At 74.1% G+C, this 44,568-nt stretch carries 39 protein-coding genes and 1 riboswitch; of the genes, 16 read left to right on the forward strand and 23 right to left on the reverse strand.

Translation table 11 applies throughout. From position 1 onward, the window contains the following. The 9 genes from murG to rsmH all read right to left on the reverse strand — a co-directional run. A partial coding sequence (murG, locus tag VR45_RS03510) for an undecaprenyldiphospho-muramoylpentapeptide beta-N-acetylglucosaminyltransferase (RefSeq protein ID WP_045938191.1) occupies positions 1-896 on the reverse strand: 896 nt, incomplete at its 3' end. Positions 897-902: 6 nt separating this feature from the next. Then, positions 903-2,210, reverse strand: coding sequence for a putative lipid II flippase FtsW (gene ftsW, locus VR45_RS03515; protein ID WP_234325824.1), 1,308 nt, complete (start codon positions 2,208-2,210; stop codon positions 903-905). Positions 2,211-2,353: 143 nt separating this feature from the next. Beyond that, positions 2,354-3,826, reverse strand: coding sequence for a UDP-N-acetylmuramoyl-L-alanine--D-glutamate ligase (gene murD, locus VR45_RS03520; protein ID WP_045938192.1), 1,473 nt, complete (start codon positions 3,824-3,826; stop codon positions 2,354-2,356). Next, positions 3,823-4,884 carry a phospho-N-acetylmuramoyl-pentapeptide-transferase gene (gene mraY / locus VR45_RS03525; RefSeq protein ID WP_045938193.1) on the reverse strand — a complete coding sequence of 354 codons (1,062 nt, stop codon included), beginning with the start codon at positions 4,882-4,884 and terminating at the stop codon, positions 3,823-3,825. The genes murD and mraY overlap by 4 nt, the downstream gene beginning before the upstream one ends. Beyond that, a complete protein-coding gene (murF, locus tag VR45_RS03530; protein WP_045938194.1) occupies positions 4,884-6,284 on the reverse strand; it encodes a UDP-N-acetylmuramoyl-tripeptide--D-alanyl-D-alanine ligase in 1,401 nt (466 codons plus the stop codon). The genes mraY and murF overlap by 1 nt, the downstream gene beginning before the upstream one ends. Beyond that, positions 6,281-7,933, reverse strand: a complete 1,653-nt coding sequence (locus tag VR45_RS03535; RefSeq protein WP_078896205.1) for a UDP-N-acetylmuramoyl-L-alanyl-D-glutamate--2,6-diaminopimelate ligase — start codon at positions 7,931-7,933, stop codon at positions 6,281-6,283. The genes murF and VR45_RS03535 overlap by 4 nt, the downstream gene beginning before the upstream one ends. 6 nt (positions 7,934-7,939) lie before the next feature. Further along, complete coding sequence (locus tag VR45_RS03540; RefSeq protein ID WP_078896206.1) at positions 7,940-10,291, reverse strand: penicillin-binding transpeptidase domain-containing protein; 2,352 nt, start codon at positions 10,289-10,291, stop codon at positions 7,940-7,942. Continuing rightward, positions 10,288-10,830 (reverse strand): hypothetical protein, encoded by a 543-nt coding sequence (locus VR45_RS03545; RefSeq protein WP_045938221.1) that lies wholly within the window; start codon positions 10,828-10,830, stop codon positions 10,288-10,290. The genes VR45_RS03540 and VR45_RS03545 overlap by 4 nt, the downstream gene beginning before the upstream one ends. Before the next feature lie 102 nt (positions 10,831-10,932). After that, positions 10,933-11,907, reverse strand: a complete 975-nt coding sequence (gene rsmH / locus VR45_RS03550) for a 16S rRNA (cytosine(1402)-N(4))-methyltransferase RsmH (protein WP_045938196.1) — start codon at positions 11,905-11,907, stop codon at positions 10,933-10,935. A gap of 507 nt (positions 11,908-12,414) precedes the next feature. Between rsmH and VR45_RS03555 the strand changes: the two genes are divergently transcribed. The 4 genes from VR45_RS03555 to VR45_RS03570 all read left to right on the forward strand — a co-directional run bounded on the left by VR45_RS03555 (position 12,415) and on the right by VR45_RS03570 (position 18,091). Continuing rightward, on the forward strand, positions 12,415-12,957 hold the full coding sequence (locus tag VR45_RS03555) for a carbonic anhydrase (protein ID WP_045938197.1): 543 nt from the start codon (positions 12,415-12,417) through the stop codon (positions 12,955-12,957). A gap of 382 nt (positions 12,958-13,339) precedes the next feature. Beyond that, positions 13,340-14,311: a MoxR family ATPase gene (locus tag VR45_RS03560; RefSeq protein WP_045938222.1), complete on the forward strand. Its 972-nt coding sequence runs from the start codon at positions 13,340-13,342 to the stop codon at positions 14,309-14,311. Between the two features lies 1 nt (position 14,312). Further along, positions 14,313-15,635 (forward strand): DUF58 domain-containing protein, encoded by a 1,323-nt coding sequence (locus VR45_RS03565; protein ID WP_045938198.1) that lies wholly within the window; start codon positions 14,313-14,315, stop codon positions 15,633-15,635. Continuing rightward, positions 15,632-18,091, forward strand: a complete 2,460-nt coding sequence (locus tag VR45_RS03570; RefSeq protein ID WP_045938199.1) for a DUF3488 and transglutaminase-like domain-containing protein — start codon at positions 15,632-15,634, stop codon at positions 18,089-18,091. Before VR45_RS03565 ends, VR45_RS03570 begins: the two co-directional genes overlap by 4 nt. Positions 18,092-18,178: 87 nt before the next feature. On the opposite strand, the gene VR45_RS03575 is transcribed toward VR45_RS03570, so the two are convergent. From VR45_RS03575 to VR45_RS46645, 3 genes are all read right to left on the reverse strand, one after another. Then, positions 18,179-18,571, reverse strand: coding sequence for a DUF3040 domain-containing protein (locus VR45_RS03575; protein WP_045938200.1), 393 nt, complete (start codon positions 18,569-18,571; stop codon positions 18,179-18,181). Between the two features lie 408 nt (positions 18,572-18,979). Continuing rightward, complete coding sequence (locus tag VR45_RS03580) at positions 18,980-19,732, reverse strand: methyltransferase domain-containing protein (RefSeq protein WP_045938201.1); 753 nt, start codon at positions 19,730-19,732, stop codon at positions 18,980-18,982. A 30-nt stretch (positions 19,733-19,762) separates the two neighbouring features. Further along, complete coding sequence (locus VR45_RS46645) at positions 19,763-20,452, reverse strand: SAV_6107 family HEPN domain-containing protein (RefSeq protein WP_199925895.1); 690 nt, start codon at positions 20,450-20,452, stop codon at positions 19,763-19,765. Positions 20,453-20,998: 546 nt separating this feature from the next. Here VR45_RS46645 and VR45_RS03590 point away from each other — a divergent pair. Beyond that, complete coding sequence (locus VR45_RS03590) at positions 20,999-21,634, forward strand: DUF4126 domain-containing protein (RefSeq protein WP_045938202.1); 636 nt, start codon at positions 20,999-21,001, stop codon at positions 21,632-21,634. 9 nt (positions 21,635-21,643) lie between these two features. Next, positions 21,644-23,155, forward strand: coding sequence for an NAD(P)/FAD-dependent oxidoreductase (locus VR45_RS03595; protein ID WP_199925896.1), 1,512 nt, complete (start codon positions 21,644-21,646; stop codon positions 23,153-23,155). 37 nt (positions 23,156-23,192) lie between these two features. Here VR45_RS03595 and VR45_RS03600 read toward each other — a convergent pair whose 3' ends face one another. Beyond that, entirely contained in the window at positions 23,193-24,164 is a 972-nt protein-coding gene (locus tag VR45_RS03600) for a hypothetical protein (RefSeq protein WP_045938203.1), read from the reverse strand. Between the two features lie 143 nt (positions 24,165-24,307). Continuing rightward, entirely contained in the window at positions 24,308-25,222 is a 915-nt protein-coding gene (gene metF / locus VR45_RS03605; RefSeq protein WP_045938204.1) for a methylenetetrahydrofolate reductase [NAD(P)H], read from the reverse strand. 258 nt (positions 25,223-25,480) lie between these two features. On the opposite strand from metF, the gene VR45_RS03610 reads away from it, so the two are divergent. After that, positions 25,481-26,548 (forward strand): polyprenyl synthetase family protein, encoded by a 1,068-nt coding sequence (locus tag VR45_RS03610; RefSeq protein ID WP_045938225.1) that lies wholly within the window; start codon positions 25,481-25,483, stop codon positions 26,546-26,548. 90 nt (positions 26,549-26,638) lie between these two features. On the opposite strand, the gene thiE is transcribed toward VR45_RS03610, so the two are convergent. Genes thiE through VR45_RS03625 form a run of 3 tightly spaced genes read right to left on the reverse strand, consistent with a single transcriptional unit; the run spans position 26,639 to position 28,935 of the window. Next, entirely contained in the window at positions 26,639-27,286 is a 648-nt protein-coding gene (gene thiE, locus VR45_RS03615) for a thiamine phosphate synthase (RefSeq protein ID WP_045938205.1), read from the reverse strand. Further along, a complete protein-coding gene (locus VR45_RS03620; protein ID WP_045938206.1) occupies positions 27,280-27,645 on the reverse strand; it encodes an Rv2175c family DNA-binding protein in 366 nt (121 codons plus the stop codon). Before VR45_RS03620 ends, thiE begins: the two co-directional genes overlap by 7 nt. A gap of 54 nt (positions 27,646-27,699) precedes the next feature. Beyond that, positions 27,700-28,935: an FAD-dependent oxidoreductase gene (locus tag VR45_RS03625; RefSeq protein ID WP_107084091.1), complete on the reverse strand. Its 1,236-nt coding sequence runs from the start codon at positions 28,933-28,935 to the stop codon at positions 27,700-27,702. 99 nt (positions 28,936-29,034) lie between these two features. Beyond that, a riboswitch (TPP riboswitch) is annotated at positions 29,035-29,147 on the forward strand. Between VR45_RS03625 and thiO the strand changes: the two genes are divergently transcribed. From thiO to pknB, 4 genes are all read left to right on the forward strand, one after another. Next, positions 29,142-30,305 carry a glycine oxidase ThiO gene (gene thiO, locus VR45_RS03630; protein ID WP_234325823.1) on the forward strand — a complete coding sequence of 388 codons (1,164 nt, stop codon included), beginning with the start codon at positions 29,142-29,144 and terminating at the stop codon, positions 30,303-30,305. (Overlaps the previous riboswitch by 6 nt.) Next, a complete protein-coding gene (gene thiS / locus VR45_RS03635; protein WP_045938209.1) occupies positions 30,302-30,535 on the forward strand; it encodes a sulfur carrier protein ThiS in 234 nt (77 codons plus the stop codon). Before thiO ends, thiS begins: the two co-directional genes overlap by 4 nt. A gap of 3 nt (positions 30,536-30,538) precedes the next feature. Beyond that, positions 30,539-31,336 carry a thiazole synthase gene (locus VR45_RS03640; RefSeq protein ID WP_045938210.1) on the forward strand — a complete coding sequence of 266 codons (798 nt, stop codon included), beginning with the start codon at positions 30,539-30,541 and terminating at the stop codon, positions 31,334-31,336. A 108-nt stretch (positions 31,337-31,444) separates the two neighbouring features. Beyond that, entirely contained in the window at positions 31,445-33,229 is a 1,785-nt protein-coding gene (gene pknB / locus VR45_RS03645) for a Stk1 family PASTA domain-containing Ser/Thr kinase (protein ID WP_234325825.1), read from the forward strand. 44 nt (positions 33,230-33,273) lie between these two features. On the opposite strand, the gene VR45_RS03650 is transcribed toward pknB, so the two are convergent. Continuing rightward, entirely contained in the window at positions 33,274-33,903 is a 630-nt protein-coding gene (locus VR45_RS03650) for a sulfite oxidase-like oxidoreductase (RefSeq protein ID WP_045938211.1), read from the reverse strand. Between the two features lie 217 nt (positions 33,904-34,120). On the opposite strand from VR45_RS03650, the gene bfr reads away from it, so the two are divergent. Beyond that, the gene (bfr, locus tag VR45_RS03655) at positions 34,121-34,600 is read left to right on the forward strand and encodes a bacterioferritin (protein ID WP_045938212.1); all 480 of its coding nucleotides are present in this window, start codon (positions 34,121-34,123) and stop codon (positions 34,598-34,600) included. 52 nt (positions 34,601-34,652) lie between these two features. Here the strand turns inward: bfr and VR45_RS03660 are convergent, their stop codons facing one another. Beyond that, positions 34,653-34,931: a (2Fe-2S)-binding protein gene (locus VR45_RS03660; RefSeq protein ID WP_045938213.1), complete on the reverse strand. Its 279-nt coding sequence runs from the start codon at positions 34,929-34,931 to the stop codon at positions 34,653-34,655. 154 nt (positions 34,932-35,085) lie between these two features. Beyond that, on the reverse strand, positions 35,086-36,423 hold the full coding sequence (locus VR45_RS03665; protein WP_045938214.1) for a class II 3-deoxy-7-phosphoheptulonate synthase: 1,338 nt from the start codon (positions 36,421-36,423) through the stop codon (positions 35,086-35,088). Between the two features lie 309 nt (positions 36,424-36,732). Here VR45_RS03665 and VR45_RS03670 point away from each other — a divergent pair, with 309 nt between their 5' ends. Continuing rightward, positions 36,733-38,670, forward strand: coding sequence for an anthranilate synthase family protein (locus VR45_RS03670; RefSeq protein WP_045938215.1), 1,938 nt, complete (start codon positions 36,733-36,735; stop codon positions 38,668-38,670). Positions 38,671-38,753: 83 nt separating this feature from the next. Here VR45_RS03670 and VR45_RS03675 read toward each other — a convergent pair whose 3' ends face one another. From VR45_RS03675 to VR45_RS03685, 3 genes are read right to left on the reverse strand one after another with little or no spacing between them, the layout of a single operon-like run. Next, positions 38,754-39,449, reverse strand: a complete 696-nt coding sequence (locus tag VR45_RS03675) for a response regulator transcription factor (RefSeq protein WP_045938216.1) — start codon at positions 39,447-39,449, stop codon at positions 38,754-38,756. Positions 39,450-39,474: 25 nt separating this feature from the next. Next, positions 39,475-40,692: a DUF5931 domain-containing protein gene (locus VR45_RS03680; protein ID WP_353612659.1), complete on the reverse strand. Its 1,218-nt coding sequence runs from the start codon at positions 40,690-40,692 to the stop codon at positions 39,475-39,477. A gap of 37 nt (positions 40,693-40,729) precedes the next feature. Further along, entirely contained in the window at positions 40,730-41,548 is an 819-nt protein-coding gene (locus VR45_RS03685; RefSeq protein ID WP_045938228.1) for a lysophospholipid acyltransferase family protein, read from the reverse strand. Between the two features lie 286 nt (positions 41,549-41,834). Between VR45_RS03685 and VR45_RS03690 the strand changes: the two genes are divergently transcribed. The 3 genes from VR45_RS03690 to VR45_RS03700 all read left to right on the forward strand — a co-directional run. Then, on the forward strand, positions 41,835-42,629 hold the full coding sequence (locus VR45_RS03690; RefSeq protein WP_045938217.1) for an alpha/beta fold hydrolase: 795 nt from the start codon (positions 41,835-41,837) through the stop codon (positions 42,627-42,629). A 264-nt stretch (positions 42,630-42,893) separates the two neighbouring features. Next, positions 42,894-43,364, forward strand: a complete 471-nt coding sequence (locus VR45_RS03695; protein ID WP_052708819.1) for a hypothetical protein — start codon at positions 42,894-42,896, stop codon at positions 43,362-43,364. A 340-nt stretch (positions 43,365-43,704) separates the two neighbouring features. Beyond that, a partial coding sequence (locus tag VR45_RS03700) for a delta-60 repeat domain-containing protein (protein ID WP_286163058.1) occupies positions 43,705-44,568 on the forward strand: 864 nt, incomplete at its 3' end.

The raw sequence follows: 44,568 nt of genomic DNA on the forward strand, positions 1-44,568 counted from the left end.
ACCATCGGCTGGGCGTTCAGCCGCTGCTCGCCGTTGCCGATCGGCAGCGGCACGAAGGCGGCCGGCAGGCCGACCGCGGCCAGCTCGGCCACCGTCATGGCACCGGCCCGGCAGAGCATCATGTCGGCCGCCGCGTAGGCGAGGTCCATCCGGTCCAGGTACGGCACCGCGCGGTACGGCGGCATCCCGGGGATGTCGTCCACCTGGGGCAGCTCGTTCTTCGGGCCGACCGCGTGCAGGATCTGCACCCCGTACTGCTGGAGCCGGGGGGCGATCGCGGTGATCGTCTCGTTCAGCCGGCGGGCGCCCTGCGAGCCGCCGGTGACCAGCAGGGTGGGCAGCCGCTGGTCGAGGCCGAAGTAGTGCCGCGCCTCCGGGCGGGCCGCGTTCCGGTCCAGGGTCGCGATGGTCCGGCGCAGCGGGATGCCGATGTACCGGGAGTCGCGCAGCTTGCTGTCCGGCGTGGAGACGGCGACGAAGTCGCTGTACCGGGCGCCGATCTTGTTGGCCAGGCCGGGCCGGGCGTTGGCCTCGTGCACCACGATCGGCACCCCGGCCCGCTTGGCGGCCAGATAGGCGGGCATCGCGACGTAGCCGCCGAAGCCGACCACGGCGTCCGCGTTCACCCGCTCGATGATCTCCTGGGCGGCCCGGACGGTGCCGCGCAGCCGGCCCGGTACGGTGATCAGCTCGGGGGTGGGCTTACGGGGCAGCGGGACGGCCGGGATCAGCTCCAGCTGGTAGCCGCGCTCGGGGACCAACCGGGTCTCCAGGCCGCGCTCGGTGCCGAGGGCGGTGATCCCGACGGACGGGTCGTGCCTGCGGAGGGCGTCCGCGAGGGCCATGGCCGGCTCGATGTGACCGGCGGTCCCCCCGCCGGCGAGTACGACATGCACCGAAATTCACCGCTCCCTGCGTGCCGGTCCTGGGACCGGGCGCGCTGTGGTTCGTCGTCGTGGCAGCACCCGGGCCAGCTGCTTCCTGATCCGGGAGTTCTTGCTCCGGGCGGCCAGGGCCGCCTTCGCGCCCGAGCTGCTGCGTGCCAGGCAGAGCAGCACCCCGATCGCGGACATGGCCGACAGCATGGCGGAACCGCCGTAGGAGAACAGCGGGAGCGGGACGCCCGCGATGGGCAGCAGTCCCAGCGCCGACCCCAGGTTGATCACGGCCTGAGCCATGATCCAGGTGGTGGCGGCCCCCGCGGCGTACCTGACGAAGGGATCCCTCGTACCGATGGCCACACGGATACCCGCGTAGCCTAGTGCCGCGAAGAGACCGATCACCGACAGCGTCCCCACCAGACCCAGTTCCTCGCCGGTGGTGGCGAAGATGAAGTCGGTGTGCGCCTCCGGGAGCTGGCCCCATTTCTCGACGCCGGCGCCGAGTCCGGAGCCGAACAGGCCCCCGAGGCCGAACGAGTAGACGCCGTGCAGGGCCTGGAAGCAGGCGCCGGCCGGGTCGAGCTTGGTCACCCCGATGCAGGAGAGCCGCTCGGCCCGGTGCGGGACGGTGACGACCAGCGCGGTGCAGACCACCACGGCCACCCCGAGGGTGGCGACGAACAGCCGCAGCGGCGCTCCGACCATCCACAGCAGCCCGAACAGCATGGCCACCAGGATCATCGTGGTGCCCATGTCGCCGCCGAGCATGATCAGCACGATCAGCAGCAGGGTTCCGGGCACCAGCGGGATCAGCAGGTGCTTCCACTCGCCGAGGGTGTTGGTCCGCTGCTTGCGGGCCAGCAGGTCGGCGCCCCAGAGCACGAGGGCGAGCTTGGCGAACTCGGAGGGCTGGAACTGGAACACGCCGAAATCCAGCCAGTTCCGGTTGCCGTTGACCTCCATGCCGATGCCGGGGATCGCCACCAGCACCATGGCCCCGATCACCGCGAGCATCACCGGGTAGACGATCACCCGCAGCACGGCCACCGGGACGAGGGCGAAGCCGAGCAGCAGCGCGAAGCCGAGGACCACGGCGAGCAGCTGCTTGTAGAAGTAGAACTGGGTCGAGCGGTGCTGGCCCAGCGCGAGGATCTGCGAGGCCGAGAAGACCATCATCAGACCGAGCACGACCAGCAGCAGCGCCGTACCGGCGATCAGCAGGTACGGCGTCAGCGGCCGGTCCAGGGTGTACCGCGCGCGGGCCCGGAAAGCCTGCAGGCGGGCCAGCGGACCGGCCGACTTGTAGGCGGTGGTGGTGGCCGAGATCACCCGCAGGGACTCGGCCGGGCGCCCCTTCTCCGGCGCGCTCGAACCACCCGCCCTGCCGCTCCCGGCCACAACGCTCCCCTTTTTTCGTGCCTGGTCGGCCTCCGGCCGGGCGCGGCGACGGCGGCCGGCGGCCGTCCGTCCCGCTACTTCTCCCCGTCCGCCAGCTCCCGGACGGACGCGGCGAAGAGGTCTCCGCGCTCGCCGTAGTTGGTGAACATGTCCATCGAGGCACAGGCCGGGGCCAACAGCACCGTGTCACCCGTTCGGGCGAGCGAGGCGGCCGCGCGGACCACCTCGGTCATCGCCACCGCGCCAGTCTGGCCCTCGGCCGCCTCGATCACCGGGACATCCGGCGCGTGTCGCGCCAGCGCCTCCCGGATCAGCGCGCGGTCCTCGCCGATCAGCACGGCGGCCCGCAGCCGGTCGGCCGCGTCCCGGACCAGGTCGTCGAAGGACGCACCCTTGGCCAGGCCGCCGGCGATCCAGACCACCGGCCGGTACGCGGCCAGCGAGGCCGCGGCGGCGTGGGTGTTGGTCGCCTTGGAGTCGTCGATCCAGGTGACCCCGTCGACCACCGCGACCTCGGCGATCCGGTGCGCGTCCGGGCGGAAGGCCCGCAGGCCCTCGCGGACCGCCTTCGGCTCCACGCCGTAGGCGCGGGCCAGCGCGGCGGCGGCCAGCGCGTTGGTGATGTTGTGCGGGGCCGGCGGGTTGACGTCCTCGACCGAGCCGAGCTCGGCGGCGTTCTTGGCCCGGTCGGACACGAACGCCCGGTCCACCAGCAGGCCGTCGACCACGCCGAGGTTCGACAGGGCGGGCGCGCCCAGACCGAAGCCGATCGCGCGGCAGCCCTCCTCGACGTCGGCCTCGCGGACCAGCGCCTCGGTGGCCGGGTCGGCCAGGTTGTACACGCAGGCGACGGTGTTGCCCTGGTAGATCCGGCCCTTGTCGGCGGCGTACGCCTCCATCGAGCCGTGCCAGTCCAGGTGGTCGGGGGCCAGGTTGAGCACGGCCGCCGAGTGCGGGCGCAGCGAGGACGCCCAGTGCAGCTGGTAGCTGGAGAGCTCGACGGCGAGCACGTCGTACGGCTCCTCGGCGAGCACCGCGTCCAGCACCGAGACGCCGACGTTGCCGACGGCGGCGGTGCGCAGGCCCGCGGCGGTCAGGATCGAGGCGAGCATCTGGACGGTGGTGGTCTTGCCGTTGGTGCCGGTGACGGCCAGCCAGGGGGCCGGCTCGCCGGTGGCGGGGTGCGGCCTGCGCAGCCGCCAGGCCAGCTCGACGTCGCCCCAGATGTCGAGGCCGGCCCGGTCGGCGGCCTCGAACAGCGGGCTGCTCGGCGGCCAGCCGGGCGAGGTGACGACCAGCCGGGTGCCCTCGGGCAGGGTGTCGCCGTCGCCGAGGCGGACGGTGACGCCGAGCGCCTCCAGCTCGGCCGCGCGGGCCTTCAGCCCCTCGCCGGAGCCGCCGTCGACGACCGTGACCAGGGCGCCGAGGCCGTGCAGGACCCGGGCGGCGCTGATGCCGGAGACTCCGAGCCCGGCGACGGTGACCGGCAGGCCGGACCAGTCGGGCAGGTCGGCGGCCCGGCGCTCGGGCTGGTCGGAGTCGGTCATCCGGTCACCCATCCCGCATAGAAGAGGCCGAGGCCGACGGCCACGCACAGGCCCTGGATGATCCAGAACCGGACCACGACCAGGACCTCGCTCCAGCCCTTGAGTTCGAAGTGGTGCTGCAGCGGGGCCATCTTGAAGACGCGCTTGCCGGTCATCCGGAACGAGCCGACCTGGATGATCACCGAGAGGGTGATGATCACGAAGAGGCCGCCCAGCAGGACGAGCAGGATCTCGGTGCGCGAGCAGATCGCCAGACCGGCCAGCGCGCCGCCGAGGGCCAGCGAGCCGGTGTCGCCCATGAAGATCTTGGCGGGCGAGGTGTTCCACCAGAGGAAGCCGAAGCAGGAGCCCATCAGGGCGGCCGCGACCACCGCGAGGTCCAGCGGGTCGCGGACGTCGTAGCAGTTGGCGGTGGCCGAGGCGACGTAGGCGCAGCTCTGGCCGTACTCCCAGACACCGATGAAGGTGTAGGCGCCGAAGGCCATCACCGAGGCACCGGTGGCCAGGCCGTCCAGACCGTCCGTCAGGTTGACGCCGTTGGAGGTCGCGGCGATCAGGAAGTACGCGAAGATGACGAACAGGACCGGGCCGACGGCCCACTCGAAGTCCCGGACGAAGGAGAGGTGCTCCGAGGCCGGGGTACGGCCCGCGTTGTCGGGGAACTGCAGCGCCAGCACCGCGAACGCCAGGCCGACGATGGACTGGCCGGCCAGCTTGGCCTTGGCCCGCAGGCCCAGGGAGCGGCGCTTGACGACCTTGATGTAGTCGTCGAGGAAGCCGACCAGGCCCAGACCGGTCGTCAGGAACAGCACCAGCAGGCCGGAGGCGGTCGGGCTCTCGCGCGTTATCGCCTTGGTGGCGAAGTAGGCGATCAGGGTCGCCAGGATGAACGCGATGCCGCCCATGGTGGGCGTGCCCTTTTTGCTGTGGTGCGCCTTGGGGCCGTCGTCACGGATGTACTGGCCGTAGCCCTGCCGGGCGAGCAGCTTGATCAGCGCGGGGGTACCGGCCAGCGACAGGATCAGACCGATCATGCCGGAGAAGAGGATCTGCTTCATTACTCGGCCGCACCGTCCGCGAGGAGGGCCTCGGCCACCTTCTCCAGCCCCACCGAACGGGACGCCTTCACCAGCACCACATCCCCCGGCCGCAGCTGACTGCGCAGCAGTTCGACCGCCGCGTCCGCGTCGGACACCAGCACCGACTCCTCACCCCACGAACCTTCGTTCCTCGCGCCCAGTTCCATGCAGGCCGCCTCGCGTCCGCCGACCGCCACCAGCTTGGTGACGTCGAGCCGGACCGCGAGCCGCCCGATGGCGTCGTGCTCGGCCAGGCTGTCCTCGCCGAGCTCCCGCATCTCGCCGAGCACCGCCCAGGTGCGACGGCGCTCCGGGCCGCGCCCCCCCATCGAGATCAGCGCCCGCAGCGCGGCCCGCATCGAGTCGGGGTTCGCGTTGTAGGCGTCGTTGACGACGGTGACACCATCGGCCCGGTCGACGACCTCCATGCGCCAGCGGGACAGCGCACCCGCCTCGCTCAGTGCTTCGGCGGTGTCGTCGACGGTCATCCCGAGCTCCGTCGCCACCGCTGCGGCGGCGAGGGCGTTCGAGACGTGGTGCTCACCGTACAGGCGCAGCTGCACGGGTGCGGAACCGGCCGGGGTGCTCAGCGTGAACGATGGACGTCCGGTGGAGTCGAGGCGAACATCCCGTGCCCGGACGTCGGCCTCGGCGGACTCGCCGAAGTACACCACCCGGGCCTTCGTCCGGGAGGCCATCGCGCGCACCAGGCGGTCGTCCGCGTTGAGGATCGCGACGCCGTCGGCGGGCAGGGCCTCGACCAGCTCGCCCTTGGCCTCGGCGATCGCCTCCTGGGAGCCGAACTCGCCGACGTGGGCGGTGCCGACGTTGAGCACCAGGCCGATCCGGGGCGGGGTGATCGAGGTGAGGTACTCGATGTCGCCCTTGTGTCGGGCACCCATCTCCAGCACCAGGTGCCGGGTGGTGTCCTCGACCCGCAGGGCGGTCATCGGGTGGCCGATCTCGTTGTTGAGCGAGCCCGGCGGGTAGACGGTGTCGCCCAGGCGCTGGAGCAGCTGGGCGATGAGGTCCTTGGTGCTGGTCTTGCCGGCCGAGCCGGTCAGCGCGACCACGGCGGCGTCGGCGCGGCCGACCACGGCGCGGGCGAGCTTGCCGAGCGCGTCCACCACGCTGTCGACCAGGACGGTCGGACCGCCGACCGGGCGGGAGGCCAGTACCGCGACGGCACCGGCCGCGAGCGCCCGGTCCGCGTAGTCGTGGCCGTCCACGTGCTCGCCGGCGAAGGCCGCGAAGAGCCCGCCGGGGCGGACCTTGCGGGAGTCGACCTCGACCGGGGCGGTCACCAGGGCGTCCGGGTCGGCGTCGGCCAGGGTTCCCCCGACTGCGGCGGCCACCTCGGCGAGGGTCAGTGCGATCACGGCTGCTCTACTCCTCGGGTACCCCGGGCGGCCGTGGTCCGCACGATGGATTCGCGCAGCACCTCCCGGTCGTCGAAGGGGCGGATCTCGTCTCGTACGTACTGGCCGAGCTCGTGGCCCTTGCCGGCCACCAGCACGGTGTCGCCGGCCTGGGCCCGGGCGACCGCCAGCTCGATCGCCTCGGCGCGGTCCGGCACGACCAGGACGGCGCCGCGCTCGGCCTCGGGCACCGCGGCGGCGCCGTTCAGCATGGTGGCGAGGATCGCCAGCGGGTCCTCGCTGCGCGGGTTGTCGCTGGTCAGCACGGCGGTGTCGGCGAGCCGGGCGGCGATGCCGCCCATCGGGGCGCGCTTGTGCGGGTCGCGGTCGCCGCCGCAGCCGACCACCACGTGCAGCCGGCCCTTGGTGACCTCGCGCAGCGAGCCGAGGACGGCCTCCAGGGCGTCCGGCTTGTGGGCGTAGTCGACCACCGCGACGTACGGCTGTCCGGCGTCCACCCGCTCCAGTCGGCCGGGTACCCCGGGGACGGCGGCGATGCCGGCCACGGCCGACTCCAGCGGGAGTCCGGCGGTGGCCAGCAGCACGATCGCGGCCAGCGCGTTGGCGACGTTGAAGGGGCCGGGCAGCGGGACGGCGGCGTCCGCCTCGACGCCGCCGGGGCCGAGCACCCGGAAGGTCGAGCCGACCGGGCCGAGCTGGACGTCCACCGCGCGCCAGTCCGCCTCCGGGGCGCCGGTGGCGGAGAAGGTGGCGACCGGGATCTTCGCCTCGGCGGCGAGCCGACGGCCGTAGGCGTCGTCCAGGTTGACCACGCCGGCGCGGGACTTGCCGGGCTGGAAGAGCCGGGCCTTCGCCTGGAAGTAGTCCTCCATGTCCGGGTGGAAGTCGAGGTGCTCGGGGGTCAGGTTGTTGAACAGCGCGACGTCGTAGACCACGCCGTCGGTGCGGCCGTAGACCAGGGCGTGGCTGGAGACCTCCATGGTCACCGCGTCCGCGCCGCGCTCGCCCATCACGGCGAGGATCGCGTGCAGGTCGGTGGCCTCGGGGGTGGTGCGCTCGCTCTTGATCCGCTCGTCGCCGACCCGCATCTCCACGGTCCCGATCACCCCGGGGTGGCGCCCGGCGCCGCGCAGGCCGCCCTCGACCAGGTAGGAGGTGGTGGTCTTGCCGTTGGTGCCGGTGAGTCCGATCATCAGCAGCCGCTCGGAGGGGCGGTCGTAGACGGCCGCGGCGAGCTCGCCCATCCGGGCCCGGGGCCGGTCGACGACCAGCAGCGGCAGACCGGTGCCGGCCGCCAGCTCGGCTCCCGCCGGGTCGGTGAGCACCGCGACGGCGCCGGCTCCGGCGGCCTGTCCGGCGAAGGCCGCGCCGTGGTGGTTGGCCCCCGGGAACGCCACGTAGAGGTCGCCGGGGCGGACCTCGCGGGCGTTGTGGGTGACGCCGGTGACCTCGGGCCCCTCCACGGGGTCCAGGCCCAGCAGACGGGCGACCTCGGCGAGCGTCCGGGCGCCGGTCCGCGCGGGGCGGGGCGGGCTCACGGTGTTTTGATCGGGTTTCGGCACGGCGGAGAGGCTATCCGCCGAAGGGTGTCCAGGGCCAAACCGGCCCTTTTGCGCACCGGCGGCCGCACCCGCCAGGTCGTTGTCCATGGTCGATCACGGCTTCCACTCGACGGGCAGGTTGGGCGCCTCGCTCCCGCTCGGCGGGACCTGGAGGGTCTTGAGGGTGAACTCCATCACCTGCTTGAACACCGGGCCGCACAGCTGGCCGCCGAAGTGGCCGTTGACCGGGTCCTGGATCACGCAGGAGACGGTGACCCGGGGCTGGTCGGCCGGCGCGAAGCCGATGAAGGAGGCGGTGTACCCGCGGTACCCGCCGTTCTTCGGGTCCACCCGGTTGGCGGTGCCGGTCTTGCCGGCCACCCGGTAGCCCGGGATCGCGGCCTTGCCGCCGGTGCCCTGCTCGTCGGAGACGACCGATTCCAGCATCTCGGTGAGGGTCTTCGCGGTCTGCTCGCTCACCACCCGGGACTGCGCGCCCGCCGGGGCCGGGGAGTACTTGCCGTCCGGCGCGGTGGTGCCCTGGACCACGCTGGGCGCCACCCGCACACCGCCGTTGGCGATGGTGGAGAACACCGAGGTCGCCTGGAGCGCGTTGACCGACAGGCCCTGGCCGAACGGGATGGTGTACTGCTTGGACGCCTTCCAGTCCTCCGGCTTGTCGAGCAGTCCGGCGGTCTCGCCGGGGAAGGCCAGACCGGTCTGCTGGCCGATGCCGAACTTCCGCAGGTAGTCGTAGAGGACCCGGTTGGCCTCGGGCTGGGTGGCGCCGAGGGTCTGGGCGGCCTCGATGGTGCCGATGTTGGAGGACTTGGCGAGCACACCGGCCAGGGTCAGGTACCAGGTGTCGTGCTCGACGTCGTCCTTGAACGCCACATCGCCGCGCACCAGCGGGTACGGCACGGTCACCTTGGTGTCCCAGGTGGCCTTGCCGGTGTCCAGGACGGCCGCCATGGTCATCAGCTTGGCGGTGGAGCCGGGCTCGTAGGCGTCCTGCAGGGCCGTGTTGCCGAGCTGCGAGTTCTTGGCCGTGCTCAGGTCGTTCGGGTTGAAGCCGGGCGAGGTCGCCATGGCCAGGACCTGGCCGTTCCTGACGTCCTGGACGATCACATAGCCCTTCTCCGCCCCGGCGTTGGCGACCTGGTCGGTGATGGCCCGCTGGGCGGCCCACTGGATGTCCCGGTTGACGGTCAGCCGCAGGTCGGTGCCGGGCACGGCGGGCTCCAGCGAGCCGCCCGCGGTCGGCACCAGCCGGCCGCCGGCCTGGGCGTAGCTGCTGTGGCCCTCCTTGCCGGCCAGCTGGTTCTGGTACTGCTGCTCCAGCCCGCCCGCGCCCTCGCCCTCGGCGTTGACGAAGCCCACCAGGTTCGCGGCCAGCCCGTCGGAGGGGTAGACCCGCTTCTGGGTGTCCCGGTTGAAGACGCCGGCCAGCGGGTTGACGCACTCGTTGTCGACCCGGGTCCGGCCGCCCTCGTCGACGGACTTGTTCAGCAGCCGCTTCTGGGCCTGGCAGGCACGCGAGCCGGCCTGCTTCTCCAGGCTGGACTTGAGGTCGGTGATCTGGTTCTTGACGTCCGGGGTCTGCTGGGCGGCGAGCCGCTTGTAGCGGGTCTTGGGGGTGTGCAGGTCGGCGGCGATCCTCTCCTTGGGCAGGCCGAGGATCGGGGCCAGCAGCGCGGCCGCCTGTTCGGGGGCGTCCGGGATGCCGGCCGCCCCCGGGGTGAACATGGCCGGGTCGGCGGTGATGTCGTAGGCGTCCACGGTGGTGGCCAGCGCGACGCCGTCGGCGGACGTTATCGAGCCGCGCTCGGCGGTGATCGGGATGTTCAGGTAGCGGTTGGTGTTGGCGTCGGAGGCCAGCGCGTCCGAGTCCAGCAGCTGGAGCTGGACCAGCCGCCCGGCGAAGACCGAGAACACCACCGACAGCACCACGGTGATCACCCGCAGCCGACGGCGCGGATCGGCCAGCCGGATCCCCCGGGGGGCCGGACGGCGCTGCGGGGGGCGGCGGCGCGGCGGCGCACCGGCCGGCGGGCGCCCCTCGGCGCGGCGCTGCTGCGGGGGGCGGACCCCGCGCACGGCGGGGCGGACCGTCGCGGCCGACGGCTGCCCGCCGCGTGCGGGGCGGCCCTCGGCGGACTGCGGACGGGGCTGGCGGGCCCTGGCGGGCTGGTCCTTCGGGGACTGCCCGCGCGCGCCCTGGCCCCTGGCGGCCGACGGCTTCGGCGGCTGTGACTTGGCGGCCGCCGGCCTGGGCGCCTGCGACCTGGGCGGCTGGGGCTTCGCGGGCTGCGCCCCGGGGGGCTGCGGCTTGGGGCTGCGGGCCCGTCCGGCGGCCGGCGGCTTGCCGCCGGACTGTCCGCGCGGGACACCCGGGCGCGGCGCGGCGCCCTTGATCGTCCGGCGCCCGCCGGCGCCGCCGCCGGAGGGCTGACGGGGCGTGCTCATCGGGCGCCACCCCCGCCCGTGGCCGGCCGGGCCGGGCCGGGGTTGACCTGCACGGTGACGTCGCCTCCGGTGCCCGGCGCGGCCGACGGGGCCGGGGAGGGCTGCGCACTCGGCTGAGCGGTCGGCTGCGCACTCGGCTGGGCCGTCGACTGGCCCGGCGCGGGCTGCTTTCCGGGCCACGGTTCCACGGTGGACCGTTTCACCGGCGGACTGTCCTGGGCCGGCTTGGGCGTGCCGACCACCGCGCCGCCGTTCGGCAGGTCGAGGAAGGCCATCCCGCCGGCCGGCACCATGCCCAGCTCGACGGCCCGTCGCGACAGCGCGTCCGGCGCGGAGTTCTGGTCGATCTGGTGCTGGAGCCCCTGCTGCTCGTCGGTCAGCACGGTGGTCTGCCGGTTCAGCCGCGACAGCTCGAAGGAGCCCTCGTTGAGCGCGGTGTTCAGGGCGAGCAGCCCGAGCAGCCCCGCCCCGAGCAGCAGCACCACCAGGACCGCGAACGGCGTCCGCCCCCGTACCGACCGGCCCGGGCGCACGGTGATCCGCGCCCTGCCGCCCTGCCCGGGGAGCACCCGGCTCCCCGCCCCGCCTCCGGCCACCGGCCCCACTGCCTTCCTCCGCCCTTCGGACCGCCCCGGTTCCGGTCAGCCCCGGGTGCTTCGGTCCCTGATCCTCTCCGCCACCCGCAGCCGCACGGGTGCGGCACGCCGGTTCTCCTCGATCTCCTCCTCGGTGGCCTGCTCGGCACCGCGGGTGATCAGCTTGAGCCAGGGCTGGTGCTCCTCGGGGACGAACGGGAGCCCCGGCGGCGCGGTGCTGGTCGCGCCCGCCGCGAGGTACTGCTTGACCAGGCGGTCCTCCAGCGACTGGTAGGACATCACGACGATCCGTCCGCCGAGCGCCAGCACGTCCAGCGCCCCGGGGATCGCCCGGTCCAGGACCTCCAGCTCGCCGTTGACCTCGATCCGCAGCGCCTGGAAGGTCCGCTTGGCCGGGTTGCCACCGGTGCGGCGGGTGGCGGCCGGGATGGCGTTCCGCACCAGATCGACCAGACGCGCGCTGTTGGTGAACGGTTCCTTCTCGCGCTCCCGGAGGATGACCGAGGCGATCTTCCCGGCGAACCGCTCCTCGCCGTACACCTTGAGGATCCGGGCCAGCTGGCCGTGGCTGTAGGTGTTGAGCACCTCGGCCGCGCTGATCCCCCGGGTCTGGTCCATCCGCATGTCCAGCGGCGCGTCCTGCGCGTACGCGAAGCCCCGGTCGGCCTCGTCCAGCTGCATCGAGGAGACACCGAGGTCGAACAGGATGCCGTCGACCCTCGGGATGTCCAGGCGGTCCAGCACCTCGGGGATCTCGTCGTAGACCGCGTGCACCAGGGTGGCCCGGTCGCCGAAGCGGGCCAGCCGCTCACCGGAGAGCTTGAGCGCGGCCGGGTCGCGGTCCACCGCGACCAGCCGGACGTCCGGGAACTGGGTGAGCAGCGCCTCGCTGTGTCCGCCGAGGCCGAGCGTGGCGTCCACCACCACCGCGCCGGGCCGGGAGATCGCCGGGGCCAGCGCGTCCATGCACCGCTGCAGCATCACCGGGACGTGCTTGGGACCCGGATCGTTGGTGGTCATGCGCTGTGGCGCCCTTCCTCGGTGCGAAAGCCGCCCGATATCCGGGGAGCCCCGCCCATTCTGTCCCACCGCGGGGCGGAGCCGTCGCACGGGCCGGGCCGCGCGGCCCGTGGTCCCCGCCCGCTCCTGGGGAAGGCCGTGCCCGCCCGGCGCCGGGGAAGGTGCGCCAGGTTGGTACGGGGAGCGGGTGGAGGCCGCGGGCCGCGTCGGTCGCGCACGGCCGGAAAGGCCCGGTTGACGGGCCTCGGCGGGTGTGCTCCACTGCGCCGCAACTCTATCGCGCGCGCCCCTCCAGTCAATGGTCCGCTCCGGCGCACCACCCGGGCGGCGGAACGGATCACCGCAGGTCGCGAGGGTGCTCGTGGCACATGCCAGCCGCCGGACCGCGACCGGCCGGACGGCGGGCGCCCCGGCGGACGGCGTTGTGGATATGCCCTCGGTCACAAGCGCCCGCTCTGTAGCAATCAGCCCCACCACGACCGGGTAAATCGCACTAACGTCTTCACCATGACAGTGACCCCCGACCGGCCCACGCCGACCGCCGCTGCCGATTCCGCCACCCCGACCATCATCGACCGCTTCGTCGCCTCCAACCGCGACTACGCGGTGACCTTCCGGGACGGCGGCATGGACGCCCGCCCCGTGCAGAAGATCGCCGTGGTGGCCTGCATGGACGCCCGCCTCGACCTGTTCGCCGCCCTCGGCCTCGAACTCGGCGACGCCCACGTCATCCGCAACGCGGGCGGCGTGGTCACGGACGACACCATCCGCTCCCTGACCATCAGCCAGCGCGCCCTCGGCACCCGCTCGGTCGCGCTGATCCACCACACCGGCTGCGGCCTGCTCGGCCTCACCGAGGACTTCCGGCGCGAGCTGGAGCTGGAGGTCGGCCAGCGCCCGCAGTGGGCGGTCGAGGCCTTCGTGGACCTCGACGGCGACGTCCGGCAGTCCATGCAGCGGGTCCGCACCTCCCCGTTCCTGCTGCACACCGACGACGTGCGCGGCTTCGTGTTCGACGTCCACACCGGTCTGCTGCGCGAGATCGACTGATCCCCTGCCCGCCCGACCGGCCCGGCCAACGGCGTCCGGGCCGCCGGACGCCCCCGGCCCGGCGCCGAGGGAACGGGCGGGCGGCCCCACCCGGAGGCGGGCGGACGGGAACAGGGTGACTTCCTCCGCCGCGCAGGGGAGAATGCGCCTGCCGGTCTGACCCCGAACCACCTGGGGCGGCCTGCCGCAGGCCGTAACCCGGCACCGGCTCCCCCACACGGAACCGCGACCGGAGAGGCCGCGTCCAGCATGGGGTGGGGGCCGGGCTCGGACGGAGCCGGTCGTTGGTGTGCCAGGGAGCGTACGGGTGACGAGCTACAGCGATCAGGCCGGTATCGACGGTCGTGCGGGAGGCGACCGGAAGGCGGCGGACCACCGCCCGATCGGTCTGCCGGAACTCGCCGCCGTCGTCGACCGGATCCGGGGCAACATCGAGAGCGTGATCGAGGGCAAGCCGGAGGCCGTCCGGATCGCCCTGACCGTCCTGCTCGCCGAGGGCCACCTGCTGCTGGAGGACGTGCCCGGCGTCGGCAAGACCATGCTGGCCAAGGCACTCGCCCGCTCGGTCGACTGCACCGTGCGGCGGATCCAGTTCACCCCGGACCTGCTGCCCTCGGACGTCACCGGCACCAACATCTTCGACCAGCAGCAGCGCGACTTCGAGTTCCGCCCCGGCGCGATCTTCGCCCAGATCGTGGTCGGCGACGAGATCAACCGCGCCTCGCCGAAGACCCAGTCCGCGCTGCTGGAGTCGATGGAGGAGCGCCAGGTCACCATCGACGGCACCAGCTACGAGCTGCCCTCGCCGTTCATGGTGGTCGCCACCCAGAACCCGGTGGAGATGGAGGGCACCTACCCCCTCCCGGAGGCCCAGCGGGACCGCTTCATGGCCCGGATCTCGATGGGCTACCCCAGTGCCGAGGCCGAGTTCGCTATGCTCGACGTGCACGCCGGCGCCAGCCCGCTGGACGACCTCCAGCCGGTCGCCCACGCCGCCGACATCCTCAAGCTGATCGACCTCGTCCGCACCGTGCACGTCGCCGACCCGGTCCGCCGCTACGCCGTCGACCTGGTCGGCGCCACCCGCAACAGCCACGAGCTGCGCCTCGGCGCCTCCCCCCGGGCCACCCTGCACCTGGTCCGGGCGGCCCGCGCCGCCGCCGCCCTGGACGGCCGCGACTACGTCACCCCGGACGACATCCAGCGCCTCGCGGTGCCGGTGCTCGCCCACCGTCTGATGCCGACCGCCGAGACGCAGCTAAGCCGCCGCACCTCCGAGCAGATCGTCACCGACCTGGTCGCCCGTCTGCCGCTGCCGCGCCCGCAGGGCGGCCCGGCCGTCCGGAGGGGCTGAGGTGGGACCGTCCGACGAACCGTCGGGCCTGCGCGCCGGCCTGCGCGGCCTCACCACCCGGGGGCGCTCCTTCCTCGCCGCCGGACTGACCGCGGTGGTCTGCTCCTACCTGCTCGGCCAGGACGCGCTGCTGCGCGTCGGGGTACTGCTCGCCGCGCTGCCGCTGGCCGCCGCGCTGCTGCTGGCCAACACCCGCTACCGGGTCGCCAGCGGACGCCGGCTCAGCCCGCACCGGTCGGTGGCCGGCCAGGAGGCCCGGGTGCACCTGCGGGTGGACAACGTCTCCCGGGTGCCCACCGGCCTGCTGCTGCTGGAGGACAAGGTCCCGTACGTGCTCGGGCCCCGGCCCCGGTTCGTGCTGGACCGGGTCGAACCGCGCGGCCACCGCGAGGTCTCCTACCGGGTCCGCTCCGACCTGCGCGGCCGCTACCCGCTCGGCCCGCTCCAGCTGCGGCTCTCCGACCCGTTCGGGATGTGCGAGCTGAACCGTTCCTTCGCCGCCTCCGACGTGCTCACCGTCGTCCCGCAGGTGCTGCCGCTGCCGTTCGTGCGGCTCACCGGCGAGTGGGCCGGGCAGGGCGAGAGCCACACCCGCTCGCTCGCGCTGGCCGGCGACGACGACGTCATCCTGCGCGAGTACCGGGCCGGCGACGACCTGCGCCGGGTGCACTGGAAGTCCACCGCCCGCTACGGCGAACTGATGGTCCGGCGCGAGGAGCAGCCCCGCAGGGCCCGCGCCACCGTGCTGCTGGACACCCGCGAGACCGGCCACCGCGGCAGCGGCCCGGCCTCCTCCTTCGAATGGGCCGTCGCCTGCGCCGCCTCGGTCTCCGTCCACCTGCTGGAGCGCGGCTACCAGACCCGCCTGCTCACCGACACCGGCCACGCCGTCCCCGGCATCCAGGCGGACAGCGGCCACACCGCCGCCGACACCTCCGGGGTGATCCTGGACGCGCTCGCCGTGGTCGACCTCTCCGACGGCGCCGGGCTCTCCCGCGCCGAGGAGCCGCTGCGGGCCGGCGGCGAGGGCCTGCTGGTGGCCGTCCTCGGCGAGCTCGACGAGGAGCAGACCGCCCGGCTCGCCCGGCTGCGCGGCCGCACCGGCGGCGCCGTCGTCCTCCTGCTCGACACCGGCACCTGGGCCGGCCTGCGCATGCTCTCCCCCGACACCGGCGGCGAGGAGTTCCGCGACCGGGCCCGCCGGCTGCGCGAGGCCGGCTGGACGGTGCTGACCGTCCGCGCCGGCGACTCCCTGCCCGACCTCTGGCGCGCCGCCGACCGGCCCGAGTCGTCCGCCCCCTACCGAGAAGAGGCCGGCGCGTGACCACCCGGGCCAAACTGACCGTGTACTCGGCGCTGGCCACCGCCCTGGCCGCGCTGTGCCTCACCCCGCTGCTGACCACCAAGGGCTGGATCACCCACGCCTTCCTGGTGGTCGCGGTCGTCGCGGCGGTCGGCGCCGGACTGCGGCGCACGCCGTTCTACCGGTGGACCGTCCCGGCCGGCCAGTTGCTGGTGCTGTTCCTCCTGCTGCTGATCGGCTTCGCCTCCTCGGTCGCGGTCTTCGGCGGCCTGGTGCCCGGCCCCGAGTCGGTCCGGCTGCTCGGCCGGACCCTCTCCCGGGGGCTCCACGACGTCCGTGACTACGCCATCCCCGCCCCGCCCAGCCCCGGGCTGCGGCTCATCCTGGTCGGCTCGGTCGGTCTGATCGCCGTCGTGGTGGACACCCTCGCGGTCACCTACCGGCGCTCGGCCCTGGCCGGGCTGCCGCTGCTCGCGCTCTACTCGATCGGCAACGGCCTGGCCGGGGACGACGGCAACTGGCTCTGGTTCGCCACCGCCGCCGCCGGCTACCTGGTGCTGCTCTTCGCCGAGGGCCAGGACCGGGTCTCCCGCTGGGGCCGGATCTTCCGCGGCTCCGAGCGGGACGGTGAAGGGAGCGGCACCGGCACGCTCGGCCGGAGCGGGCAACAGGTCGGCGTCCTGGCGCTGGCGTTCGCCCTGCTGCTGCCGGTCTTCCTGCCGCGCTGGGACTCCGGCCTGGTGCACAGCGGCACCGGCACCGGTGCCAGCACCGGCGGCGCGGTCAGCAGCCTGGACCCGCTGATCACCCTGACCGGCGCGATCCCCAGGCCGCGCAACGTCGAACTGTTCAGCTACAAGTCCGACAGCCCGGCCGCCGACTCCACCTATCTGCGCACCGGTTCGCTGGACGTCTTCGACGGCAGCAGCTGGAAGCGCGGCTCGGCCGCCACGGTGCCGTTCACCGGCACCTTCCCCGCCCCCGAGGGCCTGGGCAGCATCGACCTGGCCGAGCAGCTGAGGGCCGAGGTCCGGATCGGCCCCCAGCTGGACGACGCCTGGCTGCCGATGCCCTACCCGCCGGTCGGCGTCACCCTCCGCGACAACGCCGCCTGGCAGCTCGACCCGGTCACCTCCAGCCTCCTGCCCGCCCGGGAGAAGGCGATCAAGGGCCTCAACTACACGGTCACCGCACTGGACGTCCGGCCGACCGCGACCGTCCTGCGCACCGTGCCGACCCCGCCCGAGCGGATCCGCGACCAGTACCTCGTGGTGCCGCGCGACCTGCCGCCGGTGGTCCGGGACACCGCCCTGCGGGTCACCGGGAAGGCGAAGACCGGGTACGACAAGGCGGTCGCCCTGCGCGACTGGTTCACCGGCCCCGAATTCACCTACGACGCCACCACCAGGACCGACAGCGGCAGCGACGCGATGAAGGACTTCCTGGAGCGCCGCCGCGGCTTCTGCGTCCACTTCGCGTCCACCATGGCCGTGATGGCCCGCATCCTGGGCGTCCCGGCCCGGGTCGCGCTCGGCTTCACCCCCGGCAACACCAAGGGCAACAACGTCTACGCGGTGACCGACGCGATGTACCACGCCTGGCCCGAGCTCTACTTCGAGGGCTACGGCTGGCTGCGCTTCGAGCCCACCCCGACCCGCGGCGTCCAGCCCGACTACTCGGACCCGGTCTCCTCCCCGGCCACCCAGCCGACCACCCGGCCGACCGTCGAGCCGCAGGCCAGCGCGCCGGTCCAGCTGCCGTCCGCCAACCCGGACTGCGACGCGAAGCTGCGCCGGACCGGCGACTGCGGCGAGCGGCGCGAGAGCGCCGGGGGCGCCGGCGAGGAGTCCTGGCTGCTCTCCGGGAAGGTCCTGACCGGCCTGGCCGCGGCTGCGCTGGTGCTGCTCCTGCTGCTCACCCCGATGCTCTGGCGGGCCCGGCTGCGCCGGCGCCGGCTGGGCGGGGGCGGGCGGCGACGCCCCGGCGGGCCGGGACCGGTCCCGCTCACCGACGCGCAGGTGCTGGCCGCCTGGGACGAACTGATCGACTCCGCCTGGGACCTCGGCATCCCGCCGGACGACTCGCGCACCCCGCGCGCCGCCGCCCGCCGGATCGCCGAGGCCGCCGAGCTGGACGAAGGCGCGACGGCGGCCGCCGGCCGGGTGGCGCTGGCCACCGAACGGGTGCTCTACGCCCGTTCCGCGGAGGTCGCGGAACCGCTCGCGGCCGATGTCAGGACCGCCAGGGACGGCCTGCGGGCGCACGCCGGACGGCGCGGCCGGATCAGGGCGCTGCTGCTGCCGGCCTCCTCCGCACAGCTGCGGTGGCGGATCTCGGAAGCCCTGCTGACGGCCCGGCTCGCGGTCGGCGGCCGGTTCGCCCGGGCGGTCGGCGCGGTCACCGGGCCGGTCCGCCGGCTGACCACCCGCCGACCCCGCCGGGGCGGCCGGGACGGTACCGGCGGCACCGGGTCCTGAACCGGGGCCGGACGCACCGAGGGCGGGCAGTCGGTCGACTGCCCGCCCTCGGTGCGTCCGTACCGGCGGCGGTACGGACCTCAGGTCTCAGAATCCGCCACCGGTCTGCTCGTCGCGCCGACGCTGCCAGCGCTGCTCGACCCGGTCCATCATCCCGGCCTTGCGGCGCGGCACGGCGGCCGGACCGGGGTGCTGCGCCTGCCCGGCGGGACCGCGGCGCCAGCCCGTCACGGCGAAGACGGCGCACCCGAGCATCACCAGGAAGCCGACCACACTGACCCAGATCTGGTTGGGTACGACCATGCCGCCCATCAGCAGGCCGATACCGACCACGAAGCCGCCGACGGCGAGATAGACCCGTCGACGGGTGTAGGTGCGCAGACCGGTTCCCTCTAGCGCCGTAGCGAATTTGGGATCTTCGGCGTACAGCGCTCGCTCCATCTGGTCGAGCAGTCGCTGCTCGTGCTCCGAGAGCGGCACGGAGTCCTCCTACTCGTCGGTCGCGGGTGCGACCGGTCCGCCGCCCCGGTCGGGGTGGCAAGTCCAATCAGCCTTCAGAACACGCGGTCGGACGCCTGTGCGGGGGCCCGGGCCCGTGTCGTCCATATGCCCCGAGCATCCGGCGGTCATGCTTTCCGGCTTTACCCAGATCATACGGTCCACGGGCTCGTGACGGAGTGGTCGACCACGCGTGGGCCCGGCCGCTTCGGCGGCTCCTCGCCGCACCACACTCAACGCGGCGGGGGCCGGACTAGTGCCCGATCCGATGGAATCGGTCCGGACCTGGGGAGATCCCGAGGAGAAGGCGGGGAAACGAGCGGGAGACGCGCCGTCGGTCCGTCGGCGAACGGTGGGAGGTCCGTCGGCGAACGGCGGCGGTCCGCCCGGTCAGGCCAGGGTGGCCAGCAGGTGGAGCTGGGTCGCCACGGCATGGAAGGCCGGCTGCCCGGCGGCGGCCTCCTCCAGCTTGAGCAGCGCCTCCATCGCGCCGGGCTCGGTGTCCACCAGGACGCCCGGGACGAGGTCGGCGAAGACCCGGACGCCGTGCACCGACTCGACCCGCAGGCCGGCCCCGACCGCCAGCCGGTCCAGCTCCTCGCCGGTGAAGCGGCGCGGCATCGGGTCCTGCTCGCCCCAGCGGCCGTCGGCGGCGCCCAGCACCGCGCGGGCCTCGGCGAAGTGGCCGCCGAGCGCCCGGGCGAGCACCGCGCCGTTGCGGTTGGCGGCCAGCAGGCTGACGAATCCGCCCCGGCGCAGGGTGCCGGCCAGGCTGCCGAGCGCCTCCGCCGGGTCGTCCACGACCTCCAGCACGCCGTGGCAGAGCACCGCGTCGACGGTGCCGGGCGGGACCAGCTCGGGGAGCGTCTGGGTGTCGCCCTGGACGGCGCGGACCAGATCGGTCACGCCGGCCTCGGCGGCCCGGCGCTCCAGGGCGAACAGCGCGTCCGGGCTCGGGTCGACCACGGTGACGCGGTGGCCCAGCCGGGCCACCGGCACGGCGAAGTTGCCGGTGCCGCCACCGGTGTCGACCACGTCGAGCACCGGCTGGTCCAGCTCGGCCACCCGCTTCTCCAGGGCGGCCCGCACCACCTCCCACACCACGGCGGTACGCAGGGCGCTGCGGGGACGCGTCGGGTACAAGGCGAGGCTCCTTGGCACGTGCAGGGTCGATCAGGTTGTCTCCAACCTTAGACCGACCGCTCCCCCTCCCCTGACCCCGCGCCCCGCCCCGATCGGCCCCGCCCCGGTCAACCGGCCTCCCGGGTGCCGGCGTCCGCTCCGCCCTCGCCGCTCTCGCCGCTCTGCCCGCCCGTGCCGTCCAGCGGCAGCCGCGGGGCGGGCGGAGCGGGCCCGCAGGCCGAGCAGGCGCTCGACCAGCCGGAGGAACAGGGCGGAGTTGCGGATCAGGTCGTCGGCGTCACGGGCCGAGGCCGCGCCCCTGATGCCCGCCTCGGCGGCCGCCCTGCGGCGCGCGCCCGCGGCGAAGTACGGCGCCCACTCGGCGAGCTCGGGCGCCACCTCGGGCAGGACCTCCCAGGCGCTGCGGATCGCCCGGCGGCGGCGTTCGCTCTTCTCCGGGCGGCCGCGCACGGCGAGCACCGCCGCCACCGTGCGCAGCGCCGCGAGGTGCGCGGCGGCGTACCGCTCCAGCGGGTCCGCCAGGGAGCGGGCGCGGTCGAGGGTGCGGTGGGCCTCGGCCAGCAGGTCGAGTGCGGCGGGCGGGGCGGCGAGGCGGCGCAGCACCGGGTCGGCCCCGGTGGCGGCGGACGGGCGGTGGGCGGAGGGACGCGGCGCGGCCCCCGGTCGGTAGGCGGCGGAGTGGAGGCGGGCGGTGACGTGCTCAGGGTGACTGATGGTCATGGTCTCCCCCGTTCCGAGGCAGCGCGCGGACCGGGTGGTCCGTGCTCCTCCATCGTGAACGGCACCACTGACAATTCGGCCCGGTGGCGATTCGGCCCCGCGACGGCCCGTCCGGCCCCCGGCCGCCCCCGCCGGTCACCGAAGCGCCGTCCCCCACGGACGGCGCTTCGGAACTCCCGGTCCCCCGGAGGTGCCGGTCCCCCCTGACCCGCTCCGCCGCCCCGTGCCGGCGGTGCGCGGTCTCCGACCGGCTCCGGGGCGGACACCCCCTCGACGCGCTTCCGCCGGTCCCCCGTGACCGCCGGACGCCGATCGTCCGCCCCTCGGGCCGCAGGCGCCCGACGCGCCGCCGTCCCGGTGCCACCACTGTGACGTCTTCGCAGGTCGCGGGGCATCCGTGCAGGTACTCAATCGACCGTCTGAGTATCCGTACTCAGACGGTCGGGGGCGGGAACCGCGGGCCCCGGCGGCGGCGTCCCGGTACGGTACGGCGAGGCCGGACCGAACACCGGACCGGATCGCGAGCAGGAAACGGACGGGGAACCGATGACGATCGTCCCGCTGATCTTCACCAGCGGACTGGCGAGCGGGATCAACGCGTACGCGGTGGTCCTGCTGCTCGGCCTGCTGGGCCGGTTCGGCGGGGCCGACTCGGTGCCGCCGGCCCTGGAGCGCACCGATGTGCTGATCGCGGCCGCCGTCCTCTTCCTGCTGGAGGCGGTGGCCGACAAGATCCCGTACGTGGACACCGTCTGGGACGCCGTCCACACCGTGGTCCGCCCGATCGCCGGCGCCACCGTCGGCGCCCTGATCGCCGCCGCCGCCACCGACCCGGGCTCGCTGGGCGAGGTCGCGGCCGGCGCGATGGGCGGCACGACGGCGCTGGTCAGCCATCTGGTGAAGGCCTCGCTACGGATGGCGGTGAACACCTCGCCCGAGCCCGCCAGCAACATCGTGGTCTCGCTGGCCGAGGACATCTCGGTGGCCGGACTGGTCACCCTGGCGATCTTCCACCCCTGGCTGGCCGCCTCGATCTCCGCCGTCCTGCTGCTGGTCGGCATCCTGCTGGTGTGGTTCGCGATCAACCGGATCCGCGCCTTCCGCGCCCGCCGCCGCGAACGCCGGGCCGCCCGCGCAGCCGCCGGACGCCCGGTGGCGGAGGAGGCCGTCCGCCGCACCTAGGATCGAGCCATGGCACGGATCGTCATCATCGGCGCAGGAATGAGCGGACTCGCGGCGGCCTCGCGGCTGGCGACCCTCGGGCACAAGGTGACGGTCTGCGAGGCACGCGACACCTACGGCGGCATGGTCGGCCGCTACGAGCGGGACGGCTTCGCCTTCGACACCGGACCCGGCCTGCTCACCCTCCCCGCCGTCTACCGCGACCTCGCGCTGAAGACCGGCCGCGAGCCGCTGGAGGAGCTGGTGCGGCTGCGCCCGGTCGACCCGGAGAGCCGGCACCTCTTCCCCGACGGCACGGCGGTGTCCCTCCCCAACGCCTCCCGGGGCGGCGTGGTCCAGGCCCTGGACGGGGCCTTCGGCCCCGGCTCCGGGGAGCGGTGGGCCACCGTGCTCAACCACGGCCGCACGGTCTGGGAGGCCACCCGCCGCCCGCTGCTGGAGGAGCCGCTGCCGGCCGACCCCACGGCGCTGCACACCGACCCGTACCCGGTGCCGGGCGCGGCCCCGGCCCGACGCGGCCTGTTCGGCCGGCGACGCGGGCCCCGCCGGTGGACACTCGCCGACGTCGCCGCGGAGGAGCTCGGCGGACACCCCGGGCTGACCGCCCTGCTGCACGAGCACGCGCTGCGGTTCGGCCTCGATCCGCGCACCGCCCCCGCCGGGGCCACCGTGCTGCCGTACATGGAGCAGTCCTTCGGCGTCTGGTACGTCGAGGGCGGCCTGCGCGCCCTGGCCGACGCCTTCTTCCGCCGCTGCGAGCAGCGCAAGGTGGAGTTCCGGTTCGGGACGCCGGTCGCCCGGGTGGTCGTCGAGGACGGCCGGGTGACCGGTGTGCAGACCAAGGGCGACCGGATCGACGCCGACCTGGTGGTCTCCTCGATCGACGCGCGGGTGCTGCACACCCAGTGGATGGGCCCGGCCGAGAGCTCGGACGAGTGGCCCGCCTCGGCCTCCCGGCTGCACGGCGTCCCCGGGCGGGTCGCGGTGCTGCTGGCGCTGCGCGGCGAACGCCCGGAGGGCACCCCGCACCGCACGGTCGTGCACGCCGCCGACCCGGCCGCCGAGCTGGCGGGGGTGTTCGACCCGGGGGCACCGCTGGACGACCGGCCGACCGTCCAGGTGCTGCGGCCGGACGACCCCTCGCTGCACCCGGCGGGGCACGAGGCCGTGGTGCTGACCGCGACCACCCCGTCGCTCGACCTGGACTGGGGCGTTCCCGGTGTCCCGGAGGCCTTCGCCGACCGGATGCTCGACCAGGTCGACGCGGCCGGTCTGGGCCTGCGCGAGCGGATGCTCTGGCGGGTGGTCCGCACGCCCGAGCACACCGAGCGCGAGACCGGCTCCTTCTTCGGCTCCGTCCCGCCGCCGGCCCTGGCGGGCCTCGACGGCGATCTCCTCCAGGCCCCGAACGAGGACCACCCCGGCCTCTACCTGACCGGCGGCGCCGCCCATCCCGGCGGCGGGCTGGCCCGGGTCGGCATGTCCGCCTGCATCGTGGCAAACCTCATCGGCCCGGCCTGAGTCCCACCCCGACGCCCCGCCCGAGCTCCGGCGGGGCTCAGCCCTGGTGCTGCTGCCAGGTGGGCTGCTGCTGGTAGCCGTACTGGTCGTACTGCGGCTGCTGGGGGATGCCGGTGGGGTGCTGCTGGTCGGGCTGCTGCTGGGCCTGCCACTGCTGCTGTTGCTGCTCGTAGCCGTACTGGCCGGTGTGCTGCGGGTCGTGCTGCTGCTGCTCGTGCTGCTGGGGCTGCTGCTGGTAGGCCGCATAGGGGTCCGGCTGCTGCTGGTAGCCGCCGTACGGGTCCTGCTGCTGGTAGCCGCCGTAGCCCTGGTCGTAGCCGAACACCGGCTGCTGCTGGGCCTGCCACTGCTGCTGTTGCTGCTCGTAGCCGTACTGGCCGGCCTGCTGCTGGAGCTGCTGCTGCGCCGGGTCGTAGCCGCCCTGGTAGGCCTCCGCGTAGGCGTCCTGCTGGGGCGCCGCCTGGGCGTTCTCGACCGCGTGGAGCACCTCGGTCTGCTGCTGCTCGTAGTAGGCGGCGGCGTAGACCCCGTCGGCGGCCAGCTCCTGCATCTCGAAGGCGGCGGTCTGCTCGACGGGCGCCTCCTCCGGCAGCCGGGGCGCGCTGTCCGCGGCCGGTCGGGCCTCCTCCACGGCGCCGACCTCGCCGACCCGCTCCGCCGCGACCACGGCAGCGGCGGCGACCGCACCGCCGCCGGTGAGCGCGCCGAGCAGCGGCACCTTGGCGAGCGGCCCGGGCAGGCTCCCGTCCGCGCGGCGCAGCGACCAGCCGGCCCCGTACCCGCGCTTCACCGAGAGCGTCACAAAAGTCTGGCCCACCGCGAACATCGCGGCGCCCCCGCCGATCACCGGGACCGAGCCCATCGCCATGCCGCCGGCCACCGCGAGGAAGCCGACCAGGGCCAGGCCGCGCCAGTGCAGCGGGGCCCGGTTCTGGAGCAGCAGCTCGGCGACCAGCCAGAGCGCCACCACCGCCAACGCGGCGTACAGCAGCAGGTATCCGATCCCCATCCCGCCCGCTACCTCCAGTCGCGTGCCCGCGCCCGCCGCGCGTGTGCCGCGACTGTACCCGTTCAACGGCCCGGGTACCGCATCGCGTTCCCACCCGTCGGGCCTACCGGGAAGGGCGCCCCGAAGGGTGGGAAGCGCGCAGCTCAGCGCTGGTGCAGACCGAGGTTCTGGTAGATCTCCAGGGTCGCGGTCGAGTGGTTCAGGGTGATGAAGTGCAGGCCGGGGGCACCCTCGGCGAGCAGCCGCTCGGACATCGCGGTGGCGTGCTCCATCCCGATCTCGCGCAGCGCCACCGGGTCGTCGATGACCGCGCGCAGCCCGGCCTCCAGCTCGGCCGGGAAGGGCGCGCCGCTCAGCTGGGGGAACCGCTCCAGCTGCCGGGCGTTGGTGACCGGCATGATCTCCGGGATGATCGGCGTCTCGCAGCCGGCGGCCGTCACCCGGTCGCGCAGCCGCAGGTAGTCGTCGACCTCGAAGAACATCTGGGTGATGGCGTAGTCGGCGCCGGAGCGGATCTTCGCCACGAAGTGCCGGATGTCCTCGTCCCAGTCGGTCGACCTCGGGTGCATGTTGGGCGAGGCCGCCACCCCGACGCAGAAGTCGCCGATGCCCTTGATCAGCTCGACCAGCTCGTACGCGTAGGTGACGCCCTCCGGGTGGCTGACCCACTCGCCCATCGGGTCGCCGGGCGGGTCGCCGCGCACCGCGAGGACGTTCCGGACGCCCTGGTCGGCGTACTGGCCGATGATGTTGCGCAGTTCCGCGACCGAGTGGTCGACGGCGGTCAGGTGGGCGACCGGGGTGAGCGTGGTCTCGGTGGCGATCCGGCCGACCATGTTCACCGTGCGCTCCCGCGAGGAGCCGCCGGCGCCGTAGGTCATGCAGACGAAGTTGGGGTCGAGCGGTTCGAGCCGCCGGATGGCGTCCCAGAGCTTCTGCTCGCCGACCTCGGTGCGTGGCGGCATGAACTCGAAGGAGAAGGACCGCTTTCCGGCCGCCAGCAGGTCGCGGACGGTCTGTGCGCGGTCCGGTCTGGTCGAAGCGATACCGAGTGCCATGGTGGCAGGTTAGCCGTCGGCGGAAGGGCGCGGACAACTCCGTCCCATGTTTTGAGACATCGGATGGACTAGGGGCGAACCCCGGACGGACTGCGCCGGGGGCGGGTGCGAAGCCCGGGTGAACAGCGCTTCACCCGTCCGGCCGAATCTCGCCCGTACGGCTGTTCTCCTCCGCCCCGGATACCCTTGCTGCACCCCAGCTACCTCCGGAGCCCCATCGTGACCTCGTCCAGCCCGCGGCCGGCCAACCCCATTGACATGGAGGACGTGCGCGAGCGCGTCAACGCCGCCCTCGTCGGCTTCATGGACGGCCAGTCGGCCCTGCTCAGCAAGGTCTCCCCGCAGCTGGACCCGGTCACCGACGCGCTGCGCGACTTCCTGCTGGACGGCGGCAAGCGGCTCCGCCCGGCCTTCTGCTACTGGGGCTGGCGCGGTGCCGGCGGCCCGGCCAGGGGCGAGGGGATCACCCGGGCGGCGGCGGCGCTGGAGCTGCTTCAGGCCAGCGCGCTGGTCCACGACGACCTGATGGACCGCAGCGACACCCGGCGCGGTCTGCCCTCCGTGCACCGCCGGTTCGAGGCGCTGCACCGCGCCCGGGGGTGGCGCGGCGACCGCGAGCAGTACGGCGCCTCGGCCGCGGTGCTGCTCGGCGACCTGCTGCTGATCTGGTGCGACGAGCTGTTCCTGAACTCCGGCCTGGACCCGGAGGCGGTGCTGGCCGCCAAGCCGATGTTCGACCTGATGCGCACCGAGGTCATGGTCGGCCAGTACCTGGACGTGCTGGAGCCGGTCGCCGGGGACTCCGCCGACGGCGGCGCGCTGGAGCGGGCGCAGACCGTCCTGCACTACAAGTCGGCCAAGTACACGATCGAGCGGCCGCTCCAGGTCGGCGCGCTGCTCGCGGGCGCCGAGCCCCGGCTGGTGGAGGCCTACGGGGCGTTCGGCCTGCCGCTGGGCGAGGCGTTCCAGCTGCGGGACGACCTGCTCGGCGTGTTCGGCGACCCGGCGGTCACCGGCAAGCCGGCCGGCGACGACCTGCGCGAGGGCAAGCGGACGCTGCTGGTCGCGCACGCCATGCGGGGGCTGCCGGCCGACGAGGCGCGCCGGCTGGACGAGCGGCTGGGCGCACCCGACCTGACGCCCGCCGAGGTCGCCGGGCTGCGCGAGCTGGTGGCCCGCAGCGGGGCGCCGGAGCGGGTGGAGCGGCGGATCGACGAGCTGCTGCACCAGTCGCTGAAGGCGCTGGACGCGGCCCCGCTGGCGGACGGGCAGGCCAGGGCGGCCCTGCTGGCGCTGGCCGAGGCCGCCACCGTCCGCAAGTACTGAGCCGGACGACGACGGCCCCGAAAGGCCCCGAGGACCGCGAGGACCGCGGAAGGCCCCGCCGGCCCCTGGAATCCGCCGGGAGCCCCGGGGTCAGACGGCGCGCAGCCGCCGGGCGAACTCGGCGGCCGCCGCACCCGGGTCCTCGGCCGCGGTGATGGCCCGGACGACCACCACCCGGCGTGCCCCGGCGTCCAGCACCTCGTCCAGGTTGCCGAGGTCGATGCCGCCGATGGCGAACCACGGCCGCCCGGTGGACAGCTTCGCCGCGTACTCGACCAGGCCGAGGCCCGGCGCGAAGCGGCCCGGCTTGGTCGGGGTCGGCCAGACCGGACCGGTGCAGAAGTAGTCGACGCCGGGCTCGACAGCCGCCGCGTCCACCTCCGACTCGGCGTGGCAGGAGCGCCCTATCAGCACGTCCTCGCCGAGGATCGCGCGGGCGGCCGGCACCGGCAGGTCGTCCTGCCCGAGGTGCAGCACGTCGGGGCCGGCCGCGTGGGCGACATCGGCCCGGTCGTTGACCGCGAGCAGCTTGCCGTGCCGGCGGCAGGCGTCGGCGAAGACCTCCAGCGCGGCCAGCTCCTGCTTGGCCTCCAGGCCCTTGTCCCGGAGCTGGACGATGTCCACGCCGCCGGACAGCGCGGCGTCCAGGAACCCGGCCAGGTCGCCCTGCTCGCGCCGGGCGTCGGTGCAGAGGTACAGCCGGGCGTCGGCGAGCCGTCCGCGCCGGTCCGTCACCACGCCATCGCCTGGGCCCGCCGCTTCACCTCGGTGGCCCGGTTCTCGCAGAGCGCCTGCATCGGGGTGCCGGGCAGTGACGGGTCCTCGGTGAACATCCACACCAGGATCTCGTCGTCGCTGAAGCCGCTGTCGCGCAGCACCGTCAGCGTGCCGAGCAGGTGCTTCACCAGGCCGGTCTCGTCGATGAACGCCGCCGGGACCTGCAGCGACTTGTTGGGGCCGCGACGGACGGCGATCAGCTCACCCTTCTTGACCATGTTGCGGACCTCGGTGATCACCACACCCCACCGCTCGGAGATGTCGGGCAGGTAGAGCCACGCGGGGACCAGGGATTCAATCTTGGCTTCGATCTCACTCACCCCACCAGACTGCCACCTCCGCGGCCCCCCGCGCACCAATCGGCCTCCCGGCGGCTACCCGGCGAGCGCCGACTTCAGCGGAACGGCCGGGTCGGCCGCCCGGACCGGGTCCAGCACGGCGCCGCGCTCGACCAGCCGCCGGCCCTGGGTCAGGTCGCGCGGCCGGTCCACCGCGAGCAGCGCCCGCAGGACGCCGTCGCGCAGCCACAGCACCGACCAGTCGGCGCCGTCCGGGGAGCCGCGCCACAGCAGTTCGTCGTCCGCGCCGTGCCGTCCGGCGTACTGCACCATCCGCCCGAACTGCTCCGACCAGAAGTACTGCACCGGGTCGTACGGCGGCGCGTCCGCTCCGAGCAGGGTGGCGGCGGCGGCCTCGCCGGACTGCAGCGCGTGGTCCCAGTGCTGGACGGTCAGCCGGGTGCCGGAGCGCGCCGAGGGGTAGCCGACGCAGTCGCCGGCCGCGAGGACGCCCGGCACGGTGGTGCGCAGCCGCTCGTCCACCAGGACGGCGCCGGCCGCGTCCAGCTCGACGCCGGTGCCGGCCAGCCAGCCGGTGGCCGGGCGGGCGCCGATGCCGACCACGACCTCGTCCGCGGGCAGCCGCGAGCCGTCGGCGAGCAGCACCGCGCCCGGTTCGACGGCGGCCACCCCGGTGCCGCAGCGCAGCCCGATCCCGGCCTCGGCGTACCAGGCGGCCATCGCCCGGCCGACCTCGGTGGGCAGCGCGCCGGGGACGGGCGCCGGCCCGGCCTCGACCACGGTCACCTCGCAGCCGGCCGCCCGGGCGGCGGTGGCCACCTCGGCGCCGATCCAGCCCGCCCCGACCAGCACCAGGCGCAGACCGGGGCGGAGCAGGGCGCGCAGCGCCAGCGCGTCGTCCAGGGTGTGCAGCAGGTGGGCCCGCTCGGCTCCGGGCAGGACCCGCGGTTCGGAGCCGGTGGCGATCACCAGCGCGTCGTACCGGACGTCCCCGGCGTCGGTGTGCAGCGTGCCGGCCGCGCCGGGGCCGCCGGGGGTGAGCCCGGTGGCGCGGCGGCCGGTGAGCAGTTCGACGTCGAGCTGCCCGAAGTCGAGGTCGAGGGCGGTGCTGTCGGTCTTGCCGAGCAGGACGTCCTTGGAGAGCGGCGGCCGGTCGTAGGGCGCGTGCGGCTCCTCGCCGACCAGCGTGATCCGCCCCTCCCAGCCGTCCCGCCGCAGCACCGCGGCGCACTGCGCCCCGGCCAGTCCCGCGCCGGCCACGACCACCCGATCCGTCTGTCCCGTTCCGCTCAGCTCAGCCACGCCCGTCACTGTACTGAGCCCGGTCGCAGGCCCTCGGACCTAGGTCTGCCCGCTCGTCGGGCCCGTCGCGGGCACCTTCAGCCCTCCGACCCCCCGGAGTTAAGGTGGGGGCACCATCACGGGAGCCCGGCGAACCGGGCTGAGAGGCGGGCTGGCACGGCCCGCGACCGTCCGAACCTGATCCGGGTCATACCGGCGAAGGGAGAGCAGCGACTTTGACACGCTTGGCATCGGGCGACCGCGCCGAGGTGCTGGTGGTCGGCGGCGGGATCATCGGGCTCGTGGTCGCCTGGCAGGCGGCCCGGCGGGGCCTCGGGGTCACCGTGCTCGACCCGGCCCCCGGCGGCGGCGCCGCCCAGGTCGCGGCGGGCATGCTCGCCCCGGTCACCGAACTCCAGTACGGCGAGGAGCCCCTGCTCCGCCTCGGCATGGCCTCCAACGAGCGCTGGGCGGCCTTCGCCGCCGAGCTCACCGGGGCGAGCGGCGGCCTGGACACCGGCTACCGGCAGTGCGGCACCCTCGCCGTCGCCCTGGACTCCGACGACCGCGAGGAACTGCGCGAACTGCACGCCTTCCACCGGCGGCTCGGCCTGGACTCGCAGTGGCTCACCGGCCGCGAGGCACGTCGGCTGGAGCCGATGCTCGCCCCCGGCGTGCGCGGCGGACTGCACGTCACCGACGACCACCAGGTGGACGGCCGCCGGCTGGCCGCCGCCCTGGTCCGGGCCTGCGAACGGGCCGGCGTGGTGCTGCGCCGCGCCGAGGCCGCCGAACTGCTGGTCGAGGGCGACCGGGCGCCCGGCGTCCGGCTCGCCGACGGCACGGCCCTCGCCGCCGGGCAGGTCGTGCTCGCGGCCGGCTCGCGCAGCCACCTGCTGGCCGGCCTGCCCCCCGGGGTGCTGCCCGCGATCCGCCCGGTCAAGGGCCAGGTTCTGCGGCTGCGGGTGCCGGAGGCCTACCGGCCGTTCCTGTCCCGCAACGTCCGCGCCGTCGTCCGCGGCGGCCACATCTACCTGGTGCCGCGCGCCGACGGCGAGCTGGTGATCGGCGCGACCACCGAGGAGCAGGGCCACGACACCACGGTCACCGCCGGCGGCGTCTACGAGCTGCTGCGCGACGCGCACGAGCTGGTGCCCGGCATCACCGAGCTGCCGCTGGTGGAGACCGGCGCCGGGCTGCGGCCCGGCTCGCCGGACAACGCGCCGCTGCTCGGCCCGACCGACCTGCCCGGCCTGGTCGCCGCGACCGGCCACTACCGCAACGGCGTGCTGCTGACGCCCGTCACCGGCGACCTCCTCGCCGAGTACCTGGCCACCGGCGACCTGCCGGAGCTCGCCCGCCCGTTCTCCCCCCACCGATTCACGAAGGTCTCGGCATGAGCCCCCGCACCAGCGACACCACCCCGAACGTCCGGCTGAGCGTCAACGGCGAGCCGCGCGAGGTGCCCGCCTCGACCACCCTGGCCGAGGTGGTCGCCACCCTCAGCGAGGCCCACTCCGGGGTCGCCGCCGCCCTCAACGAGACCGTGGTGCCGCGCACCCGGTGGCCGCTCACCGCACTGTCCGCGGGCGACCGGATCGAAATCCTCACCGCCGTCCAGGGAGGCTGACCGATGGCCGACGACCTTCTCACCATCGCCGGGGAGTCCTTCTCCTCCCGGCTGATCATGGGCACCGGCGGCGCCCCCAGCCTGGAGGTCCTGGAGCAGGCCCTCCAGGTGTCCGGCACCCAGCTGACCACGGTGGCGATGCGCCGGGTCGACGCCGCCACCCAGGGATCGGTGCTCGACGTCCTGACCCGCAACGGCATCCGCGTGCTGCCCAACACGGCGGGCTGCTTCACCGCCGGCGAGGCCGTGCTGACCGCCCGGCTGGCCCGCGAGGCGCTCGGCACCGACTGGGTGAAGCTCGAGGTGATCGCCGACGAGCGGACCCTGCTGCCGGACCCGATCGAGCTGCTGGACGCCGCCGAGACCCTGGTCGACGACGGCTTCACGGTGCTGCCGTACACCAACGACGACCCGGTTCTGGCCCGCAAGCTGGAGGACGTCGGCTGTGCGGCGGTCATGCCGCTGGGCTCTCCGATCGGCTCCGGCCTGGGCATCCGCAACCCGCACAACTTCCAGCTGATCGTGGAGGGCGCCGGGGTCCCGGTGATCCTGGACGCCGGCGCCGGCACCGCCTCGGACGTCGCGCTGGCGATGGAGCTGGGCTGCGCCGCGGTGATGCTGGCCTCCGCGGTCACCCGGGCCCAGGAACCGGTGCTGATGGCCGACGCGATGCGGCACGCCGCCGAGGCGGGCCGACTGGCGTACCGGGCCGGCCGGATCCCGCGCCGCTTCCACGCCGAGGCCTCGTCCGCGATGGCCGGCCGCGCCGACCTGGACACCCGCGAGCACCCCGCGTTCTAGCGGCGGGTCGTACGTACGTCCGGTGTCACAAAGCGGGCACAGAGCGGCTCCGGGGGCGGTGTCCCCCGGAGCCGCCGACCACCCCCGCACTAGACTCGCCGGGTGGACATGGCTTTGCGCGACCCCCTGATCGGTACCCTGCTCGACGGCCGGTACCGGGTCGAGCGGCGGATCGCCGCCGGTGGGATGTCCACCGTGTACCGGGGCACCGACACCCGGCTCGACCGGGTCGTCGCGCTCAAGGTAATGCATCCCTCGCTGGCCGGGGACGCCGCGTTCACCGCCCGCTTCATCCGCGAGGCCAAGGCCGTCGCCCGGCTCGCCCACCCCAACGTGGTCAACGTCTTCGACCAGGGCGCGGACGGCGGCCATGTCTTCCTCGCCATGGAGTACGTGCCCGGCCGCACCCTGCGCGACCTGCTGAACGACCGCGGCGCGCTCTCCATCCGGGCCGCGCTGGACATCCTGGAGCCGGTGCTCGCCGCGCTCGGCGCCGCCCACCGGGCCGGGCTTGTGCACCGCGACGTCAAGCCCGAGAACGTCCTGATCACCGACGACGGCCTGGTCAAGGTCGCCGACTTCGGCCTGGTCCGGGTGCTGAACGCCGCCGACGGCGCGGCCTCCTCCAGCACCTCGACCACCGACACCGTGCTCGGCACCGTCTCCTACCTGGCGCCCGAACAGATCCACCCCGGCGCCGAGACCGACCGGCGGGTGGACGTCTACGCGGCCGGCATCCTGCTGTACGAGATGCTCACCGGCAGCCGTCCGCACACCGGCGAGAACCCGGTCCAGGTGATGTACCGGCATCTGCACGAGGACGTCCCGCCGCCGTCCGCGACCGTGCCCGGCGTGGTGCCCGAGCTGGACGCGATAGTGGCCGGGGCCTGCGCCCGCGACCGCGACCTCCGCCCGTTCGACGCGGTGGAGCTGCTCGCCGCGCTCCAGCGGGTCCGCCGCGGGCTCACGCCGGCCCAGCTGGACGCCGAGCCGCCCGCCTCCACCCGCCCCAGCCCCCGGTACCCGACCGGCGAGGCGACCTCGGTGCTCACCCCGGTGGCCCCGGTGGCCCCGGTCGAGCGCACCAGTGTGCTGGACGTGCCGCCGGACGTCATGGAGCAGCTGCTCACCGAGCCCCGTCCGTACGACGAGCCGCCGCCGGTCCGGACGCGCCGCGCCCGCCGGTCCGGCTCCGGACCCGCCCGCCGGCGGCTGCCGCGCAAGCCGCTGATCTGGGCGGCCGTGCTCACCACCCTGGTGCTGCTGGTCGGCGGGGCGACGTACGCGATCTCCGGCGCGGTGTACGGCACGGTGCCGGGCGTGCTCGGCAAGGACCGGGCCGAGGCGGAGCGGATCCTCGACGCCGCCGGCATGCACGGGCGGATCACCGAGGTGTACAGCGAGTCCGTCCCGGCCGGCCAGGTGGTCGCGGCCGACCCCGGGGTCGGCACCCGGTCCCGGAAGAGCGACACCGTGACGCTCACCGTCTCGCGCGGGCCGAAGCGGATCGCCGTACCGGACCTGGTCGGCAAGCCGTCCGCGCAGGCCGCCCCGGCGCTGGCCGGGGCGCAGCTGGCGGCCGGCACGGTGACCTCGACGTTCAGCGACACCGTGCCGGAGGGCTCGGTGATCAGCAGCTCGCCCGCCGCCGGGGAGCAGGTGGCGGAGAACACGCCGGTGGCGCTGGTGGTCAGCAAGGGCATGGTGGCGGTCCCGGACGTGACCGGGATGAGCAAGGAGGCCGCGGAGAAGGCGCTCCAGGCGGCCGGGTTCGCCATGCAGAGCAGCGGGGTCAACCTGTTCGGCACCGGCAAGGTGACCGGTCAGTCCCCGGCGGCCGGCGAGCGCAGGCCGCAGCGCACCGTGGTGACGGTCACCTTCCCGTTCTTCTAGGAACGGCCCCCCGCGTCTGCCGGGAGCCACTCCCCTACGACGCCCTACCGGAGCGGGCCGTCGCCCGGCTCCTCCTGGTGGGAGTACCGCTGCTCGCGCCACGGGTCGGCCCGGTTGTGGTAGCCGCGCTCCTCCCAGAAGCCGCGCCGGTCGGCCCGCATGTACTCGACCGCCCGGACCCATTTGGGCCCCTTCCAGGCGTACAGCCGGGGGACGACCAGCCGGACCGGGAAGCCGTGCTCGGCGGTGATCGTCTCGCCGTTGCGATGGGTGGCGAGCAGGGTGTCGGGGGCCGCGAAGTCCGCCAGCCGAAGATTGGCGCTGTAGCCGTACTCGGCCCAGACCATGACGTGGGTGACGTCCCGGTCCGGCGGCACCAGGTCGAGCAGCAGCGCGGCGGCCACCCCGGTCCAGTCGCTGTCGAGCACCGAGAAGCGGGTGACGCAGTGCAGGTCGGCCCGGACGGTGGTGCGGGGCAGGGCGTTGAAGCCCTCGAAGTCCCAGCTGTGCTTCTCGGCCGAGGCGGTCGCGCCGAACACCTGGAGGTCCCAGGTCAGGGGCTTGAACCGGGGTACCGGTCCGTAGTGCAGGGCGGGCCAGCCGCGTTGGACCCGCTGGCCCGGCGGGAGCCGGGGGTCAGACGGCGACGACGGTTCTTGCTCGGACTGACCCATGGATCCATGGTGACAGACGGCGGGCGGCGGGCCGCGCGCGCCCCTTTGCCACCTCGCACGCCCCGCTCGTACGGCTCAAGGACCGGGCAAATCGGATATTCCGAAACATGTCCTAGTGAGTGTGAACTTACTGGAATTTGTTCCCACCCCGGTGCCAGGATGCGTGCAGCCGGAGGGTAACGGCCGTGTCCCGCACGCACAGCAGGAAGGCAACGCCATGAAGGGCGACACCGAGGTCATCGAGTTCCTCAACGAACAGCTCACCGCCGAGCTGACCGCGATCAATCAGTACTTCCTGCACGCCAAGATGCAGGAGAACTTCGGCTGGACGAAGCTCGCCAAGTACACCCGGCACGAGTCCTTCGACGAGATGAAGCACGCCGAGGTGCTCACCGACCGGATCCTCTTCCTCGACGGGCTGCCCAACTACCAGCGGCTGTTCCACGTCCGGATCGGCCAGACGGTCAAGGAGATGTTCGAGGCGGACCGGCAGGTCGAGGTCGAGGCGATCGACCGGCTCAAGCGCGGGATCGTGGTGATGCGCGCCAAGAACGACGTCACCTCGGCGAACATCTTCGAATCGATCCTGGCGGACGAGGAGCACCACATCGACTACCTCGACACCCAGCTCGAACTGCTGGAGAAGCTCGGGGAGGCGCTCTACCTCGCGCAGCTGATCGAGCAGCCGGAGTCCTGACCGGGGCCGGAGTCCCGAGCGGGACCGGGCGCCGTGACCCGCGGGCCGGGGCTCAGGCGACGCGCAGCGCCGCCACCGGCGCCGGTGCCGGGTCCGGCTCGGCCTCCGACTCGGCACCCGGGTCGGCCAGACCCAGCTTGGCGGCCAGCCGGGCGGTCGGGCAGGGCCGGGCACCGTGCTCGCCGAGCAGGGCCTGGATGCGCCGGACGCAGGATCCGCAGTCGGTACCGGCCTTGCAGCCCTTGGCGATCTGCCGCGGGGTGTCGGCCCCCGCGTCTATCGCCCGCTTCACCTGGTCCTCGGTGACCGCATGGCACATGCACACGTACATCGCGGTCTCTCCCGGGGGCTGAGCGAGTGGATCTTGACTAAGGCTTGCCTTAGTTCACTAAGCCTCACCTTACCCGTCGATCCGGGCACGCAAAAGCCTCTCCGGCCGGGGAAAACCCCAGGCCGGAGAGGCTTCGCTCACATTCGGGACGGTCTCAGACGGTGCCGCGGTACATCTCGGCGACCAGGAACGCCAGGTCCAGCGACTGGCTGCGGTTGAGCCGCGGGTCGCAGGCCGTCTCGTAGCGCTGGTGCAGGTCGTCGACCAGCACCTCGTCGCCGCCGCCGACGCACTCGGTGACATCGTCGCCGGTCAGCTCCACGTGGATGCCGCCCGGGTGGGTGCCGAGCGCCCGGTGCACCTCGAAGAAGCCCTTGACCTCGTCGAGCACGTCGTCGAAGCGGCGGGTCTTGTGACCGCTGGACGCCTCGAAGGTGTTGCCGTGCATCGGGTCGCAGATCCAGACCGGCTGCGCACCCGAGGCGGTGACCTTCTCCACCAGGGTCGGCAGGGCGTCGCGGACCTTGCCCGCGCCCATCCGGGTGATGAAGGTGAGCCGGCCGGGCTCGCGCTCCGGGTCCAGCTTCTCGATCAGGGTGAGCGCCTCGTCGACCGTGGTGGTCGGGCCGAGCTTCACACCGATCGGGTTGCGGATCTTCGAGGCGAACTCGATGTGCGCGTGGTCCAGCTGACGGGTGCGCTCGCCGATCCACACCATGTGGCCGGAGACGTCGTAGAGCTCGCCGGTGCGCGAGTCCACGCGGGTCAGCGCGGTCTCGTAGTCCAGGACCAGCGCCTCGTGCGACGAGAAGAACTCGACCGTCCGGAACTCCTCCGGCGCGACACCGCAGGCGTTCATGAACGCCAGCGCGTTGTCGATCTCCCGGGCCAGCTGCTCGTAGCGCTGACCGGCCGGCGAGTTGCGCACGAAGTCCTGGTTCCAGGCGTGCACCTGGCGCAGGTCGGCGTAACCACCGGTGGTGAAGGCGCGCACCAGGTTGAGCGTCGCGGCGGACGCGTTGTACATCCGCTTCAGCCGCTCCGGGTCCGGGATCCGGGACTCGGGGGTGAACTCGAAGCCGTTCACCGAGTCGCCCCGGTAGACCGGCAGGGTCACGCCGTCACGGGTCTCGGTCGACTTCGAGCGCGGCTTGGAGTACTGGCCGGCGATCCGGCCGACCTTCACCACCGGCACCGAGGCCGCGTAGGTGAGCACGGCCGCCATCTGCAGCAGGGTCTTGAGCTTGTTGCGGATGTGCTCCGCCGAGACACCGTCGAAGGCCTCGGCGCAGTCACCGCCCTGCAGCAGGAACGCCTCACCACGGGCCACGGCACCGAGTCGGGCGCGCAGCTGGTCGCACTCGCCGGCGAAGACGAGCGGCGGATACGAGGCGAGGTCCGCAAGGGTCTTGCGCAGAGCCTCTTGGTCCGGCCATTCGGGCTGCTGCGCCGCGGGCAGGGATTGCCAGGTGTGGGGATTCGTCACGGTCACGCGGTCAAGGCTACGGGGTACGGCAACCGAATTGTGACCACTGCCCGAGGGATGAGACACCTTGCGGACAATCGGGTGACGGGCCTCACGCCCGTCCGGGGATCCGCTAGGCTCGGTCCCGTGAACACGCCGCACACCCGATCCTGGTGGTGGGCCGACCCTCTGGGTGGCCCACAGTCAGCGCGTTCCTAGACGCACACGACGGCCGCCCCCCGGGGCGGCCGTCGGCGTTCCACCAGCCGGTCGGCAGCCTCCCGGAGCGGAAACCCACCCCGCCGCAGAAGCCATCCCGGAAGGAACGCCGCCACCGTGACCAGTGCCGCCGACCTGCTCGCCCGCCTCACCGCCGCCGACGCGCCGGCCTTCGCCCTGCTGCACCGCCGCACACCCCGCACCGCCCCGGACACCGTCGAGATCCTGCTCGGCACCGTCGGCAGCCACGACCGGCTGGCCGACCTGCCGGTCCGCCACGGCGTCCCCGCCGACGGCCCCGTCCACGACCTGCTGGCCCTCGTCCCCTACCGGCAGATCCGCGAGCGCGGCTTCGAGGCGCACGACGACGGCACCCCGCTGCAGGCCCTCTCGGTCACCGAGCAGTACGCCCTGCCGCTGGCCGAGGTCACGGCCGCGCTGCCGCAGCTGCCGGTCGCCCTGACCGACGGCGGCTTCGACATCGACGACGCCGAGTACGCCGCCATCGTCCGCCGGGTGATCGAGGACGAGATCGGCCGCGGCGAGGGCGCCAACTTCGTCGTCCGCCGCGACTTCACCGCGACCCTCGACAACTTCTCGCCCGCGCTCGCCCTGACCCTGTTCCGGCGGCTGCTGGAGCAGGAGCGCGGCGCCTACTGGACCTTCCTGGTGCACACCGGCGACCGCGTGCTCGTCGGCGCCTCCCCCGAGGTGCACGTCCGGCAGAGCGGCGGGACGGTCGTGATGAACCCGATCTCCGGCACCTACCGCTATCCCGCCGCCGGCTCCGACCTGGACTCGCTGATCTCCTTCCTCCACGACCCCAAGGAGCTGGAGGAGCTGACCATGGTGGTCGACGAGGAACTCAAGATGATGTGCACCGTCGGCGACCTCGGCGGCCAGGTGCTCGGCCCCCGGCTCAAGGAGATGTCCCACCTCGCGCACACCGAGTACGAGCTGCGCGGCCGCACCTCGCTGGACGTCCGCGAGGTGCTGAAGGAGACCATGTTCGCCGCCACCGTCACCGGCAGCCCGGTGCAGAACGCCACCCGGGTGATCAAGCGGTACGAGCGCGGCGGCCGCGGCTACTACTCCGGCGCGCTCGCCCTGATCGGCCGCTCGGCCAGCGGCGGCCAGCTGCTGGACTCCCCGATCTGCATCCGCACCGCCGACATCGACCCGGCCACCGGCCGGCTCGCCGTCCGGGTCGGCGCCACCCTCGTCCGCCACTCCGACCCGGACGGCGAGGTCGCCGAGACCCACGCCAAGGCCGCCGGGGTGCTCACCGCGATCGGCGCCCGCCCGGCGCCCGCCCGGACGGCCGGCCGGAACGGCCCGCGACTCGGCGACAACCACCGCGTCCAGGCCGCGCTGGACGCCCGCCGGGCCGGCCTCGCCCCGTTCTGGCTGCGGATGCAGCAGCCGGCCCGGATCACCGAGGAGCTGGAGACCCTCGTCGTCGACGGCGAGGACACCTTCACCGCGATGCTCGGCCACCTGCTGACCTCGCTCGGCCACCGGGTCACCGTGGCCCGGTTCGACGAGCCGGGCCTGCGCGAGCGGGTCGCCGCCCACCCCGGCGCGCTGGTGCTCGGCCCCGGCCCGGGCGACCCGGCCGCCGAGGACGACCCCAAGATGGCCGTGCTGCGCCCGATCGTCACCGACGCGCTGGCCGCCGTCCGGGCCGGCCGGCGCACCGCCCCGCTGCTCGCCGTCTGCCTCAGCCACCAGTTGCTGTCCGGCGCGCTCGGTCTGCCGCTGGTCCGCAAGGCGGTGCCGTACCAGGGCGCGCAGGAGAGCGTGGACCTCTTCGGCGAGCAGCGGACGGTCGGCTTCTACAACACCTTCACCGCGCGCTGCACCGACGCCGACGCCACCCGGCTGGCCACCGCGGGCGTCGAGGTGGCCCGGGACCCGCTGACCGGGGACGTGCACGCGCTGCGCGGGCCGGGCTTCGCCGGACTGCAGTTCCACCCCGAGTCGGTGCTCACCAGGGACGGCGTGGAGATCGTCGCCGGACTGCTGCGGGGGGCGGTGGCCGGCGTCCCGCGCTGAGCCGCCGTCACCGGGCCGACAGGGCACCGGGGCTCCGACGACGTACCGGGCGGGGTGGCGCGGCCGCACACCCCGCCCGGGCGTCACACCGCGTCGTCCAGCCCCTGCTCGATCGCGTACCTGACCAGCTCGACCCGGTTGTGCAGCTGGAGCTTGCCCAGGGTGTTCTGGACGTGGTTCTGCACCGTGCGGTGGGAGAGCACCAGCCGGTCGGCGATCTGCTTGTACGACAGCCCCTTGGCGACCATCCGCAACACCTCGGTCTCCCGGGCCGTCAGCTGCGGGACGACCGGCGCGGCCGGGGCGGGCGGCTCGGCCGCCAGCCGGCGGAACTCGCCGAGCACCAGCCCGGCCAGGCCGGGGGTGAACACCGCGTCGCCGACGGCGGTGCGGCGCACCGCGTCCAGCAGTTCCTCCCGACCGGCCGACTTGACCAGGTAGCCGGTCGCACCCGACTTCACCGCCTCCAGCACGTCCGCGTGCTCGCCACTCGCGGACAGCACCAGCACCCGCACCGACGGGTCGTGCCCGACCACCTGGCGGCAGACCTCGGCGCCGGACAGACCGGGCAGGTTGAGGTCGAGCACCACGACCTGCGGGGAGCAGGCGCGGGCCCGGCGGACGGCCTCCTCGCCGTCCCCGGCGGTGGCCACCACGTCCAGCCCGGCCTCGGCGAGGTCCCGGGAGACGGCGTCGCGCCACATCGGGTGGTCGTCCACCACCATCACCCGTACCGGACGGCCGGCGGCCTGCTGATCGGTCGACAGGTCGGTGGTCATGCGCGGAACCCTTTCGCGGAAGGTGTCACAGGAGGCCGGCCGGGGCGCCGGACGCGGTGCGCGGGACCCTGAGCTCCACCTCGACGCCCTCCCCGGGCGCCGAGTACAGCTCCGCGGTGCCGCCGAGGTCCAGCAGCCGGCCCCGGATCGACTGGGAGACGCCGAGCCGCCCGGCCCGCTCCGCCTCGCCGAGCCGCCCCGGCGCGAAGCCGGGACCGTCGTCGCGGATCGAGACGGTGACGGCCTCCGGCTCGTCCTCGACCAGGATCCAGGCCCGCGCCCCGGGCCCGGCGTGGCGGCGCACATTGTCCACCGCGGCGCCGACGGCGGCGGCCAGCTCACCGGCGGTCCGCCCGGGCAGCAGCACCGGGGTGCCGGGGGCCGAGACGGTCACCCGCTCGTCCGTGTAAGGGGTGAGCAGGGCGCTGAGGTCCTGCGGCTGCTCCGGCGCGCGCTGCTCGGGCAGCGGTCCGCCGCTCATCAGCGCGCGCAGGGCGCGCTCCTGCTCGCCGGCCAGCCGCCCCAGCTCGGTGAGGTCGGCGCCGCCGGCCGGTGCCTCGGTGCCCCGGCGCTGGACGAGCGCGAGCACCTGCAGCACCCCGTCGTGGATGTCCCGGGAGAGCCGCTCCCGCTCCCGGGTGGCCGCCTCGATCTGGAGCGCCCGGGTGAGCGTCGCCTCGCTGGCCCGGGCCAGTTCGATCACATAGCCGATCGCGCAGCCGGCCACCATGAGCAGCACGATGTTGTGGACGTTGTCGCCGGTCGCGCCGCCGTGGCCGAGGATGTTGGCCACCCCGATCACCGAGCCGGCCGCCGCCGCCCAGCGCCAGCCGCCCCGGCCGGCGAAGCCGAGCACGGTGCCGGCCGCCCAGATGGTGGGCAGGGTCGGCGCGCCGTGGCTGATCCGGGCGGGATCGTCGATCATGCCGCTCATCACGATGCCGGTGACGACCAGCGTGAGGTCGGTGGTGAGGACGTACCAGGTGCAGCGCTGCGGGCCGGAGAAGGCCCGGGTGGAGGCGAGCGTCCAGAGGGTCAGCGCGCCGAGGTAGATCCAGCCCGCGACGGGGTGCAGGAACGACAGGTAGGAGTCGAAGTAGCGGAGCAGCGCGTAGCCCAGGGCCAGCACCCGGAAGGAGGAGATCGCCCGCCAGAGCGGCAGTTCGACGGACATGCCGCCCGCCGCCACCGCCGCGCCGACCGTGCCCGGGCGCGCCGCCCCGGCTCTGCCGCCGTCCGTCATCCCTGTCGCCCTCCCCCGGCGCCGGGTCGGCCCCGACTCAGGCCGGCCCGGTCTCCTTCTGCTGCTCCTGCGCGGCCTTCTCCTGCTCGGCCTTCTCCAGCTTCTCCGCCTCGGCCTTCTCGGCCTTGGCGGCGGCCTGCTCGGCCTTCTGCACGGCCTTGCGCTCGGCGTCGGCCTTCTTCTTGTCGTCGGCGAGCTGCCGCTTGGCGGCGGTCGCGTAGATGTCCACGTACTCCTGGCCGGACAGCCGCATGATCTCGTACATCACCTCGTCCGTCACCGAACGGAGGATGAAGCGGTCGTTCTCCATGCCGTGGTAGCGGGAGAAGTCCAGCGGGCGGCCGATCCGGATGCCCGGGCGGGTGCCGAAGTTCGGGACCACCTGGCCGGGCGGCTGCACCTTCTCGGTGTCGATCATCGCGACCGGGATGACCGGCGCGCCGGTGGCCAGGGCGACGCGGGCCAGGCCGCCGACCTTGCCCCGGTAGAGCTTGCCGTCGGGCGAGCGGGTGCCCTCCGGGTAGACGCCGAACAACTCGCCCCGGTCCAGTACGGCGATCGCCGAACGGATCGCCGCCTCGCCGGCGCCGCGCACGCCCGAGCGGTCGACCGGGAGCTGGCCGACGCCCTTGAAGAAGGCGGCGGTCAGCCGGCCCTTGATGCCCGGCGTGGTGAAGTACTCCGCCTTGGCGATGAAGGTCACCCGGCGCTTGATCAGCGCGGGGAAGAAGAAGGAGTCCGAGAACGAGAGGTGGTTGCTCGCGATGATCGCGGCACCCTCGGTGGGGATGTTCTCCTCACCCTCGATCCACGGCCGGAAGAAGATCCGAAGCAGTGGCGCGACGATCATCTTCATCAGTCGGTAGAACAACCCGGGCCTCCTGTATTGCGGACCGGTCGATCCTAATGCCCTTCGGTGTCCGCCCGTGCCCCGCCCCGCCCCGGCGGGGTGTCCCGGGGGCGGGGCGGCCCGGTGCCCGGCGGGGGTGTACGGGGCGGGCGGGCACATGGGACGATGCGAATTCCGCAGCCTCCGGTGCCTGCCGGTCCCCGGACGCCCCCGCACGTCCAGCGCGTACCGCTCGTACCAGTGCCACCTCCAGCGCCACCCTCCAGCGTCCTCGCCCGCGAAGGAGCCCGCCATGTCGCTGCTGCCCGGCGCCGAACCGTACCGCCACCGGGGCGGGCCGGTGGGCGTCCTGCTCTGCCACGGGTTCACCGGCTCCCCGCAGTCGCTGCGGCCGTGGGCCGAGGACCTGGCCCGGGCCGGGTACACCGTCGGGCTGCCGGTGCTGCCGGGGCACGGCACCCGCTGGCAGGACATGCAGCTCACCCGCTGGGAGGACTGGTACGCCGAGGTCGAGCGGGAGTTGCTCACGCTGGCCGGGCAGTGCGAGCGGGTCTTCGTCTTCGGGCTGTCGATGGGCGGCGGGCTGGCACTGCGGCTGGCCTCCGTGCACGGGCCGAGGATCGCCGGGCTGGTGCTGGTCAACCCGTCGGTGCGGTCGGACAACCCCGCGAGTGTCATTCTGCCGGTGCTGCGGCACCTGGTGCCGAGCGTGCCCGGGGTCGCCAACGACATCGCCCGGCCCGGGGCGGACGAACTGGCCTACGACCGCACCCCGCTGCACGCCGCCTGGTCGCTGGCCCGGCTGTGGAAGGACGTCCAGGCCCGGCTGCCCCGGGTGACCCAGCCGGTGCTGCTCTTCCGCAGCCCGCAGGACCACGTGGTCTCCGCGGCCAACTCCGAGCTGGTGCTGGCCCGGATATCCTCGACCGATGTGACGGAGCGGCTGTGCCAGCGCAGCTATCACGTCGCGACGCTGGACCACGACGCGGGGGAAATATTCGCGGCCGCCCAGGACTTCATCCGACGGTTGGCTCCCGCGCACGCGGCGGGCGTCATCCCGGTGAAATCCGACCACCACCAAGGCTGAAGGGCCGGAAGTGCACGAGAGCAGCACGGCGGGCGGCGAGGACGACGCGCCCCGCGAGGACGGTGCGACCACGGGCGGCGCGCGGCCGGGCGCCGGGCGGGCCGACGGCGAGCAGACCGGCCGGCTTCGGGCTCCGCTGACGCCCCGGTCGCGGGCGAGGGCGGCGGGGCGGCCGAGCCGTCCCGGACGCGGCGCGCACCCGAGCGCAGCCAGGCCGAGCAGGACGAGATCTTCGCCGCGCTGGTCGCCCAGTTCGACGACCCGGTGGACCTCAACAACCCCAACTGGCCCGAGGTCGAGAACCTCCGGGCGCGCGGCGAGCTCAAGGGCTTCAAGGACCCCTCCGGCGCCGACCGGCTCCCCGGCGAGCCCGGCGACCTCTCCGACCTGGCGCCCCAGCCGCGCCCCCGCTCCGGCCGCCCGGTGATGCCGGCCGCCGGCTCCGCCGGGCCGCGCGACTTCGAGCTGTCCGAGGAGACCGACGAAGGCCACTTCGTCCCGCCGGAGCCGCCGCCGCTGCCCGAGGCCGACACCACCGCCAAGTTCGCCTGGCTGGCGGTGCTCGGCGGGCCGGCGCTGCTGCTCTTCGACGCGGTGGTCTGGCGCGAGGTCTCCGGCTGGCCGGCCTGGGTCGGGGTGGCCTCCTTCCTCGGCGGTTTCGCCACCCTGGTGGTCCGGATGAAGGACCGCGACGAGGACGAGCCCGAGGACCCGCACGGCGGCGCCGTCGTCTGACCCCTCGGACTCCCGCGCCCGGGCCGTACCCGGGCGTCCGTCGCACGGCCTCCCGGGCACCGTCCGGGAGGCCGTCGGCGTGTCGGCCCGGCCCCGCGGTCACTCCTCGGAGTGGAGTTCGGCGGCCAGTGGGTGCAGCGGCGCCCCGACCTGCCGGGCCACCGCGGGGGACGACCCGAAGCTGTGTGCCGACGCCCCGGGACCGGACACCCCTCGCACCCGAGGGGGCCGTCCGGGGTGGCGGGTGCGCGGTGCACCCGTGAGGCGACGCCGCCGCCGTGCGGACCTCGGCACGAGGACCACCGGACCAGGGGTCGGCGTGACGACGAGGAGACTCGAAGTGGACCGTTTTCCCACGTCCAGGTCCAAGGCCGAGCCCGATCCCGGGTCCGGACCCCGATCCGGGTCCAGGTCCAGGTCCCGCGCATGGCCGGGATCCGGCCGGCTCGGCGCGGCGGCAGCCGCCGGCCTGCTGCTCGCACTGGCGGTCCCCGGGGCGGCGCTCGCGGCGCCCGGCGACCTCGATCCGGCCTTCGGCAGCGGTGGGAGGACGACCACCGACTTCGGCGGTGGGGCCGACGAGGCCCGCGGTGTCGTCGTCCAGGCGGACGGCCGGATCGTCGTGGCCGGCTACGCGGGTGCCGGCGACGACTTCGCGCTGGCCCGGTACAACACCGACGGATCCTTGGACACCGGCTTCGGAACCGGCGGCAAGGTGACGACGGACTTCGCCGGCGGCTCGGACGAGGCCCGCGGCCTCGCCCTCCAGGCCGACGGCAGGATTGTGGCGGTCGGGCGCAGCGAGGTGCCCGAGGGTGGCGTCGGCTGGTTCTCGGTGGCCCGGTACAACACCGACGGCTCGCTGGACACCGGCTTCGGAACCGGCGGCAAGGTGACCGTCGACTTCGGAACCGGCGGCGCCGACGACGCGTTCGGCGCGGCGGTGCAGGGTGACGGGCGGATCGTCGTCGCGGGTCTGACGGGGGGTGACTTCGCGCTGGCCCGGCTCAATGCCGACGGCAGCCTCGACAGCGGCTTCGACACCGACGGCAAGGTCATCACCGACTTCGACGACGGCGCCGACGCGGCCCGCGCCGTGGCGGTGCAGAGCGACGGGAAGATCGTCGCCGCCGGGTACACCGGCAGCGGCGCCGGCAACTACGACTTCGCGCTCGCCCGCTACACCCCGAGCGGCGCCCTCGAC

The organism is Streptomyces sp. NRRL S-495 (genome assembly GCF_000966955.1).
Lineage (GTDB): Bacteria > Actinomycetota > Actinomycetes > Streptomycetales > Streptomycetaceae > Kitasatospora > Kitasatospora purpeofusca.

What these genes read in the sequence shown, in the direction of transcription:
- VR45_RS03685 (WP_045938228.1), bottom strand. Translation starts at nt 41,548, where the DNA reads ATGAAGATGATCGTCGCGCCACTGCTTCGGATCTTCTTCCGGCCGTGG.
- rsmH (WP_045938196.1), bottom strand. Translation starts at nt 11,907, where the DNA reads ATGACCACCAACGATCCGGGTCCCAAGCACGTCCCGGTGATGCTGCAG.
- VR45_RS03675 (WP_045938216.1), bottom strand. Translation starts at nt 39,449, where the DNA reads ATGACCACCGACCTGTCGACCGATCAGCAGGCCGCCGGCCGTCCGGTA.
- VR45_RS03590 (WP_045938202.1), top strand. Translation starts at nt 20,999, where the DNA reads ATGACGATCGTCCCGCTGATCTTCACCAGCGGACTGGCGAGCGGGATC.
- bfr (WP_045938212.1), top strand. Translation starts at nt 34,121, where the DNA reads ATGAAGGGCGACACCGAGGTCATCGAGTTCCTCAACGAACAGCTCACC.
- VR45_RS03555 (WP_045938197.1), top strand. Translation starts at nt 12,415, where the DNA reads ATGACAGTGACCCCCGACCGGCCCACGCCGACCGCCGCTGCCGATTCC.
- VR45_RS03660 (WP_045938213.1), bottom strand. Translation starts at nt 34,931, where the DNA reads ATGTACGTGTGCATGTGCCATGCGGTCACCGAGGACCAGGTGAAGCGG.
- VR45_RS03535 (WP_078896205.1), bottom strand. Translation starts at nt 7,933, where the DNA reads ATGGACAACGACCTGGCGGGTGCGGCCGCCGGTGCGCAAAAGGGCCGG.
- VR45_RS03600 (WP_045938203.1), bottom strand. Translation starts at nt 24,164, where the DNA reads ATGGGGATCGGATACCTGCTGCTGTACGCCGCGTTGGCGGTGGTGGCG.
- VR45_RS03640 (WP_045938210.1), top strand. Translation starts at nt 30,539, where the DNA reads ATGGCCGACGACCTTCTCACCATCGCCGGGGAGTCCTTCTCCTCCCGG.
- VR45_RS03610 (WP_045938225.1), top strand. Translation starts at nt 25,481, where the DNA reads ATGGAGGACGTGCGCGAGCGCGTCAACGCCGCCCTCGTCGGCTTCATG.
- VR45_RS46645 (WP_199925895.1), bottom strand. Translation starts at nt 20,452, where the DNA reads ATGACCATCAGTCACCCTGAGCACGTCACCGCCCGCCTCCACTCCGCC.
- VR45_RS03690 (WP_045938217.1), top strand. Translation starts at nt 41,835, where the DNA reads ATGTCGCTGCTGCCCGGCGCCGAACCGTACCGCCACCGGGGCGGGCCG.
- thiS (WP_045938209.1), top strand. Translation starts at nt 30,302, where the DNA reads ATGAGCCCCCGCACCAGCGACACCACCCCGAACGTCCGGCTGAGCGTC.
- murD (WP_045938192.1), bottom strand. Translation starts at nt 3,826, where the DNA reads ATGACCGACTCCGACCAGCCCGAGCGCCGGGCCGCCGACCTGCCCGAC.
- mraY (WP_045938193.1), bottom strand. Translation starts at nt 4,884, where the DNA reads ATGAAGCAGATCCTCTTCTCCGGCATGATCGGTCTGATCCTGTCGCTG.
- metF (WP_045938204.1), bottom strand. Translation starts at nt 25,222, where the DNA reads ATGGCACTCGGTATCGCTTCGACCAGACCGGACCGCGCACAGACCGTC.
- VR45_RS03680 (WP_353612659.1), bottom strand. Translation starts at nt 40,692, where the DNA reads ATGACGGACGGCGGCAGAGCCGGGGCGGCGCGCCCGGGCACGGTCGGC.
- VR45_RS03650 (WP_045938211.1), bottom strand. Translation starts at nt 33,903, where the DNA reads ATGGGTCAGTCCGAGCAAGAACCGTCGTCGCCGTCTGACCCCCGGCTC.
- VR45_RS03595 (WP_199925896.1), top strand. Translation starts at nt 21,644, where the DNA reads ATGGCACGGATCGTCATCATCGGCGCAGGAATGAGCGGACTCGCGGCG.
- VR45_RS03540 (WP_078896206.1), bottom strand. Translation starts at nt 10,291, where the DNA reads ATGAGCACGCCCCGTCAGCCCTCCGGCGGCGGCGCCGGCGGGCGCCGG.
- pknB (WP_234325825.1), top strand. Translation starts at nt 31,445, where the DNA reads ATGGCTTTGCGCGACCCCCTGATCGGTACCCTGCTCGACGGCCGGTAC.